Below are 56,724 nucleotides of genomic sequence, written 5' to 3' on the forward strand. Positions count from 1 at the left end.
CGCGGTCGTGTTGTTCGCCGCCGCGTGCAGCATGGCCCGGGCGCCGCGTTCGCGGCGCAACCGCATGTTCGACGGGCGGGTGGTGGTCAGACCGCCGGGTTGAGCCGGCCGCGGGCCGGGGTGGCCGCGGCGGCGGGCACGGTCGCGGTGGCGACGGCGGGCGCCACGGCGAGGCGGCGCACCGACCAGCCGAGCAGGCCGAAGAGGACGCCGAGACCCATCACCAGGGCGCTGACGCCGTAGGCGACGACCGACGTGAACAGCGAGGCCCGCAGGAACGAGGCGTTCATCGCGGTGGCGCGCAGCGGGTCGTCCTGCTCGAGCTGGGCGTAGGTCTGGCCGCCCGTGGCCTCGAGCGCGTGCTTGTCGATGACCTGCGCCTGGGCGTACGCCGTGAGCGGGCCGTCCACGGTCGCGCCGCCGAGGAACGCGGCGTCCTCGGAGACGGTGATGTCCTGGGCGGCGAGCTGCGTGCTCACTGTCGCCCACGTGGCGGCGCCGGCACCGATCATCAGGATGCCGGCGATCAGCGCGACGAGGCCGACGATGCGAACCGGTCGCTGGGTGGTGCGGGTGGTGGTCATGGTCCCCTCCGGGTGCCGGGTCGCGTGGTCCGCGGCCGGTCTGGACTGCGCCTGGTCTGGCGCTGTCTCTATGGTATGACCACACGAGCTGACCTGCACCGACGGCGCTTGTGAAGTCCTTCACAAAGGTTCCCGGGGCGACGGTCGGCGATCGGTGGCTCGGCCCGGTCGCGCGTGCGCGACGGGCGTGGTGGTCTGGACGGCGCCGGACGGCACGGGGCCGGCCGGCGCCGAAGGGGGAGCAGCATGAGCGAGAGCTCGGGTCTGGGCGGCCTGTTCGACAAGGCCAAGGAGAAGATCAAGGACCTCGCCACCGACGAGAACATCGACAAGGCGGCGGGCGAGGTGAAGAAGCGGACGCCGGACAACGTCGACGGCTACGTCGACAAGGCGGCCGCCGAGGCCAAGAAGCGCAACGACGACGGTCCCGCCGCGCGGCCCGGCGGCGAGCCCGGCGCCTGATCCTGCGCCTGGCCTGGTGCCCGGCCGAGCGCTCGCCGAGTGCGCGCCCAGGTCGGACGGCGCGTGGCGCGGGCCGGGGCCGCGCGGTTGAGTACGATCGTGGGGCGTCACCGATGGTGGCGCCCCACGACCGTTCCCGGGTGCCCCCGGCCCCGGGCGGTCTCGCCCAGGCGCTGCCCGTGCCCGACCGCAGCGCCCACGACCCGCAAGGAGCAGCACGTGTCCGACGTCGCCTCGCCGATGCCACCGAACCCCGACGACACCACCCAGGACGCGGTGACGGTGCAGACGCCGACGACGGGCACGGAGCTCTTCGCGGACCGCAAGGACGTCGTCGTGATGCGCGTCGCAGGCGAGCTGCTGGACCTCTCGCGCGAGCTGGCGGCCGGCACCGTCGTCGAGCCCGTGACGATCGGCTCGCCCGACGGCCTGGCCGTGCTGCGCCACAGCGCCGCGCACGTGCTGGCCCAGGCGGTGCAGCAGGTGAACCCGGACGCGAAGCTCGGCATCGGCCCGCCTGTGACCGACGGCTTCTACTACGACTTCGACGTCGCGACCCCCTTCACCCCCGAGGACCTCAAGGCCCTCGACAAGGCGATGGCGCGCATCGTCAAGGAGGGGCAGACCTTCCGCCGCCGGGTCGTCACGGAGGACGAGGCCCGCGCCGAGCTGGCCGACGAGCCCTACAAGCTGGAGCTCATCGGGCTCAAGGGCGGCTCGTCGGACGACGACGGCTCGTCGGTCGAGGTCGGCGGCGGCGAGCTGACGATCTACGACAACGTGCGCGGCGCCGGCCGCGAGAGCGAGACCGTGGTCTGGAAGGACCTGTGCCGCGGCCCGCACCTGCCGAGCACGAAGCTGATCGGCAACGGCGTGCAGCTCATGCGCAACGCCGCCGCGTACTGGCGCGGCAGCGAGAAGAACCCCATGCTGCAGCGGGTCTACGGCACCGCCTGGCCCAGCAAGGACGAGCTCAAGGCGTACCTCGAGCGCCTGGCGGAGGCCGAGCGTCGAGACCACCGGCGCATCGGGTCCGAGATGGACCTGTTCTCGTTCCACGACGAGGTCGGCTCCGGCCTGCCGCTGTTCCACCCCAAGGGCGGCGTCATCAAGCGGGTCATGGAGGACTACGTCCGCCAGCGCCACATCGAGGAGGGCTTCTCCTACGTCGGCACGCCGCACATCACCAAGGAAGAGCTCTTCTACACGTCGGGCCACCTGCCGTACTACGGCGACACGATGTTCCCGCCGCTCGACCTCGAGGACGTCGGCGACCACGGGCGCTACCGCCTCAAGGCGATGAACTGCCCGATGCACAACCTCATCTTCTCGAGCCGCGGACGCTCCTACCGCGAGCTGCCGATCCGGCTGTTCGAGTTCGGCTCGGTGTACCGGTACGAGAAGTCCGGCGTCGTGCAGGGCCTCACGCGCGTGCGCGGCCTGACCCAGGACGACTCGCACTCCTACGTCACCCCGGAGCAGGCGCCCGCCGAGGTCAAGCACCTGCTGGACTTCATGCTGTCGGTGCTGCGCGACTTCGGCCTGGACGACTTCTACCTGGAGCTGTCGACGCGCGACGACAAGAAGAAGGACAAGTTCGTCGGCTCCGACGACGACTGGGCGAAGGCCACGGCGGTGCTCGAGGAGGTCGCGGTCGCCTCCGGCCTCGAGCTGGTCGCGGACCCGGGCGGCGCCGCCTTCTACGGGCCGAAGATCTCCGTCCAGGCCAAGGACGCGATCGGCCGCACGTGGCAGATGGGCACCGTGCAGTACGACTTCAACCAGCCCAAGGGCTTCGGCCTCGAGTACACGGCCGCGGACGGCACCAAGCAGCAGCCGGTGATGATCCACTCCGCCAAGTTCGGCTCGATCGAGCGGTTCATGGGAGTGCTCATCGAGCACTACGCGGGGCTGTTCCCGGCCTGGCTCGCGCCCGTCCAGGTGCTCGCAGTGCCGGTCGCGGAGGCGTTCGACGACTACCTCAAGGACGTCGTCGCCCAGCTGACGGCCCGCGGCATCCGCGCCGAGGTCGACCTGTCGGACGACCGGTTCGGCAAGAAGATCCGCAACGCGTCCAAGGAGAAGGTGCCGTTCGTGCTCATCGCCGGGGGCGAGGACGTCGAGGCCGGGGCCGTGTCGTTCCGGTTCCGTGACGGCACCCAGGAGAACGGGGTGCCCGTCGCCGACGCGATCGAGCGCATCGTCGCGGCCGTGCGCGACCGCGCGCAGGTCTGAGCGGCGCGCCGATGTCCGGACACGAGGCCGAGCACCGCGAAGGACAGCGCCCGACGACGGCCTCGGCGGGCGACTTCGGCCCGCCCGAGGACGGGCTGCAGCGGCTGTGGACCCCGCACCGCATGGTCTACATCGGCGGGCAGGACAAGCCCGCCGACGGGTCGGTGGCGCAGTGCCCGTTCTGCCGGATCCCTGCGGGCGACGACGAGTCGGGGCTCGTCGTCGCCCGCGGGGCCGAGTGCTACGCGGTGCTCAACCTGTACCCGTACAACTCCGGGCACCTCATGGTGCTGCCGTACCGGCACGTGTCCGGCTACGTCGAGCTCACGGCGTCGGAGACCGCCGAGCTGGCCGCGATGACCCAGACGGCGATCCGCACCCTCACCGCGGTCTACGGCCCGGCCGGCTACAACATCGGAATGAACCAGGGCGAGGTCGCCGGCGCCGGCATCGCGGCGCACCTGCACCAGCACGTCGTGCCGCGCTGGCTCGGCGACGCCAACTTCCTGCCCGTCGTCGGGCAGACCAAGGCACTGCCGGAGCTGCTGTCCGACACGCGGGCGCGGCTCGCCGCGGCCTGGCCCGACGCCGACCCCGCCACCGGCGCCGAGCCGGACGGAGGGCGCTGATGCTCGGCGGCCTCCGGGCGACGATGCAGCGGCTGTTCACCCCGCCCGCGCGGCTGCTCCTGCGGCTCGGGGTGTCGCCGGACGCGGTGACGATCGCCGGCACGGTCGTCGTCGTCGTCCTCGCCCTGACGCTGCTGCCCACCGGGCACGTGCTCCTCGGCGGCGTGCTCATCGGCCTGTTCGCGCTCGCGGACTCGATGGACGGCGTCATGGCACGCCTGTCGGGCCGCACCGGGCCGTGGGGTGCGTTCCTCGACTCGACCCTCGACCGGATCTCCGACGGCGCCGTGTTCGCGGGCATCACGCTGTGGTTCGTGCTGCACCCGGACCTGCCGTACGACACGTGGGGGATCGTCGCGTCCCTCGCCTGCCTGGTGCTCGGCTCCGTGGTGCCCTACGCCCGCGCCCGGGCCGAGAGCGTCGGCGCGACGGCCGCCGTCGGCATCGCGGAGCGCACCGACCGCCTCGTCGTGGCCCTCGTGGCCGTGGCCTTCACGCAGGTGGGGCTGCCGCTGCTCGTCACCGTGATCGCGCTGACCCTGCTCGCCGTCGCCAGCCTCGTCACCGTCGTCCAGCGCGTCTCGACGGTCCGCCGGCAGCTGGTCGCCGCGCCCGCGCCGCACGCACCCACCGACCGTCCCGACCCGGAGGCCTGATGCGGATCGACACGCGCATCGATGTAGCCCGCCTGTACACGTTCGCCTGGCGCCACGCGCCGAAGATCCCTGAGCCGGTGCTGCGCGCGGCGTTCACCGCCGTCGCAGACCTCACGTGGCTGCGGCGCACGGAGGGGGTGCGGCGGCTCGAGGCGAACTACGCGCGGGTGCGGCCCGACCTCGACGGCCCCGGGCTGCGCCGCCTCACCCGCGCGGGCATGCGCTCGTACATGCGGTACTTCCGCGAGGCGTTCACCCTGCAGGGGGCCACCGCCGAGCAGGTCACCGCCCGCGTCCGCGTGGACGGCTACGAGAACGTCGCCGGCCCCGTCGCCGACGGGCAGGGCGTCTCGCTCGCCCTGGCCCACCTGGGCAACTGGGACCTCGCCGGCGCGTACGCCACCCCGCACATCGCCCCCGTGCTCACCGTGGCGGAGCGGCTCAAGCCGGAGGAGCTCTTCGTCGAGTTCGTCGAGTTCCGGCGCTCGATCGGCATCGACGTGCTGGCCCTCGGCGACCACGACGTCTTCCGCAACCTCGTGCGCGGCGCCGTGAAGGGCGGGTGCATCGTCCCGCTGCTCGCCGACCGCGACCTCACGGCGTCCGGCGTCGAGGTGGACCTCTTCGGGCACCGGGCGCGCGTCGCCGCCGGGCCCGCGGCACTGGCGCTCGCGGCCAAGGTGCCGCTCGTGCCCGTGGGCATCACCTACGAGCGGCTCACCGGCGAGCGCCGGCGCGCCGCCGGCACCGCCTGGGGCATCGTCATCCGGTTCTACCCGGCAGTCCCGGTGCCCGACGACTCCGGCCTGCACCGCAAGGACCGCGTGGCGCGCATGACGCAGGGCTGGGTGGACGCGGTCGCCGTCACGCTGCAGGAGTCCACGCAGGACTGGCACATGCTGCAGCGCGTCTTCGTCGACGACCTCGACGCCGAGCGGTACGCCCGCACCAGGGCCGAGGCGGGCGAGGCATGATCGCCGTGCCCGACGGCGTCCCCGAGGCCACGACGCCGGCGCGCCCGCTGCGCGTCGGCATCGTCTGCCCGTACTCGTTCGACGCGCCGGGCGGGGTGCAGTTCCACGTGCGCGACCTCGCCGGCGCGCTGCAGGACGCCGGGCACCACGTCTCCGTGCTCGCGCCGGCCGACGAGGACACCCCGGTGCCGGACGTCGTCACGCCCGCGGGCCGCGCCATCCCGGTGCGCTACAACGGGTCGGTCGCGCGCCTGACGTTCGGCCCGCGTACCGCGGCCCGGGTGCGGCGCTGGCTGGAGGCGGGGCGCTTCGACGTCGTGCACGTGCACGAGCCGATGGTGCCCAGCCTGTCCATGCTCGCCCTGTGGTCGTCCGAGGGGCCGGTCGTGGCCACGTTCCACACGTCCCAGACGAGGTCGCGGGCGCTGCAGGTCGCGTACCCGCTGCTGCGCCAGTCGCTGGAGAAGATCGCGGCGCGGATCGCCGTGTCGGAGGACGCGCGCCGCACCCTCGTCGACCACGTGGGCGGCGACGCCGTGGTCATCCCGAACGGCGTCTACGTGGACACGTTCGCGGCGGCCGAGCCGTCCGACCGGTGGCGTGGCACCCCCGAGGCGCCGACCATCGCGTTCCTCGGCCGGCTCGACGAGCCGCGCAAGGGCCTCCAGGTGCTCGCCGCCGCGGCGCCACGCGTGCTCGAGCGCGTCCCCGGGGCGCGCTTCCTCGTGGCGGGCAAGGGCGACGACGGCCGGGACGCGGCGCTCGAGGCGCTCGGCCCGCGCGCCGGGTCGTTCGAGTTCCTCGGCGGCGTGAGCGACGAGGACAAGGCGTCGCTGCTCGCGTCGGCGGACCTGTACATCGCCCCCCAGACGGGCGGCGAGAGCTTCGGGATCGTGCTGGTCGAGGCCATGAGCGCCGGTGCCGGCGTGGTGGCGAGCGACCTGGGGGCGTTCCGCCGGGTGCTGGACGAGGGCGCCGCCGGGCGCCTGTTCCGCACGGGCGAGCCGGACGACCTGGCCCGCACGATCCTCGAGGCCCTCTCGGACGCCGCGGGCACGCAGGAGCGGCGGGAGCGGGCCACGGCGTTCGTGCGCCGCTTCGACTGGTCCGCGGTGACCTCGCAGGTGCTCGCCGTGTACGAGATGGCGGTGGCCGCGGGGGAGGCGTTGGGCTCGCCGGTCGCGCCGTCGCGGACGGAGAGCGCCGTCGGCTGGCTGCGCACCCGCCGTGCCGCCGGAGGTGAGGGCGCATGACCTGGTCCGAGCTCGCGCTCGTCGTCCTCGTCGTGGCGGCCGTCGCGGTCTGGCTCGCCTGGATCTCGGCGTCGCGCCTCGACCGGCTGCACCGCAAGGTGGTCGCGTCGCGCATCGCCCTGCAGGCGCAGCTCGCACGGCGCGCCGGCGCCGCGATCGACCTGGCCTCCTCGGGCCTGCTCGACCCGGCGGGGGCCGTGCTCGTCGCCGACGCGGCGTTCGCCGTCGTGGAGGACGCCGCCCCGCCGCCCGCGCCCGGCGCGGAGCTCGCGCTCGAGGGCCTCGGCCCCGACCGCGAGCGCGCCGAGAGCGAGCTGTCCGCGACGCTGCGCTCCGCGCTCGGCGACGACGAGGCGCTGGCGGAGCTGCGCGGGGCGCCGGACGGCGACGAGCTGGTGGGTCAGCTCTCGGCAGCCTGGTACCGCGCCCAGCTGGCCCGGCGGTTCCACAACGAGGCCGTCGCGCAGGCCCGGCGCGCCCGGCGCACCTGGTACGTGCGGCTGCTGCGCCTGTCCGGGCACGCGGCGCTGCCGCGCACGGTCGAGCTCGACGACCAGATGCCGGAGGGCCTCACCGGCGCCTGAGGCCCGGAACTAGGATGGAAGGCGCGTGACAGCGGTCACGCGTCCCACTGCGACACGAGCGAGGTTGCGTTGAGCGAGACCAGCGGCAGCGACGGCCGGATCACCGCGGGCGAGGTGGGCACGGCCCGCGTCAAGCGCGGCATGGCCGAGATGCTCAAGGGCGGCGTCATCATGGACGTCGTCACGCCCGACCAGGCGAAGATCGCCGAGGACGCGGGCGCCGTGGCCGTCATGGCCCTCGAGCGGGTGCCGGCCGACATCCGCGCGCAGGGGGGCGTCGCCCGCATGAGCGACCCCGACATGATCGACGGCATCATCGACGCCGTCTCGATCCCCGTGATGGCGAAGGCGCGCATCGGGCACTTCGTCGAGGCGCAGGTGCTGCAGTCCCTGGGCGTCGACTACATCGACGAGTCGGAGGTGCTGACCCCCGCCGACTACGCCAACCACATCGACAAGTGGCAGTTCACCGTGCCGTTCGTGTGCGGGGCCACCAACCTCGGCGAGGCGCTGCGCCGCATCACCGAGGGCGCGGCGATGATCCGCTCCAAGGGCGAGGCAGGCACGGGCGACGTCTCCAACGCGACCACGCACATGCGGCAGATCCGCGGCGAGATCCGCCGGCTGACGTCGCTGCCCGAGGACGAGCTGTTCGTCGCCGCCAAGGAGCTGCAGGCCCCGTACGAGCTCGTGGCCGAGGTCGCCCGGGCCGGGAGGCTCCCGGTCGTCCTGTTCACCGCGGGTGGCATCGCCACCCCGGCCGACGCCGCGATGATGATGCAGCTCGGCGCCGAGGGCGTGTTCGTCGGCTCGGGCATCTTCAAGTCGGGCGACCCCGTCGCGCGCGCGAAGGCGATCGTCCAGGCCACCACGTTCCACGACGACCCCGACGTCGTCGCCAAGGTCTCCCGCGGGCTGGGCGAGGCCATGGTGGGCATCAACGTCGAGGCCGAGCCGGCGCCCGTGCGCCTGGCCGAGCGCGGCTGGTAGCGCCGGGTCCGACCGCCACCAGGGGCCTCGCCGACGTCGCGTCCGCGGGGCCCTTGGTCGTGCTCGACTAGTGTCGGGGCGTGCTGCTCCCTGAACCTTCGGTGCCGGGTGCGGACCTGCCCGTCCGGGCGGTCCTGCCCGCCACGGTCGACGCGGTGCGGTCGAGCGGTACCGCGGTGCTGGTTGCGCCGCCCGGGTCGGGGAAGACCTCGCTGCTGCCCCTGGCCCTGGCCGATGCGCTCGGCGGCACGGTCCTCGTCGCCGAGCCGCGCCGGATGGCCACCCGCGCGGCGGCGACCCGGCTGGCGGCGCTGGTCGGCGAGCCGCTCGGACGGCGGGTCGGCTACGCGATGCGCGGGGAGCGCAGCGGCGGAAAGGACCTCCGCGTCGAGGTGGTGACGACGGGGCTCCTCGTGCGCCGGCTGCAGCAGGACCCGGAGCTGCCGGGCGTCACGGCGATCGTGATCGACGAGTGCCACGAGCGGCACCTGGACGCCGATCTGCTGCTCGCGCTCCTCGTCGACGTCCGGGCGAACCTCCGGGACGACCTGGCCGTCGTCGCGACCTCCGCCACGGCGGACACGGTCAGTCTGAGCCGCGCGCTCGGCGCGGGCGTCCCCGCACCCGTGGTCACGGCGTCCGCCGCCCTGTTCGACGTGGCGACCGAGTGGGTTCCACCGCCGTTGCCGACGCCGCTGCTTCCCGGCGGTCGCGTCGACCCGCGCCTGCTGGACCACGTCGCGACCGTCGTCCGGCGCGCCCTCACCGAGAACGAGGGCGACGTCCTCGTGTTCGTCCCGGGCGAGGCCGAGATCGACGGTGTGACTCGCCGGTTGGCCGACCTCAACGTCCTGCCGCTGTTCGGCCGCCAGTCCAGGGCCGAGCAGGAGCGCGCGCTGACGCCGTCCGCCGTGCGTCGGGTCGTGGTGACGACCGCGGTGGCGGAGAGCTCGCTGACGGTGCCCGGGGTCAGGGTCGTGGTCGACGCGGGCCTCGCCCGGGAGCCGCGGACCGACCAGTCCCGCGGCCTCGGGACGCTGGTCACCTGCCGGGTCTCCAGGTCGTCGGCCGACCAGCGGGCGGGGCGCGCCGGGCGGGAGGCGCCGGGCCGGGTCTACCGCTGCTGGTCCGCCACCGACCACGGCCGTCTCGACGATCATGCGGCGCCGGAGATCGCGGTCGCCGACCTGGCGGCGTTCGCCCTCGACCTCGCGGCCTGGGGCGCGCCAGAGGGTGCCGGCCTGACGTTGCTCGAGGCGCCGCCCGCGCCCGCGATGACGGCGGCGACCGCGTTGCTGCGCCGCATCGACGCCGTCGACGACGACGGCAGGATCACCGAACGGGGCCGGCGGATGCGGGCGATCGGGGCGCATCCTCGAATCGCGCGTGCGTTGCTGGACGGGGCCCCGCGGGTCGGCGCCGACCGGGCGCGCGAGATCGTCGCGATGCTCTCGGACGACTCGGGACGCACCTTCGGGGACGATCTCCCGGCACGCCTGCGAGCCCTCCGCCGGGGTGACGACCGTGGAGCGACGGCCCGCTGGCGCGAGGAGACGGAGCGCCTCGGCCGTGGCGCGACGACGGGCGACCCGTCGGGTGGGCGGGCCGGTCGGGGGACGCCCGGGGTGCCGGACGATCTCGCGGTGGGCATCGTGGCGGGGCTGGCGTACCCGGACCGGGTCGCGCGGGCCCGAGGGACCGGCTCGGCGACCTACCAGATGTCCGGCGGCACGGGCGCCGCGCTGGATCCGCGGTCGCCGTTGCGGGGCACCGCCTGGCTGGCGATCGCGGTCGCCGACCGGGCACCCGGCCGCGCCGACGCCAGGATCCGGTCCGCGGCGCCGATCGACGAGCAGACCGCGCGGGACGTCGCGGGCGATCTCGTCTCGACCACCGACCAGATCCGCTGGGACGACGGCCGGATCGTGACGCGGCGGGTCGAGGCGCTCGGCGCGATCGTGCTGGGCGACGTCCCGCTGACCGACCCGGACCGGCTGCTCGTCCAGGCGGCGGTGCGCGACGGCATCCGACGCAGCGGCGTGTCCGTCCTGCGCTGGTCGGAGGCCGCGCTCGCCCTGCGGGAGCGGCTCGCGTTCTGCCACGCCCACCTCGGAGGCCCGTGGCCCGCGGTCGACGACGACGCGCTGCTCGCCGATCTCGACGCGTGGCTGGGCACGGAGCTCGCCTCGGTGCGAGGCTCGCGCGACCTCGCCCGCATCGACGTGGCCTCGGCGCTCCGGCGGCTCCTGCCGTGGCCCGAGGCCGCCCGGTTCGACGAGCTGGCGCCGGAACGGCTCCGGGTCCCGTCGGGCTCCGCGGTCCGGCTCGCCTATGACGGCGTCGAGCCGCCGGTCCTCGCGGTGAAGCTGCAGGAGGTCTTCGGCTGGACCGCGGCCCCGGCCGTCGCGGACGGCCGTGTCCCGGTCGTCCTGCACCTGCTGTCGCCCGCCGGACGACCGGTCGCGATCACGAGCGACCTCGCGTCCTTCTGGAGGCAGGGCTACCCCGGGGTCCGAGCCGACCTGCGAGGGCGCTACCCGCGCCATCCGTGGCCGGAGGACCCTCTGTCGGCCCTCCCGACCAGGCGTGTGAAGCCTCGGCGGTGAACGGGGGACGCCTGGTTTCGTGGCGACGTTCCGTGGCTACCATGGGCGCCATGGATGCACGTTCCCCGTCAGCCGCGAGCCACGGCATCGTCCCCGAGTCCGAGCCGAACTCGACGCGCCTGGCGGAGCGGGGCTGGTGACGCCCGCCCTCGGCGACGACTGGGCCGTCGGGCCGGACGGGCTGCGGCAGCGGCGCGCCGCGCGCGTCATCGTTCTCGACCACGACGACCGGGTGCTCCTCGTCCGCGGGCACGACGCCGACCAGCCGGAACGCTCCTGGTGGTTCACCGTCGGCGGTGGCATCGACGCCGGCGAGAGCGAGGTCGACGCCGCCCTGCGCGAGCTGCGCGAGGAGGCCGGGCTCGCGCTCGCGCCGCACGACCTCGTCGGCCCGGTGCTGACCCGCGACGCCTACTTCCACTTCTTCGCGGAGACGTGCCGGCAGCAGGAGGTCTTCTTCCTGGCGCGCGTCGACGGCGGTCACCGACCCACGGACGACGGGTGGACGGCGGAGGAGCGCGACGTGCTCGACGAGATGCGCTGGCTGACCACGGCCGAGCTGCGCGCCGAGACGCGCGAGGTCTTCCCGACCACGCTGCCGGACGTCGTCGACGACCTGGCCCGCGGGTGGGACGGAGCCGTGCGGCACCTCGGCGTCCAGCACGACGACGAGCCGTCCGACCCCGAGGATCTCCCGCGGTGACGACCGACGCCACGACGCCGGGCGGTGCCCGGCCCACCATCGGCGTGCTCGCACTGCAGGGCGACGTCCGCGAGCACGCCGCCGCGCTCGAGCAGGCAGGCGCCCGCGCGGTGGGCGTGCGTCGCCCGGCGGAGCTCGACGCCGTCGACGGTCTCGTCCTGCCCGGCGGGGAGTCCACCACGATCGACAAGCTGCTCCGGCTCTTCGAGCTCGCGGACCCGCTGCGCCGGCTGATCGGCGAAGGGCTGCCCGTGTTCGGCTCGTGCGCGGGCATGATCCTGCTCGCCGACCGCATCGAGGGCGGCACGGCCGACCAGCGCACGCTGGGCGGGATGGACGTCGTCGTGCGGCGCAACGCGTTCGGCCGCCAGGTGGACTCGTTCGAGGCCGACCTGCAGGTCGTGGGCGTCTCGGACGTGCCCGGGGGGCGCCCGGTGCGCACCGCGTTCATCCGCGCGCCGTGGGTCGAGGAGGCGGGGCCGGAGGTCGAGGTGCTCGCCCGCATCCCGGACCGCTGGGCGGACGGCTCCGCGGTGGGGCCCGCCGCCGGTAAGATCGTCGCAGCACGTCAGGGACGGCTGCTCGCCACCGCGTTCCACCCGGAGATCACGGGGGACGCGCGGGTGCACGGGTTGTTCGTCCGGCTCGTCCAAGCATCGCGAAGGAGTTAGGGAGCGCATGTCAGGTCACTCCAAGTGGGCCACGACCAAGCACAAGAAGGCGGCGATCGACGCCAAGCGCGGCAAGCTTTTCGCGAAGCTGATCAAGAACATCGAGGTCGCCGCGCGCACGGGCGGCGGCGACCCCGCCGGCAACCCCACGCTGTTCGACGCCATCCAGAAGGCGAAGAAGTCGTCGGTCCCCAACGACAACATCGACCGCGCCCTCAAGCGCGGTTCCGGCGAGGGCGCCGACGCCGTCGACTACCAGACGATCATGTACGAGGGCTACGGCGCGAACGGCATCGCCGTCCTCGTCGAGTGCCTCACGGACAACAAGAACCGTGCCGCCTCGGAGGTGCGCCTCGCGTTCTCCCGCAACGGCGGCAACCTGGCCGACCCGGGCTCCGTGTCGTACCTCTTCTCCCGCAAGGGCCTCGTCGTCGTGCCGAAGGCCGACGGCGTCACCGAGGACGACGTCATGCTCGCCGCGCTCGACGCGGGCGCCGAGGAGGTCAGCGACGAGGGCGACGTCATCGAGGTCCTCTCGGAGGCCACCGATCTCGTCGCCGTGCGCACGGCGATCCAGGAGGCGGGCATCGAGTACGACTCGGCCGACTCCATCTGGCACCCCTCCATGGAGGTCGAGGTCGACGTCGACGGCGCGCGCAAGATCATGCGCCTCATCGACGCGCTCGAGGACAGCGACGACGTGCAGAACGTCTACGCGAACTTCGACGCCTCCGACGAGGTCATGGCGGCCCTCGACGAGGAGTGACGGCTCCCGGCGCGGGTCGGCCGTCCGCGGCCGCCCGCGTGAGAGGGTGACGACGTGCGCGTGCTGGGGGTGGACCCGGGGCTGACCCGGTGCGGTGTCGGGGTCGTCGACTCGTTGCCCGGGCGCAGGGCGCGGATGGTCGACGTGGGCGTCGTGCGCAGCGAGCCGGAGCTGAGCGTGGACCTGCGGTTGCTGCGTGTCGCCGAGGGGCTCGAGGAGTGGCTCGAGCGCACCGTCCCGGACGTCGTCGCCGTGGAGCGCGTGTTCGCGCAGAACAACCGCGGCACGGTGATGGGCACCGCCCAGGTCGCGGGCCTCGCGATGGTCGCCGCCGCCCGGCGCGGGGTGCCCGTCGCCATGCACACGCCCAGCGAGGTGAAGGCCGCCGTCACCGGGTCCGGCCGCGCCGACAAGGAGCAGGTGCAGCGCATGATCGCGCGCATCCTCGGGCTCGACGAGCTGCCGCGGCCGGCCGACGCCGCGGACGCGCTCGCCCTCGCCGTCACCCACCTGTGGCGGCCGTCGGGCGCGCTCCAGGGCGGCGAGCGGAACGAGCTCACGCCGGCCCAGCGCGCCTGGGCCGCGGCCGAGCGCACCGCGCGGACGGGGTCCCACCGGGGCGCTCCGTCGCGCGCGCGGCGCTGACGGACGCCCGGCGGCGTGTGTCGCCGCCGCCGCGTCGGTCCGGGTTGTTACAGTGACGCCTCGTACGGGTGTTCGAGGGTTCGACGGAAGGACCACGGGTGATCGCCTCCCTGACCGGCACGGTCACGCACGTGACGCTCGAGCGGGCCGTGCTCGACGTCGGCGGGGTCGGATACCTCGTGCACGCGACCCCCGGCACGCTCGCCGGCCTGCGGGTGGGGGAGCGTGCCCAGCTGCACACCACGCTCGTCGTCCGCGAGGACTCGATGACGGTCTTCGGGTTCGCCGAGTCGGACGAGCGCGAGGTCTTCGAGACCGCCCAGTCCGTGTCCGGAGTCGGCCCCCGCATCGCCCTGGCCATGCTCGCCGTGCTGACCCCTGACGCGCTGCGCCGCGCCGTCGCCTCCGAGGACCTCGCGGCGCTGCGCCGCATCCCCGGCGTGGGGCCCAAGAGCGCCCAGCGCCTCGTGCTCGAGCTGTCCGGCAAGCTGGGCGCCCCGGCCTCCGACGCCGTGGGCGCCGCCGGCGCCGCGGTGTCCGACGGCGCCCCCGTTGTGGCGGGGGACCCGGCGCGCGACCAGGTGGTCGAGGCGCTGGTAGGCCTCGGCTGGGCGGCCAAGGTCGCGCAGGACGCGGTCGACCGCGTGCTCGCGGACGCGGGCGACGACGGCTCGGCGGGCGGCCGGGTCGGCAGCCCGATCGACGTGGCGGCCACCCTGCGCGCGGCGCTGCGGTCCCTCGGCGGCCGCCGTGGCTGAGGTGGACCCCGAGTACGGCGGGGAGCGGCTGGTCACGGCCTCGGCGGACGACGTCGAGCGCGCGGCCGAGGCGGCGCTGCGCCCCAAGAAGCTGGAGGAGTTCGTCGGCCAGCGGGTGGTGCGCGACCAGCTCTCGCTCGTGCTGCAGGCGGCGCTGGCCCGCGAGGCGTCGCCCGACCACGTGCTGCTGTCCGGCCCGCCCGGCCTCGGCAAGACGACGCTGGCGATGATCATCGCCGCGGAGCTCGGCACCTCGCTGCGCGTCACGAGCGGCCCGGCGATCCAGCACGCGGGCGACCTGGCGGCGGTGCTCTCCTCGCTCGAGGAGGGCGAGGTCCTGTTCATCGACGAGATCCACCGGCTGGCCCGCCCGGCGGAGGAGCTGCTGTACGTCGCGATGGAGGACTTCCGCGTCGACGTCGTCGTCGGCAAGGGCGCGGGTGCGAGCGCCATCCCGCTCGCGCTGCCGCCGTTCACCGTGGTCGGCGCGACGACGCGGTCCGGGCTGCTGCCCGCCCCGCTGCGCGACCGGTTCGGGTTCACGGGCCACCTCGACTTCTACGACGCCCACGAGCTGGAGCGGGTCATCACGCGGTCCGCGGGGCTGCTGGGCGTGGACATCCAGCACGCCGCCGCGCACGAGATCGCCGGCCGCTCGCGGGGCACCCCGCGCATCGCGAACCGCCTGCTGCGCCGCGTGCGCGACTGGGCACAGGTGCGCGGTGACGGCAGTCTCGACCTGCGTGCCGCCCGGGCGGCCCTGGAGGTCTACGAGGTCGACCCGATCGGCCTGGACCGCCTCGACCGCGCCGTGCTCGACGCCGTCTGCCGACGGTTCGCCGGCGGCCCCGTGGGCCTGGGCACCCTGGCGATGACCGTGGGGGAGGAGCCGGACACCGTGGAGACGGTGGCCGAGCCCTACCTCGTGCGCGAGGGCCTGCTGGGGCGCACGCCGCGCGGCCGGGTCGCGACGCAGGCCGCCTGGGAGCACCTCGGCCTCGAGCCGCCGCCCGGTGCATGGGGCGCGCCGCTCGGCGGGACGCTGTTCGACGCCGCCGGTGGTTCCGCCGGGGCCGACGGGGACGGCGCGGCCCCCCAGTAGACTGGGTTGGCCCCCGGCCACAGACGGCCCGGGGCCGGAACTCGACGGGTGCCGTGCTCGTTGGGGCCCGTGTGCGCAGGATCCTGCGCCCCCGACGCCCGGCCGTCGTACGACCGTCGGGCAGCGACAGACAAGGACGCTCCGTGGAACTCATCATCCTCTTCGTGGTCCTCGCCGGGCTCATGTTCTTCATGAGCTCGCGGACGCGCAAGCAGCAGAAGCAGCAGGCCGAGTTCCGGTCGCAGCTCGCGCCGGGCCAGGAGGTCATGACCGGCTCGGGCCTGTTCGGCACGGTCGTGGAGATCGACGAGACGACCGACACCGTCACCATCGAGTCGGTGCCCGGCGGCGCGCAGACCCGCTGGCTCCGGGCGGCCATCGCCAAGCGCGTGGACGCCCCGGTCGAGGAGCCCGCCGAGGAGGCCGACGAGACCGACGTCACAACCGACTCCTCCGCGACCGGTACGATCACCTCCGGCGACGGTCACATCGACGTCCCCGACGACCTGTCGAGCCTGGACACCGCGCAGCGGGAGTACCGGGAGCAGCAGCGTCGTGACGAGGGCGAGGCCGGCACCACCAAGTGACGGCACCGAAGTGACGGCACCGAAGTGACAGCAACAGCGACATGGGTCGGCGGGCGATCGCGCCCGTCGGCCTGACGACGCGCCGGTCGGGGTGATCCCGGCCGGCGCCATCACGCGTCGACCCCGGGGCGGCGCGCAGACGGGAAGAGACAGAAGTTGGCGAACTCACGCACGAAGCGGTCGCGTCCGGTACGCACCCTCGTGGTCTTCACGATCCTGACGATCGTCCTGCCGTTCCTCGCCCTCGGCGCCGGCGTCTTCTGGGACGCCAAGTCGGACACCAACCCCGACGGCGCGAGCTGGGCCCCGGGGCTGGCGCTCGACCTGCAGGGCGGCACGCAGCTGATCCTCACGGCGGACACCACCGACGGGTCCCAGGTCACGTCGGAGACGATCGACGAGTCGATCAACGTCATCCGTCAGCGCATCGACTCCTCGGGCGTCTCCGAGGCGGAGATCACCGCCCAGGGGCAGAACAACATCGTCGTGGGAATCCCGGGCGAGGTGTCGCAGGAGACCATCGACCTCATCTCGCAGCCCGCGCAGATGCGCTTCCGCCCCGTGCTGACGTACGCCGCGGGCACGCCGACCCCCGAGCCCTCGGCCTCGCCGAGCGCGGACGCCGGTGACGGCGCGTCCGACGACGCCGCGGACGACACGGCGAAGGACGACGCCGCGGCCGAGAGCGAGGCCCCGAGCGGCAAGAGCGCCGGCGCGCCGCTGACCGTCCCGGCGGACACGGACCCGTCGGCCACGCCGTCGGCGACCGCCACCGCGACGTCGGGCGAGGACGCCGAACCGTCGCCGTCGGCGACGCCCGAGGGCGCCGAGGGCGACGAGGCCGCAGCGACCGACCCGAGCGACCTGGCGCAGATCACCCCCGAGATCCAGCAGCAGTTCGAGGAGCTCGACTGCACCGATCCCGCCAACCTCAAGGGCGGCGGCGGGGACGACCCGGACAAGCCCCTGGTGACCTGCGGCGAGCAGGACGGGATGAAGTACATCCTCGGCCCGATGGAGGTCGACGGCGTCCACATCTCCTCCGCCAGCTCCGGCCTGGTCCCGGGCGCGAACGGCACCACCACCAACGAGTGGGGCGTCTTCCTCAACTTCGACTCCGTCGGGACGAAGGAGTTCCGCGAGACCACGACGCGCCTGCAGGGCCTCGAAGCGCCGCGCAACCAGTTCGCGATCGTGCTGGACGGGCTCGTCGTCTCGGCGCCGTCCCTGTCCCCGGGCACGATCATCTCCAACGGCCAGGCGACGATCTCCGGCTCGTTCACCCGCGACAGCGCGGCCACGCTGGCCAACCAGCTGAGCTTCGGCGCGCTGCCGGTGCAGTACACGGTGGAGAGCCAGGAGGTCATCTCGGCGACGCTCGGCTCCGAGCAGCTGCGCAACGGCCTCATCGCGGGCCTCATCGGCCTCGCGCTCGTCGTCGTGTACTCGTTGCTGCAGTACCGCACGCTCGGCCTGCTGACGGTCGCGTCGCTGGTGGTCGCCGGGGTGATGACGTACGTCGCGATCGCCCTGCTGTCCTGGGGGATGGGCTACCGCCTGTCGCTCGCGGGCGTCGCCGGCCTCATCGTCGCCATCGGCTTCACGGCGGACTCGTTCATCGTGTACTTCGAACGCATCCGCGACGAGCTGCGCGACGGCAGGACGCTCGCCTATGCCGTCGAGCGCGGCTGGGGCCGTGCGAGGCGCACGATCCTCGCGGCCAAGGCGGTCAACCTGATCTCCGCGGTCATCCTGTACTTCCTCGCCGTCGGCGGCGTGCAGGGCTTCGCGTTCACCCTGGGTCTGACGACGATCATCGACGTCGCCGTCGTCTTCTGGTTCACGCACCCGATGATGGAGGTCATCACCAAGATCCCGTTCTTCCGCGACGGCCACCTGTGGTCGGGCCTGTCGCCCGAGCGGCTGCGCGCGGGCTCCGGCCCGCGGTACGTGGGCGCGGGGCGCGTGCGGACCGCCCAGCCCGCCGTGGCCGGTGCCGCGACGGAGTCCTCCGAGGACGTCGAGGAGCCGGGGGAGCGCGTGCCGGCCGAGGCCGTGCACAGCGGGGCGCGGCAGGCGCCCGCGGCCCCGGTGACCGACGGTTCCGGCCGGCGTCTCACGATCGCCGAGCGTCGCGCGGCGGAGCGCCGGGCGGCCGCCGGGGAGGCGGACCCGCAACCGGGCACAGGACCGGACGACGGATCGCCCTCGGCGACCGGTGAGAACCACTCCGGCACGGACGAGGAGAGCCGCTGATGGCCCGCATGCGATTCGCCCAGTGGGGCAACGACCTGTACACGGGCCGCCGGTCCTACCCGATCGTGCAGCGCCGCAAGCGCTGGTTCACGATCGTGGGCATCCTCGCCGTCGCGTCGATCGCCGTGATCCTGATCAAGGGCCTCACCCTCGGCATCGACTTCCGCGGTGGCACGGAGTTCACGGTCAACGACGTGGCCTCGACCGAGCAGCAGGTGGCGATCGACGCCGTGCACGAGGTGCTCCCGGACGAGGAGCCCCGCGTCGCGATCGTCGGCGGCTCGGCGGTGCGCGTGCAGACCGAGACCGTCACGCCGGAGCAGGAGGCCGCCCTGGTCACGGGCCTCGCCACGGCGTACGACGTCGACGAGTCCGCGGTGACGACGTCGTTCGTCGGCCCGACCTGGGGCGCGGGCGTCTCCATGCGCGCGCTGTGGGGCACGGTGGTGTTCGTAGTCGCGGCCGCGCTCTTCATGGCCGTCTACTTCCGCGCGTGGCGGATGTCGGTGGCGGCCATCGTCGCGATGCTCGCGGACCTGCTCATCTCCGCCGGCGTCTACGCGGCGATCGGCTGGGAGGTCACGCCGTCGACGATCATCGGCTTCCTCACCATCCTCGGCTTCTCGCTCTACGACAAGATGGTCGTGTTCGACAAGGTGCGCGAGAACACGGCGGACGTGCTCACGCAGACGCGCTCCACGTACGCCGAGCGGGCCAACCTGGCCGTGAACCAGACCCTGGTGCGCTCGATCAACACCTCGGTCGTGGCGCTCCTGCCGGTGGCGAGCATCCTCTTCGTCGGCGCCTTCCTGCTGGGCGCGGGTACGCTCCGCGACCTGTCGCTGTCGCTCTTCGTCGGTATCGCCGTCGGTGCGGCGTCGTCGCTCTTCCTCGCGACGCCGCTCGACGTCGCCCTGCGGGAGCGCGAGCCGAAGATCGCCGCGCACACGAAGGCGGTCCTGGCGGAGCGCGCGGGCTTGGTCGCCGAGGGCGGCCACGAGGCGGAGGTCGCGGCGTACACGACCGGTTCCGCACAGCTGATCCCGGGCCAGCACCAGGGCAACCAGGCCCAGCCGCGTCGCAAGCGCGGCCGCTGAACCGGGGGCGGGAATGACGGACGAGACGGCGGGCGCCGGCCCGACGGGCGAGCCCCTGGGCGACGTGGTGCGCGGAGCCGTCGACGACATCGTCGTCGACGGGCTGGGCGGCCTCGGCGAACGACGGGCCGCGGAGGTGCGCGCGCTGATCCGCGACGTGCCGGACTACCCGCACCCGCCGGTCGTGTTCCGCGACATCACGCCGCTCCTCGCGGACGGCGCGGCGCTGGCGGACGTCGTCGAGGCGTTCGTCGGCCTGGTGGACGCGGACGGCGGCGTGGACGTGGTCGCGGGGATGGAGGCGCGCGGCTTCCTCCTGGGCGCGCCGCTCGCGACGCGACTGGGCGTGGGGTTCCTGCCGCTGCGCAAGGCGGGCAAGCTCCCGCCGCCGGTGGAGCGGGTCGACTACGACCTCGAGTACGGATCCGCGGCGATCGAGCTGCGCACGGGAACACTCGAGGCGGGGGCGCGTGTTCTCCTGGTCGACGACGTGCTCGCGACCGGTGGCACGGCGTGCGCGGCGGCCGAGCTCGTGGAGCGGTCCGGAGGCCAGGTGGTCGCGCTCGCGTTCCTGCTCGAGCTCTCCGGCCTGGGCGGACGCGACAGGCTGACCGGGCGGACGGTCGAGGCTCTGCTGCGCGTGGAGTCGTAGACTTGCCGTCCCGACCGTCGGCGACCCCACGGTGGTTGCGGAAGGAGGCGCAGATGAGCGACGAGACGAAGGTCGCGCGCGCCGCCGCCGCGCCCCAGGGATCGACCGGTCAGGGGTCGACGCCGGGCCGCGGCTCGGGGTCCGGGCGGAGCGTGCGCAACCGGCTCGTGCGCCTCGGGGTTCGGGGCGCCCCGCCCACGACGCCCGCGCTGGAGCCGGTGCTCCAGGCCGTGCGCACCAACCACCCGAAGTCCGACCTGTCGGTCCTCGAGCGTGCCTACGCGACGGCCGAGCGGTGCCACCGGGGCCAGGAGCGCAAGTCCGGTGACCCGTACATCACGCACCCCGTCGCCGTGGCGACCATCCTGGCCGAGCTCGGGTTCGACGGCGCGACCCTGGCGGCCGCGCTGCTGCACGACACGGTCGAGGACACCGACTACGGGCTCGACGAGCTGACGCGCGAGTACGGCGAGGAGATCGCCATGCTCGTCGACGGCGTCACCAAGCTGGACAAGGTGAAGTACGGCGACGCCGCCCAGGCGGAGACCGTGCGCAAGATGGTCGTGGCGATGGCCAAGGACATCCGCGTGCTGGTCATCAAGCTCGCGGACCGCCTGCACAACGCCCGCACCTGGAAGTACGTCTCGGGCACGTCGGCGCAGCGCAAGGCGCGCGAGACGCTCGAGATCTACGCCCCGCTGGCACACCGGCTGGGCATGAACACGATCAAGTGGGAGCTGGAGGACCTGTCCTTCCAGACCCTGTACCCCAAGGTGTACGACGAGATCGTGCACCTGGTGGCGGAGCGCGCGCCCGCCCGCGAGGAATACCTGTCCGTGGTGCGCGAGCAGATCTCCGCCGACCTGCGCAGCGCCAAGATCAAGGCGACGGTCACGGGCCGGCCCAAGCACTACTACTCGATCTACCAGAAGATGATCGTGCGCGGGCACGACTTCGCGGAGATCTACGACCTGGTCGGCACGCGCGTCCTCGTGGACACGGTGCGGGACTGCTACGCGGTGCTCGGCGCGCTCCACGCGCGCTGGAACCCGGTCCCGGGCCGGTTCAAGGACTACATCGCGATGCCGAAGTTCAACATGTACCAGTCGCTGCACACGACGGTCGTGGGCCCGGGCGGCAAGCCGGTCGAGATCCAGATCCGCACGCACGACATGCACCGCCGTGCGGAGTACGGCGTCGCGGCGCACTGGAAGTACAAGCAGATGGCGCCCGCCGGCAAGGCGACGTCGGACGACCCGCGCGCCAACGACATGGCGTGGCTGCGCCAGCTCGTGGACTGGCAGCGCGAGACCGCCGACCCGAGCGAGTTCCTCGATTCCCTGCGCTACGAGATCGGCGGCGCGGAGGTGTACGTCTTCACGCCGAAGGGCGAGGTGATGGCGCTGCCCGCCGACGCGACGCCCGTCGACTTCGCGTACTCGGTGCACACCGAGGTGGGTCACCGCACCATGGGCGCGCGGGTCAACGGGCGCCTCGTGCCGCTCGACTCGACGCTGCAGAACGGCGACACGGTCGACATCCTCACGTCGAAGGCGGAGTCCGCCGGGCCCTCCCGCGACTGGCTCGCCTTCGTGAAGTCGGCGCGCGCCCGCAACAAGATCCGCCAGTGGTTCACCAAGGAGCGGCGCGAGGAGGCGATCGAGCAGGGCAAGGACGCCATCACCAAGGCGATGCGCAAGCAGAACCTGCCCATCCAGCGCCTGCTCAGCCACGAGGCGCTGGTGGGCCTGGCCAGCGACATGCGGTACGCGGACGTGTCCGCCCTGTACGCGGCCGTGGGCGAGGGGCACGCCTCCGCGCCGCACGTCGTGGACATGCTGGTCAAGTCGCTGGGCGGCGAGGAGGGCACCGAGGAGGACGCCGCGGAGGCCGCGGCCCCCGGCCGCCCGTCGCGCCGCGGCCGCACCGGCGACCCCGGCGTCGTCGTCAAGGGCGTGGACGACATCTGGGTGAAGCTCGCCAAGTGCTGCACCCCGGTGCCCGGCGACTCGATCGTCGGCTTCGTGACCCGCGGCGCGGGCGTCAGCGTGCACCGCGCGGACTGCGCTAACGCCGAGCAGCTGGCCAAGGCGCAGCCCGAGCGCATGGTGGACGTGTCCTGGACCACGGGCGCCAACACGATGTTCCTGGTGCAGATCCAGGTCGAGGCGCTCGACCGGTCCCGGCTGCTGTCCGACGTCACGAAGGTGCTGTCGGACTACCACGTCAACATCCTGTCGGCGTCGGTCTCGACGTCGTCCGACCGGATCGCCCTGTCGAAGTTCGTCTTCGAGATGGCGGAGCCCGGCCACCTGCAGCAAGTGCTCACCGCGGTGCGCAAGGTGGACGGCGTCTTCGACGTCTACCGCATCACCGGGACGAGGGCCGCCGACGTGCACCAGGAGTCGGCGGGAGTCTGAGCGACTCCAGCAGCCCCCGGCGCGGCGCGCCTCGGCCGCCTGCGTGACGTCCAGCCCGTGGGCGGCGAACAGCTCGCGCGCCGCGGCGACGATCCGGTCGCGGTCGTGGCGGGCGTCGGCTCGCCCCGCGCCCGCCGCTTCGTCACCCGGTTCAACGCCGGCGTGCTCGCCTGGCGCAGCTCGCCCCGCTGGGGCGGAGCGACGGCGCCGAGCGCCAAGGGCACGCGGTGGCGCACCGGGACGACGCCGGCAGGGTGACCGTCCGGGTGCGGCTCGAGGCCGCCAGGCTCCGGCGAGCGGAGGTGCCGGGCCACCTCTCGGAGTAGGTTCGCCAGCATGACGCTGCCGCTCGAACCACCGGTGCTGCCCATGCTGGCGAAGTCCGTGCCGGAGGTCCCGGACCAGCCGGCGGGCGACGAGGTCTGGGTCTACGAGCCGAAGTGGGACGGTTTCCGCGCCCTGGTGTTCCGCGACGGCGACGACGTGCGGATCGACTCCCGCAACGGGCGGCCGATGCAGCGCTACTTCCCCGACGTGGTGGAGGCGGCGCGCGACGCGCTGCCCGAGCGCTGCGTCGTCGACGGCGAGATCGTGGTCGCGCGCCCCGGGGCGGGTGCGGACGGGTCGGCGCACCTGGACTTCGACGCACTGGGCCAGCGGATCCACCCGGCGGACTCCCGCGTGCGGCTCCTGGCCTCGGAGACGCCCGCGAGCCTCGTCGTCTTCGACGTCCTCGCCCACGGCGACGACGACCTGTCCGGCCGCCCGCTGCGCGAGCGGCTCGCCGTGCTCGACGGGCTCGGCCTCGACGGCCCGCGGGTGCACGCCACGCCCCGCACGCAGGACGCCGCCGTCGCGCGCGACTGGTTCGAGGCCTTCGAGGGTGCGGGGCTCGACGGGGTCGTCGCCAAGCGGCTCGACGACCCGTACCAGCCGAACAAGCGCGCGCTGCTGAAGGTCAAGCACGCCCGGACGGCCGACGTCGTCCTCGCGGGCTACCGGTTGCACAAGACGTCGACGCCCCAGAAGCCGCTCATCGGCTCGCTCCTGCTCGGGCTGTACGCGGACGGCGACGACCCCGCCAGCCTCCAGTTCGTCGGGGTCTCGGCCTCGTTCCCGGCCGCCAGGCGTGCGGCCCTGCACGCCGAGCTCGCACCGCTCGTCGTGGAGCCGGGCACCGAGGACGCCGCCGCGCACCCGTGGGCGGACTGGCAGGACCCGGCGGTCGCGGACGGCAGCGCGGGGGAGCGGCGCCCGGGCGCGCAGTCGCGCTGGAGCGCCGGCAAGGACCTGTCCTTCACGCCGCTGCGCGTCGAGCGGGTGCTGGAGGTCGGGTACGACCACATGGAGGGGTCCCGGTTCCGGCACACCGCGCAGTTCAAGCGCTGGCGGCCCGACCGTGAGCCGTCGTCGTGCACGTACGCCCAGCTCGAGGAGCCGGTCGGGTACGACCTGGCCACCCTGCTGCCGGGGGCGCCGGGCACCGCCTGAGCACCCGCCCGGCCGGTCGCCGATGAGTCGCGACCCCGCGGGAGGTCTGGGGACCATGGGAACACTGAGATACGGACTGATGAGCTGCTCGCTCGACGGCTACGTGGCCGACGCGGCGGGGGACTTCGACTGGGGCGCCCCGGACGACGCCGTCCACGCGTTCATCAACGACCAGGTCCGCGACGTCTCGACCTTCGTCGTGGGCCGCCGCATGTTCGAGACGATGCGCGTCTGGGACACGTGGGAGCTGGGGCAGAGCGCCGCCACGGACGCGTTCGCCGAGATCTGGACGGGGATCGACAAGATCGTCTGCTCCGACGGCCTCGTCGCCCAGCAGGGGACGGTCGACGCGCCCCGCACCACGCTCGAGGCGCGGCTCACCCCCGAGCGCCTGGCCGAGATCGCGGCGGGGACCGACGGCGTCGTGGAGGTCTCCGGGCCGACGACCGCCGCGGGTGCGCTCCTGGCCGGGGTGGTCGACGAGCTCACGGTGCGCGTGGTGCCGCACGTCGCCGGTGGCGGCCTGCGGCTGCTCCCCGACGGCTGGCAGGCCGAGCTCACGCGGGCCGAGTGCGTGCCGCTCGGCGACGGGTCGGTCTTCCTGCGCTACACCCGTCCCTGAGCGCCCACGACGGTCGGACGGCGGTCAGCGCTTGCGGTCGGTGTCCCTGCTGGGCTGCACGCGCTTGGGCTCGCCGGGCATCTTGGGATACTCCGGCGGGTACGGCAGGTCGCCGAGGCCGTGCTCCTCCTCGTCGCGGCGCGCGAGCTCGAGCGCCGCGTCGAGGGAGCAGTCCAGCCCCGGGTCGCGGTCGGCGCGCAGGGCGGCGAACAGGTCGCCGCGCTCGGCGAACCGGGCGGGCGCGGTCGTGACGTCGAAGTCGTCGGGGTGCACCTCGCCGACCTCGTCCCACTCCAGCGGGGTGGAGACCGTGGCGCGCCTGTTGGCCCGGACGGAGTACGCGGAGGCGATGGTGCGGTCCCGGGCCATCTGGTTGTAGTCGACGAAGATCTTCTCGCCCCGCTCCTCCTTCCACCACTTCGTCGTGACCTGGTCGGGGAGGCGACGCTCCAGCTCGCGGCCGACGGCGATCGTGGCGCGGCGGGCCTGCTGGAACGACCAGCGGGGCGCGAGGGGCACGAAGACGTGCAGGCCCCGCCCGCCCGACGTCTTCGGGTAGCCGGTGAGCCCGAGCTCCGTGAGCAGCTCGCGCAGGTGCGGTGCGACGGCCGCCGCGTCGTCGAACGACGTGCCGGGCTGCGGGTCGAGGTCGATGCGCAGCTGGTCGACCGCCTCGACGTCGTCACGGCGCACCGGCCAGGGATGGAACGTCAGCGTGCCGAGGTTCGCGGCCCACGCCACGACCGCGAGCTCGGTCGGCGCCACCTCGTCGGCGGTGCGCCCGCTCGGGAACGCGATGGTCGCGGTCTCGACCCAGTCGGGGGCTCCCTTGGGCAGGCGCTTCTGGTAGAACGCGTCGCCGCGGTTGTCGGCGCGCGTCGCCATGACCGCGTCGGGCCACCATCCCTTCGGCCAGCGCTCGAGCGTCGTGGGCCGGTGGAGCAGCGCCCCCAGGATCCCGTCGCCCACCGACAGGAAGTACTCGACGATCTCGCGCTTCGTGAGGCCCGGGCGGTCGGGCAGCTCGGGGAAGACGACGCGGTCGGGGCTGGAGACGCGCACGGCGCGGCCAGCGGCGTCGAGCTCGACGGCGGGTGCGGCGGAGGCCATGCGGCTCAACCTAGGGCAGGGCGGCGGGCGCCGCACGGAGGGCGGCGGCCCGGGCCAGCACGTCGCGGGCCCGTGGCCGCCCGACGACCCGGGCCCGGCGCTCCAGCAGCACGGCCGCGTCGTCGAGGGCCAGGCCGCAGGCGTCCGCGAGGTCGCGGGCGATGACGGCCGCGTCCTCGTCGCCCGGGACGTGCAGCGCGACGTCGACGACCGTCCGCAGCGGCGCGGTGACGCGCACCCCCGCCAGGTCGACGGTGTCGCCGCGCAGCAGCCGCGCCTGCCACACGAGTCCCGTGCCCCAGAGCGCGGGCCGGTGGCCGCCGGCCGCGTAGGCGACGTCGAGGTGCGCGGCGGACCGGCGGCCCGCCAGCGGGCCGGCGTGCACCCACGCCGCGGTGCGCCCTGCGGCCACGGCGCCCGCGGGCAGGGACCCGCTGAGGAGCGCGGCCCGCAGCACCGGGGTCACGGGGTCGCCGGCGACCACGGCCGCGTCGCCCCGCACCACCTCGAGGGCGCCGTCGCGCACGAGGACGTCCCACGCCGCGCGCCCGCCGACGTCCGCCGGGCGGACCAGGGGGCCGGGCCTCCGGCCGGGCGGCGCGAGCAGGTCGCCGAGCCGGCACGGCGAGGCAGGGCCGTGCCGAGGGGCGCCCACGGACGGGGCGGGCGGCGAGGGCAGGACGGCGAAGGGGCTCACGAGCCGGAAACTATCCGGTCGCGAGCCCCTTCGGGGTACCGCCTGTGGATCGTCGCGCGGGCGACGGCCCGGAGGGTCAGCCCCGGGTGTCCTCCGCGGCACGGACGACCTGCTCGAGCCACGCCCGCCGCGCGGCGAGCGCCGTCTCGGCCTCCTCGACACGACGCGCGTCGCCCGACTCGCGCGCCTTCGCGAGGTCGTTCTCGAGCCCTTCGATGGCCGCCTCGAGCTGGGCCGCCGCTCCCTCGGCCCGCGCGCGGGTCTCCGGGTTGGTGCGGTCCCAGCGGGCCTGCTCGGCGCCCCGGACCGCCGTCTCGACGGCGCGCATCCGTGCCTCGACGCGCTGGATGTCGGCGCGTGGCACCTTGCCGGCCTCCTCCCAGCGATCCTGGAGGTCGCGCAACTTCTCCTTCGCCGCCGCGAGGTCCTTGACCGGCAGGAGGGCCTCCGCCTCGACGAGCAGCGCCTCCTTGACCTCGAGGTTCTTCCCGTACTCGGCGTCGATCGCCGCGTTCTCCGCGTCACGCGCCCCGAAGAACGCGTCCTGCGCCGCCCGGAACCGGGCCCAGAGCGCGTCGTCGTCCTTGCGGCTGGCCCGCCCCGCGGCCTTCCACTGCGTCATGAGGTCGCGGTAGGCGGCGGCGGTCGCCCCCCAGTCGGTGCTGGTCTGCAGGGACTCCGCCTCGGCGACCAGCTGCTCCTTGGCCGCCTTGGCGGTCGAGTTGCGCTGCTCGAGGTCGGCGAAGAAGTGCCGACGCTCGCGGTCGAACGCGGTGCGCGCGTGGCTGAACCGCTTCCAGAGCGCCTCCTCGGAGGGGCGGTCGATGCGCGGCCCGTTGCGCTGCGCCTCCTTCCACCGGTCCAGGAGCCCCCGCAGCTCCTCGCCCGCCGGGCGCCACTGCATCTTGCCGGGGTCGGTGGCGGCGATCTTCTCTGCCGCCTCGACGATGGCGGTGCGGGCGGCCACGGCCTCGGCCTTGGCGGCCGCACGCTCCTGCTCGAGCGCGGCGCGGCGCTCCGCCGCGCGTGCCTTGAGCCCCTCCACGCGGGCCCGCAGGGCGTCCAGGTCGCCGACGGCGGCGGGCTCGCCCGTCTCCTCCGCGAGCTTCGCGAGGGTCTGGTCGATCTCCCGTACCGACAGGTCGGCGCTGTCGAGCCGCGTCTCGAACAGCGCCACCTTGGCATCGAGGTCGAGGTAGCGGCGCACGTACAGGCTCATGGCCTCCGACGCGGAGACACCGGGGAACTGGCCGACCTGCCGCTCACCGGCGGCCTCCCGCACGTACACCGTGCCGTCGTCGTCCACGCGGCCGAACGCCTCCGCCGCGGCCGTCGCGGCGGCGTCCAGGGCCGGGGGGACGACCGGCGCCGCGGGCGTGGTGGGCTCGGCCGGAGGCACGTCCGCGGGCGTGGGCGCGCCGGGGCGGCGCAGCGCCGTCGGCTTGGGCGCGCCCGGGCGGGGCGGCTTCGGCAGGGCCGAGGGCTTCGGCGGCGCCGGCGCGGCGGGCGCGGCGGGCGCGGCGGACCCAGGCTCCGTCGCCGGCTGCGAAGCGTCGACCGCGGGAGCCTCGGCGGTCTCGGCCGAGGTCTCGGCCGTGGGCGCCGCGTCCGCGGTGGGCTCGTCGGTCTCGGGTGCCGCCGCGGACTCCGGCTCCGGCTCCGACTCCGGCGCGGCCTGGGCGGCCTCGGTGGCCTCGGTTGCCTCGGCCGCGGGAGCCGCGTCCGCGGCGTCGCCGGCGGCGGGCTGCGGGGCTGCCTCGGGAGTCGGCGGGGTCGCCTCGTCCGGGGTCGTCTGCGATGGAGTCTCGGCCGTCTCCTCGGTGCCGGCCGGGGTCTCCTCGGGGCCGGTCGAGCCGGGGGTGCTCTCGCTCACTGGGTCTCCACTCCTTCGATGATGACGGGGCTCGCGGGGGAGCCGTCGCCGGCCCCTCCGTCGACACCCGCGTCAGCGACTGCCTGGACGGCGTCCAGGCCGGACGTGACGGTGCCGAACACCGTGTACCCGCCCGCGGTGTCGGACGGGATGGTCGAATCCTGGTACACGACGAAGAACTGCGAGCCCATCGACTCGCCGTTGTCGCCCTGCCGGGCCATCGCCAGGGTCCCGGCGGGGTACACGTCGTCCTCCGGGGCGTTCTCGATCGGGCCGTACGAGTAGCCGGGGTCACCGGTCCCGGTGCCCGTCGGGTCGCCGCACTGCAGCACGTAGATGCCCTGGGTGGTGAGGCGGTGGCAGGCGGTGCCGTCGAAGTAGCCCTGGTCCGCGAGCGACACGAAGCTCGCGACGGCCTGCGGGGCGGCGGCGCCGTCGAGCTCCATGACGAGCTGCGACTCCGTGCCGCCCGCGCACAGGTCGACGGTCGCCGTCCACGTGCGGTCCTCGGCCGCCGAGGGATCGGGCAGCTCTCCGCCGGAGCGGGCCCCGTACTCCGCCGCGGGGCAGTCGCCCGCGGCCTGCGGCGTCGTCGGGTCTGCGGGGTTCGCGGCGCCGCCGAGGTTCGCGACGACGAACCCGCCGCCCACCAGCGCGAGGATGGCCACGATCGCCACGATCGCGAACGTCCGCTGCCGCCGGGCGCGCGCCTGCGCCTGCCGCTGCTCCCACTTCTCCTGCCGCTTGCGGGCGTACTCCCGCTCGCGCTTGGTGGCGGCCACCGCGCGGTCCTCCTCGCCTGGTCCCGGTCGCGCGCGGGAACTCCCGCGCGCGGGGGACAGTCTAGAGGCCGGGACGCAGGTCACATCCGCAGAGGCCGCCGCCCCGACGGCGCGAGGCGCCCGCTAGCGTGGCGCCGTGCAGATCCTCCTCGTCGTCGCGCCCGTCTTCGCCACCAACTGCTGCGTCGTCGTCGCCGGTCCCACCGGCCGGGACGCCGACTGCGTGATCGTGGACGCGGGGGCGGGCGTCGCCCCCGACGTCGAGCGGCTGGTCGCCGAGCGGGGCCTGGTCCCGCGCGCCGTCGTCGCCACCCACGGGCACGTGGACCACACCTGGGACGCCGCGGCGCTCTGCGACCGGTACGACGTGCCCCTGCGGATCCATCCCGCGGACGCGTACCGGCTCGCGGACCCCTTCGGCACCCTCGGGCTCACCACGCCAGCGGGCGGCGCCGGCCACGCCGTGAGCGGCGCCCTGGCGGAGGCGCTCGCAGGCACGGGGCGGCGGCCCGAGGACTACCGCGCACCCGCCGTCGTCGAGACCCTCGACCTCGGTCCGGACGGCGCGGGCGAGCTCCTCGCGGGCGCGGTCCGGCTGCGCACGCTGCACGCACCGGGCCACACGGAGGGCTCCACGCTCCTCCTGGCCCGGGACGACGACGGCGCCGGCGAGGCGGGCGTGGTCCTCGCGGGCGACGTGCTGTTCGCGGGCGGGGTCGGTCGCACCGACCTGCCGGGTGGCGACGCCGCGACCATGGCGCGCCCGCTGCGCGACGTGGTGGGCGGGCTCGACCCCGACCTCGGCGTCGTGCCCGGGCACGGCGCGACCACGACGGTGGGCCGTGAGCTCGCCACCAACCCCTTCCTGCACCCGCACCTGCGCTGATCCCGCCCGGGGGGCCGTCCCACCAGCGGTGGGACGAGGTCCGCGACGCCCACGACGTCTGGGAAGATGGGGCCCATGGCACGCCCCACCCCGCTCTCCGGCTTCCCCGAATGGCTCCCCGACGGTCGCGTCGTCGAGCAGCACGTCCTCGACACGCTGCGGCGCACGTTCGAGCTGCACGGGTTCGCCGGCATCGAGACGCGGGCCGTGGAGCCGCTCGACCAGCTGCTGCGCAAGGGTGAGACCTCCAAGGAGGTCTACGTGCTGCGCAGGCTCCAGGAGGAGCCGGGCGCGGAGGACGCCGGGGACCGGTCGGAGAAGCAGCTCGGCCTGCACTTCGACCTCACAGTGCCGTTCGCGCGCTACGTGCTGGAGAACGCCGGCCGGCTCGCGTTCCCCTTCAAGCGCTACCAGATCCAGAAGGTATGGCGCGGCGAGCGCCCCCAGGACGGCCGCTTCCGCGAGTTCGTCCAGGCGGACATCGACGTCGTCGGCGCGGGCGAGCTGCCCTACCACTACGAGGTCGAGCTCCCGCTGGTCATGGCCGAGGCGCTCGGCGCCCTGCGCGACGTCGGGGTGCCCGAGGTCCGCATCCTCGTGAACAACCGCAAGGTCGCCGAGGGCTTCTACCGCGGCCTGGGCCTGGACGACGTCGAGGGCGTGCTGCGCCAGGTCGACAAGCTGGACAAGATCGGTCCGGACGCCGTCGCGGACCTGCTGCAGGCGGAGCAGGGTGCCACGCCCGAGCAGGCCAAGGCCTGCCTCGAGCTCGCCGCGATCTCCGGGACCGACACGACGGTGGTGGACCGGGTCCGCGCGCTCGCGGCGTCCTACGACGCGGTCACGGAGCTGCTCGAGACGGGCCTGGGCGAGCTCGCCGCGCTGATCGAGGCGGCCGCGCGCCGCGCCCCCGGCGTCGTCGTGGCCGACCTGAAGATCGCGCGCGGCCTCGACTACTACACCGGCTCGGTCTACGAGACGGTGCTGGTGGGCCACGAGCAGCTCGGCTCGATCTGCTCGGGCGGGCGCTACGACACCCTCGCCTCGGACGGGAAGAACACGTACCCGGGCGTCGGCCTCTCGATCGGGGTCTCCCGCCTCGTCTCGCGGCTGCTCTCCGCGGGGCTCGTGACCGCGACGCGCGGCGTGCCCACGGCCGTGCTCGTCGCCGTCACGGACGAGGCGCACCGGGACCGGTCCGACGCCGTCGCGGCGGCGCTGCGCGCCCGGGGCGTCCCGGCCGACGTCGCGCCGACGGCGGCGAAGTTCGGCAAGCAGATCAAGGTCGCCGACCGACGGGGCATCCCCTTCGTGTGGTTCCCGGCGCAGCCGGGCGAGGACGGCGCGGCCCCCGACGTCCTGGCGGGTCAGGTGAAGGACATCCGCTCGGGCGAGCAGGTGGACGCCGACGCCGCGACGTGGGCGCCGCCGGCCCAGGACCTGTTCCCGCGCGTCGTGCCGGCCGCCGCGGAGTGATCCTCAGGCCTCGATGAGCGCGACGACGTTGCGCGCGGGGTCACGGAACCACCCGATGGTCGGGCCTTGGCGCGGGTCGTCGCTGCGCACCACGCCGTCGGCGTCCTGCGCGAACCCGGGGTAGCGCACGAGGTCGACGCCGGCGGCGTGCAGGTCCGCCGCCGCGACGGCGACGTCCGGCACGACGAGGTTGAGCACGGTGTGGCTCGCCGGCTCGTGGGCCTCGCCCTTCGGGTAGACGAAGACGGCGGTCCCGCCGGGGACGTCCAGCTCGAGCCCCATGGGCGTGCGCCGCACGCGCAGCCCCACGACGTCCCGGTAGAACGACTCCGCGGGGTCGAGGTCGTCGACGGAGAAGCTGCTGAAGGCACGCTGGACGGTGATCACGGGGACTCCTCGGGTCGGGACGGGGCCGGCGGCGAACCGGCCCTGAAGGGTGGACCCCGCCGGCGGGCGGAACTGATCGGGGACACCCCGCGGGGGTTGTCCCCCGGGCACCCTGAGGCGTCCCTGAGATTCACCCTGATCTCCCCGCTGACCTGGCCGGACGGGGTCCGGGGGACGGTACGGTGACCGCCGTGAGCATCTACGTGGTCCTGTCCCGCAGCAGCACCGTCCTGTCGCGGACGATCCGCCTCGCGACGCGGGACGAGTACACGCACGCGGCCCTGGCACTCGACGCCGACCTCGAGCTCATGTTCAGCTTCGGTCGCCGCCGCCCGTCCAACCCGTTCGTCGGCTGCTTCAAGCGCGAGCGCCTCGACGACGAGCTCTACCGGGGGATGGAGCGCCTGCCGGGCGTCGTCATCGAGGTCCCCGTCACGCCTCGGCAGCGCGACGCCGTGGGCGCGCGGGTCGCCGAGTTCCTCCTCGACAGCCACACCTACGCCTACAACGCGCCCGGTCTCGTGACCGGCCTGCTCGGCCGTGGGTCGGAGGACGACCGGCGGTTCTTCTGCTCCGAGTTCGTCTACCACGTGCTGCGCGACGCGGGGGTGTGCGACCTGGGCGTCCCGCGCTGGAAGGTGCGACCGCAGACGCTGCTCGACGTGCCGGGTACGGTCGTCTACCGCGGCGACCTCAAGCGCTACCGTGCGGCGGACCTCGACACCGCGCCGATCCCGGCGCTCACGCTCCAGGGCGCGGGCGGGCTGTTCGCGACGTCGCGGGCCGGGGTGTCGTTGGCGCTCTGACGGGCGCCCCTTCCAGTGCGTGCCCAGCCACGCGTGCGACGGTGGGGCATGCCGAGACGAGTCTTCCTGCACGTGGGCGCGCCGAAGTCCGGTACGACCTACCTGCAGTCGCGCCTGCACGCGAACCGCCGGGAGCTGCGGCGGCACGGTCTGCTCTACCCCAGCGGCCCGCTGGGCGAGCCGCGGCTGCACTACTGGGCCGCGCTCGACGTCACGGGGGCGCGCCACGGCGTCGACCCGCGGCGCCTGGACGGGGCGTGGGAGCGCCTGGTGCGCCAGGTGCGCCGAGCGCGGGGCGACGTCGTCGTCAGCCACGAGCTGCTGGCGAGGGCACAGCCGGACCAGGCGGCCCGGGTGCTCGCGGACCTGGCCGCGACCGGCGCCGAGGTCCACGTGGTGCTCACCCTGCGCGACCTCGGGCGCGGGCTCGCGAGCGGCTGGCAGGAGACGCTGAAGTTCGGCGCGAGGACGACGCTGCGCACGTATCTCGACCGCGCCCGGGCAGGCCGGTCGGTGTTCCTGGGCTCCTTGGACCCGACCCGTGTGCTGAGCGTGTGGGCCGCGGACCTCCCGGCGTCGCGCATCCATGTCGTGACGGCGCCGCCCGCGGGCGGCGCCAGGGACGCGCTCTGGCTCCGGTTCCTGGACGCGATCGACGTCGACCCCGCGTGGGCGCCGCGGGACGCCGAGCGGGTGAACGCCTCGGTCGGCATCCCGGAGGCCCAGGTGCTGCGCGGTCTCAACCGTCGGCTCGGGGACGGCGTCCAGCGGGGAGGTGCTCTCTCGCCGATCGTCGACGGCATCGTCGCCGGCGACGCGCTCGCGCCCCGGCGGTCACCGTCGATCGCCGTAGGGCCGGAGGACCACCCGTGGGTGGCCGACCTCAGCGCGACGTGGGTCGCCTGGCTCCGCGACCACGACGTGACCGTGCACGGCGACCTGCACGACCTGCTGCCCGTCCCGCCGGGCGACGACTGGGTCGACCCCGACAAGCCCCGGCAGCGCGACGTGACCGCGGCCGCGCTGGACACGGTCGAGGTGCTGGTCGCCGAGGTCGCCGCGCGCCGGCTGCCGCTACGGGAACGGGCCCGCCGGGCGTTCGCGCGGCTCCGCCGCTGACAGCGGTGCGCGGAGGGGCTGGACAGAGGGTCGAACGCATGTTCGAATGTCCGGGTGAGATGGGAAGGCCAGACGGTCGGCGCGGACGACGGCGCCCTGCCCGGGCTCGAACGGTCCGCCCTGGGACGGCTCGGCCTCGTGCGCACGGTGCGGACGCCGGAGTTCGCCGACGTCACGTTCCACGAGGTGCTCGCGAAGAGCGCGCTGTCCAAGGTGCCCGCGGCGTCGAAGATGCCGTTCGGGTGGACGGTCAACCCGTACCGGGGATGCAGTCATGCGTGCCGCTACTGCACCAGCCCGGAGACCCTGGTGCTCATGGCCGACGGGCGGCAGAAGCCGATTCGCGACATCCGGGTGGGGGAGCAGATCGTCGGCACGGTCGTGGACGGCAGATATCGGAAGTACGAGGCGACGACCGTCCTGGCCTGGTGGCGGACCATCCGTCGGGCGTACCGCGTGACCCTGGCCGACGGGACGGAGATCGTGGCCAGCGGTGACCACCGGTTCCTGGTCAGCGGGCGCGGTTGGAAGCACGTAGCGCGGCAGGGGCGTGGTGATCCGCAGCGACCGTTCCTGACGTCGAACAACACGCTGATGGGGTTCGGCAACGGGAGAGCAACGGTCGAGGCGACGCCGGGTGCGGAATCGAAGGAGTACCGGCGTGGGTACCTCACGGGCATGATCCGCGGTGACGGCATGCGCCTCGACAAGACGTACACGAGGGCTTCCGGGCAGCCGATGCGCGTCACCCATTTCCGTCTGGCGTTGGCCGACGCGGAAGCGCTGGAACGCTCGGCCGACTACCTCACCCAGGAAGGCGTCGAGCTCAAACGCCGCCCCTTCAGCGCCGCGTCCGCGTCGCGCCGGGCGATCGACTGCATCTACACCGGTCGACGGGTGGACTACGAGGCGATCAACCGGTTGGTGGCCTGGCCCGCCGATCCGACCGAAGAGTGGTCGACGGGGTTCCTGGCGGGCATCTTCGACGCGGAAGGCTCGTGCTCGCGCGGCGTCCTCCGCGTCTCGAACACGGACGACGAGATCCTCTCCAGGACGAGCGCGTCCATGGATCGGCTGGGTGTGCCGAACGTCCGAGAGCGCTCCAACCCTCGCGGCGTCGGGGCCGTGCGGGTCGTGGGTGGGCTTCACTCCCGGCAACGCTTCTTCCGTCTCGTGCGCCCGGCGATCACCCGGAAGCTCTCCGTGCTCGGTGGGGCCGTCAAGACAGCCGCCGACCTGCGCGTCGTGAGCGTCGAGGACCTGGGTTTCGAGCAGGAGATGATCGACATCACCACCGGCACCGGTGACTTCATCGCGAACGGGGTCGTCTCGCACAACTGCTTCGCCCGCCCCACGCACGAGTACCTCGACCTGGATGCGGGCCGCGACTTCGACTCCCAGGTCGTGGTGAAGTCGAACGTGGCCGAGGTGCTGCGCGCCGAGCTGGCCCGGCCGTCGTGGAGCCGGGAACCGGTGGCGATGGGCACCAACACCGACCCGTACCAGCGGGCCGAGGGGCGCTACCGGCTCATGCCCGGGATCATCGGGGCGCTCGCGGACTCCGGCACGCCCTTCTCGATCCTCACGAAGGGCACCCTGCTGCGCCGCGACCTGCCGCTGATCGCGGAGGCGGCCGAGCGCGTGAAGGTGGGGGTCGGCGTCTCGCTCGCCTTCGCCGACTCACCGGGCGACGAGGAGCTGCAGCAGTCGGTCGAGCCGGGCACACCGACACCCCGCGCCCGGCTCGACCTGATCCGCGCGGTACGGGCCGCAGGCCTGCCCTGCGGGGTCATGGTGGCGCCGGTGCTGCCGTGGCTCACCGACTCCCGCGACCACCTGCGCCGGCTGCTCGACGCGGTCGCCGACGCCGGGGCCACGGGGGTCACGGTCGTGCCGCTGCACCTCAAGCCGGGCACCCGCGAGTGGTACCTGCAGTGGCTCGAGCGCGAGCACCCGCGCGCCGTCGCCGGGTACGGGCGCGTGTACGCCCGCGGCACCTACGCGCTCGAGGCCTACCGGCAGTGGCTCTGGGACCGCGTCGAGCCGCTCCTCGCCGAGCGCGGCTTCCGGTCGTCGGGGCACCGCTCGCGCTCGGGGGCGACGGGGCGGTTCCCGGACGAGCTGCAGCCGCACGGCGAGGGTGACTACCCCGCGGGCGCCCTGGCAGGCATGCCGCGCGACGGCGGCGGGCTCGAGGTCGCCGGCGCGGGGATCGAGCAGGTGCTCTTCTGAGCCCGCGACCCCCGGGGGCGCCGCGGGCTCAGCGCAGGAACGAGAACCACAGCACGAAGACGCACAGCAGGAACATGCCCGTGGCGTTGACGAAGAAGTTGCGGCCGAAGTCCCGCGCCCGCACGTGGAACGTCAGGGCGAGCACGAAGTACACGACCAGGCAGGCCGACGTCACGAGCCCGAGACAGGGCACCCAGATCCCCGCGACCAGGCCGGCCGCCGCGGCCGCCTTGATCCACGGCATCACCCACCACCAGCGCTCCGGGAAGTTCACGTCGCGGAAGCACTGCGCGATGAAGGCCACCGGCCGCACGCACAGCAGCGCGTCGCCCGCGGAGACGAACGCGAGCAGGAGCACGGGCCACACGGGATCGGGCAACGTCGCCATGGGTCGACGCTAAGGCCATCCGGGTGCGCGGGGACCGCGATGTGGGCAGCCTCTCAGCGGAGGTTCACGCACCCTCGACCAACCGGGCGGGGAAGCCGCCGGTCGCGACCGGCCCCCAGCGCTCGACCGTGATCCGCACGACGCTCTTGCCCTGGCGCAGCATCGCCTCCCGGTACTCGTCCCAGTCCGGGTGCTCCTTGCCGGCGGCAGCCCGGTAGTACTCGACGAGCGGCTCCACCGAGTCGGGCACGTCGATCACCTCGGCCGTGCCGTCCACCTGCACCCAGGCGTCGTCGAAGTCGTCGCCGAGGGCCAGGAACGACACCCGCGGGTCCCGCCGCAGGTTCACGGCCTTCGCGCGGTCCGGGTACGTCGAGACCACCACCCGGCCGGCCGCGTCCACGCCGAACGTCACCGGGCTCAGCTGCGGGGAGCCGTCCCGGCGGGTGGTGACGAGCACGCCGTGCCGACGCTCCCGCAGCACCTCCAGCAGCCCGTCGCGGTCGACGGCGGTCGTGGTGGCGATCCGTGGTGCCATGGGAATCTCCTCGCAGAAGGGGGCCGGCCAACGACTAGACTCGCACGGGCGCGCCAGCGCGCCCGGACGTCGCCACCGGCGACGCGGTCCCCCCACCCCGTTCGAAAGGAACACTCCGTGCTCCGCACCCACACGGCCGGCTCACTGCGGGCCGAGCACATCGGTCAGACCGTCACCCTCACGGGGTGGGTCGATCGGCGCCGGGATCACGGGGGAGTGGCCTTCATCGACCTGCGCGACGCGTCCGGCATCGCCCAGGTCGTCATCCGCGACGAGGCGGTGGCGCACCCGCTCCGTGCCGAGTTCGTCCTCCAGGTCACCGGCGAGGTCGGGCGTCGCCCCGAGGGCAACGCCAACCCGAACCTCGCCACGGGCGAGATCGAGCTCGTGGCGAAGGACGTCGTCGTGCTCAACGAGTCGGCGCCCCTGCCGTTCCAGGTGTCGACGGCGCTCGCGGACACCGAGGTGATCGGCGAGGAGGCGCGCCTCAAGCACCGCTACCTCGACATCCGCCGCCCCGCGCCGGCGCACGCCCTGCGCCTGCGCGCCAAGGCGAACCAGGCAGCCCGTCGCGTGCTCGACGCCCACGACTTCGTCGAGGTCGAGACGCCCACGCTGACGCGCTCGACGCCGGAGGGCGCGCGCGACTTCCTGGTCCCGGCGCGTCTGGCGCCCGGCTCCTGGTACGCGCTGCCGCAGAGCCCCCAGCTGTTCAAGCAGCTGCTCATGGTCGGCGGCCTGGAGCGGTACTACCAGATCGCCCGCTGCTACCGCGACGAGGACTTCCGCGCCGACCGCCAGCCCGAGTTCACCCAGCTGGACGTCGAGCTGAGCTTCGTCGACCAGGACGACGTCATCGCGCTGGCCGAGCAGGTCCTCGTCGCGCTGTGGAAGCTCGTCGACGTCGAGATCCCGACGCCGATCGCCCGCATGACGTACGCCGAGGCCATGCGGCTGTACGGCACGGACAAGCCCGACCTGCGCTTCGGCAACCCGCTCGTGGAGCTCACGGACTACTTCGCCGAGACCCCGTTCCGCGTCTTCCAGGCCGAGTACGTGGGCGCCGTCGTCATGACCGGGGGCGCGTCGCAGCCGCGCCGCCAGTTCGACGCCTGGCAGGAGTGGGCCAAGCAGCGCGGCGCCAAGGGCCTCGCCTACGTCACCTACGGCGAGGACGGCACGCTGGGCGGCCCGGTCGCCAAGAACCTGTCCGACGCCGAGCGCGAGGGCCTCGCCGCGGCCACCGGCGCCCAGCCGGGCGACGCCGTGTTCTTCGCGGCCGGCAAGACCGCGGAGGCGCGCGCTCTCCTGGGCGCCGCCCGCCTCGAGATCGCGCACCGCACCGGCCAGGTCGACGAGGACGCCTGGGCGTTCGTGTGGGTCGTGGACGCGCCGCTGTTCAAGCCCACGGGCGAGGACGACGACGTGGACCTGGGCCACTCGGCCTGGACCGCTGTGCACCACGCGTTCACGTCGCCCAAGCCGGAGTGGATCGACAGCTTCGAGTCCGACCCGGGCAACGCGCTGGCGTACGCGTACGACATCGTCTGCAACGGCAACGAGATCGGCGGCGGCTCGATCCGTATCCACCGTCGGGACGTGCAGGAGCGGGTGTTCGACGTCATGGGCATCGGCCCGGCCGAGGCGCAGGAGAAGTTCGGCTTCCTCCTCGACGCGTTCAAGTTCGGCGCGCCGCCGCACGGCGGGATCGCGTTCGGCTGGGACCGCATCGTCGCCCTGCTGACGAAGTCGGCGTCGATCCGCGACGTCATCGCGTTCCCCAAGTCGGGCGGCGGCTACGACCCGCTCACCGAGGCTCCGGCGCCGATCACGCCGGAGCAGCGCAAGGAGGCCGGGGTGGACGCCGTCCCCCAGGCCGACGAGGAGTGACGCTCTCCCTCGACGCGTCGTCGCTCGCCCCGGTCACCCAGGTGGCCGGGGCGAGCGTGCCTCCCCGCTGGGCGCACCATCCCGTGGTGGTCGCCGAGGCCGCCCACGGCGGGTGGGACGCCAGCCACGTCTGGCACGACGACGACGCCTTCCTCGTGCGGCTGCGCTGGCGCGAGCGGATCGACGGTGGACGCCCGCTGGCCGTCGACCACGACGCGACCGGGGTCAGCCTGCTGGCGGTGGGCGGCCCCGAGGGCGCGGCACGCCTGCTCCTTGCCGCGGAGGCGGAGCTTCGCCCCGGCGGCCTGGGGCCGGTCGTGCGGGCGTCGATGCCGCGCGGCACCTACGCCGCGGTGTCGGCGGCGGGCGCGCGCGACGGTGTCCCCGCGCCGTTCGACCACGCGCCGTTCGACGCCTGGGACTGGTACGCCGTCACCGAGCCGCCCGCCGCCGTCCCGGGCGAGGAGCGGGTCGTCGAGCTGCTGGGCGACGCCGGACGTGCCGAGGCGGCCGCCTGCCTCGCGGTCGCGAACCCGGACGGCGAGCTGCCCGTGGGCGAGCCACGGTCCCGATGGTGGGGCTGGCGGGACGACGACGGCGTGGTGCGCGCCGTGGCGGGCGCGTCGCGCCGCGTGCCGGGGCGGCCGTGGACCCTGGGCTCGATCGGGACCGAGCCGGCGTGGCGGGGCCGGGGGATCGGGGCCGCCGTGACGGCTTCGGCGACCCGTGCGGGGGTCGCCGAGGCGTCGATGGTCACTCTCGGCGTATACGCCCACAACGTCGCCGCCCGCAGCGTGTACCGGCGGCTGGGCTACGTCCTGGGTCAGGAGTTCGAGAGCTCGCGGTGACACCGCGGCCGGGTGGGCGTCTTCGAGGACCTCTACGGCCGGCCCTGGGACCTCATCGAGCCCCCGCCGAGCCCGCGGACCGCGCGTCGGAGAGGTAGCCGTCGGGGCGCACGAGCAGCGTCGCGTCGCGGCCGTCCGCGCGTCGCACGACGACCCGCTCGACCGCGTCGACCTCGCCGGGTCCCGGCGGGACCTCCGCCGGGTCGCCCTCGGCGGGCCCGACGAGCACGAAGCGGCCCGTGCGCAGCGCCTCGGCCAGGCGCGACCCCGAGGGGCCGGGGACCAGCGGCAGGTCCGGCACGCGGCACCCGGCTGCCGGGTGTGCGCCGGGCGGGGCCGGGTAGCGCACGCCGAGGGCGGAGACGGTGGCGGCGGCACGCCGGCGCACGGGCGCGGCCCGGCCCAGCAGCGTGGCCCCGGCCGCGCGCACGACGGCGGCCCCGCGGCCCCGCCTCGTGGCGAGCCGCAGGATCGTGCCGCTCGTGCGGAGCACCTGGGCTCCGACGGGGTGGCGCTCGGCCGAGTACCCGTCGAGCACGGTGTCGTCGGCGCCGCGGACCACGGCGGCGAGGCGCCAGGACAGGTTCGCGGCGTCCTGCAGGCCTGTGTTCATGCCGAGCCCGCCGGCCGGGCTGTGCGCGTGCGCGGCGTCGCCCGCGAGCAGCAGGCGCCCCGCACGGTATCGGGGTGCCTGACGCTCGTCGGCGGCGAAGCGGGTCGCGAACCGCAGCTCGGTCATGCCGTGGTCGTCGCCGAGCGTCGCCCGCGCGAGGGTGCGGACCTCGTCCAGGGCGACGGGCCTGTCGTCGCCGGGGTCCAGCGCCTCGTCCCAGCCGATGAAGCGGTACCAGTCGCCGCCGAACGGGGCGAGGAAGCCCAGCGCCCCGCCCGCCGACGCGACGGTGAGCGCGTCCGCTGGCGGACGCTCCAGGCGCACGTCCGCCAGCACCATCGCACGGATCACCGTCTCGCCGGGGAAGGGGAGGCCCGCCGCCCGCCGCACCGTCGAGCGCACGCCGTCCGTGCCGACCACCCACGGCGCGCGCAGGCGTACGGAGGAATCACCCTCGTCGCCGTTCTCGTCGACCGCCACCACCGTGGCACCGACGTCGTCCTGGACGACGTCGGTGACGTGCACCCCGTGCCGGAACACGGCGCCCGCGTCCTCCGCCCGGCGGCGCAGCAGCCGCTCCACCTCGTACTGCGGGGTGACGAGCACGAACGGGTACCGGCCGGGCAGCGTGTCGAGGCGCACGTCGACGCGGCCGAACACCCGGATGCGCTGCACGCGCCGCCCGGTGGTGAGGAGCTCGTCTGCGAGCCCGCGCGCGTCGAGCGCCTCGAGGCTGCGGGCGTGCACGGCGAACGCGCGGGTGAGGTTGCTCAGGCCCTGCGGCCGCTTCTCGACCACGACGACCCGCGCGCCCGCGCGGGCCAGGTCCCCGGCCAGGAGCAGCCCGGTGGGTCCCGCCCCGACGACCACGACGTCGGCGTCCATGGGGCCCACCCTAGGGCGAGTCATGTCACAGCAGCAGGGTGGTCGCGCGCGTCCGGCGCGTGGGTGGCCCTCCGTAGGCTGAGGCCCATGGACCTGTTCGACGCCGCGCTCACCGGCAACCGCGGCACGCCGGCGACCGGCCGCACCGGGCCGAGCGCGCCCCTGGCCGTGCGCATGCGCCCGGCCGCCCTCGACGAGGTCGCGGGTCAGGCGCACCTCCTCGTGCCCGGCTCGCCGCTGCGCCGTCTGGTGGAGCCGGACGACGAGTCCGCCCGGCGGGCCGCGCCCGGGTCCGTGATCCTCTGGGGGCCGCCCGGCGTGGGCAAGACGACCCTCGCGTACCTGGTCGCGACGGTCTCCGGGCGCCGGTTCGTCGAGCTCTCCGCGGTCACGGCCGGCGTCAAGGAGGTGCGCCAGGTCGTCGAGGACGCCCGGCGGCGCCTCGCGACGGGCGGCGAGGAGACCGTCCTCTTCATCGACGAGGTGCACCGCTTCTCCAAGACGCAGCAGGACGCGCTGCTGCCGAGCGTCGAGAACCGCTGGGTGACGCTCGTCGCCGCCACCACCGAGAACCCGTCGTTCTCCGTGAACTCCCCGCTGCTGAGCCGCTCCCTGCTCCTCACGCTCAAGCCGCTCACGTCCGACGACGTCCGCGCACTCGTGCGTCGCGCCGTCGCGGACGAGCGCGGCCTGGACGGCGCCGTCGCGCTGGCGGAGGACGCCGAGGACCAGCTCGTGCGCATGGCGGGGGGCGACGCGCGCAAGGCACTGACGATCCTGGAGGCCGCCGCCGGCGCGGCGCTCGCGGACGCGGGCCCCGGCCGCGACCCCGGGGACCCGGTCGCCGTGGACCTCGACACGGTCGAGCGCGCCGTCGACGTCGCCGCCGTGCGGTACGACCGCGACGGCGACCAGCACTACGACGTGATCTCCGCGTTCATCAAGTCCATCCGGGGCTCCGACGTGGACGCCGCCCTGCACTACCTGGCGCGGATGGTCGCGGCGGGCGAGGACCCGAGGTTCATCGCGCGGCGCCTGGTGATCTCCGCGGCGGAGGACGTCGGCATGGCCGACCCGTCCGCCCTGCAGACCGCGGTGGCGGCCGCGCAGGCCGTCCAGCTCATCGGCATGCCCGAGGGACGGATCGTCCTCGCGGAGGCGGTCGTCCACCTGGCGACCGCGCCGAAGTCGAACCGGGCGTACCAGGGGATCGACGCGGCGCTGGCCGACGTGCGCGCGGGCAAGGCGGGCGTGGTGCCGCCGCACCTGCGGGACGCGCACTACGCGGGCGCCGACGGGCTCGGGCACGGCAAGGGCTACCGGTACGCGCACGACGCGCCGCACGCCATCGCGGCGCAGCAGTACCTGCCCGACGAGCTCGCCGGCCGCCGGTACTACGACCCGAGCGACCGCGGGTTCGAGAAGCAGGTCACCGACCGGGTGGCGCGGATCCGGCAGATCCTCGACGGCGCGTGACGCGCGTGCCTGACGCGTGTGCCTGACGCGTGTGCCTGACGCGTGTGCCCGGCCGGTGACCGGGCGTCAGGCCGCCTCGAGCTCGACCAGGGTGCTCGCCATCGTCCGGTAGACCTCGTCCCACGCGGCCGCCACCTCCGGCGTCACCGCGTCACCCAGCACCGCGACGATGGCCGCGAACAGGTGCTGGTGCACCACCTCGTACTGGGCCGGCTCGACGCCGACGGCGCGGTGCCGGCGGGCGACCGGGGCGAGCACGTCGCGGGGGTCGGCCTCCTCGTCGACGACGAGCATCGCCGCGCACGAGGTGATCGCGGCCGCGAGCGCGCGCTGCTGCGTGCCGTCGGCGATGCGCTCGGGGGAGAACATCGAGCCGAGCAGGCCGGGGTGCTCGTCCAGGAGCGTCCCGTAGAAGATCGTGGTGATGTCGTCGATCGAGTCCTCGACCACGGGCAGGGTGGAACGGACCACCTCGGCGGTGCGGGGCGAGAGCGTGACGGGGGAGGTCATCCTGGGGACTCCTTCGGGCGAGGTGCCGGCGCCGTGCCGGCGGTGCACAGTCAACCGGTGGGCGAGGACGGCGACAAGACCTTGCGCAGGACGGACGTCGCGCAGGACGGACCTTGCCGGAGGCGGCGGCCGGTCCGGGCTCGGGCCGGGCCGTCCCGGGGATGCGGTAAGATGCTGCGGTTGCCGTTTCCGGCGACCGCCTGGGACCTCGGCCCCGTGAGTACCCGCCCCGCGCAGGAGCTCCATCGGCTGGTCCCGCACCCGAGACCTCCCCTCACGGGGTGGACGTCGGGTGTGACCTCATCCATCACCACAGGACAGGAAGCAACCAGTGACCGCTGTCACCAAGTCGCGCCGCCAGGTCCGCCTGAGCCGCAAGCTCGGCCTCGCGCTGACCCCGAAGGCCGTCCGCCACTTCGAGAAGCGCCCCTACCCCCCGGGTGAGCACGGCCGCGCCCGCCGCCGCACCGAGTCGGACTACGCGGTCCGTCTCCGCGAGAAGCAGCGTCTGCGCGCGCAGTACGCGCTCCGCGAGAAGCAGCTCCTCAAGGTCTACGAGAACGCCCGCAAGCACCCGGGCCTGACCGGTGAGGTCATGGTCGAGGACCTCGAGACGCGTCTCGACGCGCTCGTGCTGCGCGCCGGCTTCGGCCGTACCATCCTGCAGGCCCGCCAGGCCGTGACGCACCGTCACATCCTGGTGGACGGCAAGATCGTCGACCGCCCGTCGTTCCGCGTGAAGCCGGGCCAGACCGTCCAGGTCAAGCCGAAGTCGCAGACGACGACGCCGTTCCAGGTCGCCGCCGCCGGCGCGCACCGCGACGTCCTGCCGGCCGTCCCGGGCTACCTCGACGTGAACCTCGAGAAGCTGTCGGCCACGCTGACCCGCAAGCCGAAGCGTGCCGAGGTCCCCGTGACCTGCGAGGTGCAGCTCGTGGTCGAGTTCTACGCGCGCTGATCGAGCGCACCGCCGCGGACCGGTCCGCAGCACCCGGACGCCCCGTCACCCGCCTCGCGGGGGGCGGGGCGTCCGCCGTTCGCGTCGGCGGTCTGCAGGGAGTCACCCGGGATAGGGTGACGACCGACCGTCTGACGCCTGTGCGAGGAGAGATCTGATGTCGATGGGTGACGTGGCCGGGCTCATCGCGGCCGTCGCGTTCGTGCTGCTCGTGGGCCTGCTCGCGATCCCGCTCGTGAAGCTGGGCCGCGTGCTGGACGAGGCGACGCGCTCCATCCGCGAGGTCACCGAGCACTCGGTGCCGATCCTCGACGAGGCGGCCACCACGGTGGCCTCCACCAACGACCAGCTGGTCAAGGTGGACACGATCACGACGTCGGCGGCCCAGGTGAGCGAGAACGTGTCGGCGCTGGCCGGCCTGTACGCCTCGACGCTCGGCCGCCCTCTCGTGAAGGTCGCCGCCTTCTCCTACGGCGTGCGCCAGGCGTTCGCGCGGGCGTCGCGCTCGGGCCGCGACGAGCCGAAGGCCGGCCGCTGATGCGCCGGCTGTTCTGGGTCGGCGTGGGCGTGGTGGTCACGGTCGTCGTCGTCCAGCGGGGCCGCAAGATCGTGGCGCAGTACGCGCCCGAGGCCGTGGTCGACCGCGCGGAGCGCGCGGCGCAGGACGCCGGACGGCGGGCGGAGACGTTCGTCGCCACGTTCCGGCGCGAGTTCTCGCAGGCCCGCAGCGCCCGCGAGGCCGAGCTCACCGCCGCCCTGCTGGCGGAGGGTCAGCCGGACCCGGACGACGTCCGCGCGAGCGGGTTGCGGCCCGCGGACCTGCGCGGCGGTCCCGGGCGGGCCCGGCACGCGGCCCCGGAGCCCGACCGTCGCCCCGACGGGCGCCCCGACACCGAGGCCGAGACCGCCGCCGACGAGGCCGATCTCGGGTACTCGTTCTGATACTCGCGCCGCCTGATACTCGCTCCGCGAAATCTCGTTCCGACCATCCCCCGGCGGGCGCGAGAATAGGGGACGGCCGTCGCCACGACGGCGCCCACCCGCTCGCCCGTCAGCCTCGACATCACTGAAGGACACCATGCGCACCGCCGAGATCCGTAAGCGTTGGCTCGACTACTTCGAGTCGAAGGACCACGCGATCGTGCCCAGCGCACCCCTGGTCTCGCCGGACCCGTCGATCCTGTTCACGATCGCGGGCATGGTGCCCTTCATCCCGTACATCCTCGGCACCGAGCCGGCGCCGTGGCCGCGGGTCGCCAGCGTGCAGAAGTGCATCCGCACCAACGACATCGAGAACGTGGGCCGCACCACGCGCCACGGCACGTTCTTCCAGATGAACGGCAACTTCTCCTTCGGGGACTACTTCAAGCGCGAGGCGATCGACTTCGCGTGGGAGCTGCTCACGTCCGGGCAGGACAAGGGCGGCTACGGGCTCGACGGCGACCGCCTCTGGGTGACCATCTGGGAGGAGGACGCCGAGGCCTTCGAGGCGCTGACGAAGGGCGTCGGGCTCGACCCGAAGCACGTGGTGCGCCTGCCCCGCGAGGAGAACTTCTGGGACACGGGCCAGCCGGGCCCGGCAGGCCCCTGCGCCGAGTGGCACTACGACCGTGGCCCGGCGTACGGCCCCGACGCCGTGGGTGGCACGGTCGACCCGGGCGGTGACCGCTACCTGGAGATCTGGAACCTGGTCTTCGACCAGTTCGTGCGCGGCGAGGGCCAGGGCAAGAACTACCCGCTGCTGGGCGAGCTCGAGCACAAGAGCATCGACACCGGCGCGGGCCTGGAGCGCATCGCGTACCTGCTGCAGGGCAAGGAGAACCTCTACGAGATCGACGAGGTGTACCCCGTCATCGCGCGCGTGGAGGAGCTGACGGGCAAGCGCTACGGCGCCGACCCCGAGGACGACGTGCGGATGCGCGTGATCGCCGACCACGTGCGCTCGTCCCTCATGGTCATCGGCGACGGCGTGCGCCCGTCGAACGAGGGCCGCGGCTACGTGCTGCGCCGGCTGGTCCGCCGCGCCGTGCGCGCGGTGCGCCTGCTGGGCGTCGACGAGGTCGCGATGCCGTCCCTGCTGCCGGTGTCGAAGGACGCGATGAAGGCGTCCTACCCTCAGCTGGAGGCCGACTTCGGCCGCATCAGCGACGTCGCGTACGCGGAGGAGGACGCGTTCCGCCGCACCCTCGCGCAGGGCACGACCATCCTCGACACGGCCGTGGGCCGCGCCAAGTCGCGCGCCACGGACGGGGTGGACGGCGGCACCCCGGTGCTCGGCGGGGCGGAGGCGTTCCAGCTGCACGACACCTACGGCTTCCCGATCGACCTCACGCTCGAGATGGCGGCCGAGCAGGGCGTCCAGGTGGACGAGAAGGCGTTCCGCGACCTCATGGCGGAGCAGAAGCAGCGCGCCCGCGCGGACGCGCTCGCCAAGAAGACGGGTCACGCCGACCTGCGCTCGTACGAGACCCTGAACAAGGAGCTTGCCGCGCCGGTCGAGTTCCTCGGGTACACGGACACGGAGTCCGCGGTGACGGTGGCCGGCCTGCTGGTGGACGGCGTGCCCGCCCCCGCGGCGACCGCGCCCGCCGACGTCGAGGTCGTGCTCGACCGCACGCCTTTCTACGCCGAGGCGGGCGGCCAGCTCGCCGACCAGGGCACGATCGTGCTCGACGGCGGCGCGACCATCGAGGTCGACGACGTGCAGCGCCCGGTCAAGGGCCTGTCGGTGCACCGCGGCCGCCTGGTCGAGGGCACGGTCGCGCTGGGCGACCCCGGCACGGCGACGATCGACGTCGCGCGCCGCGTCGCGATCAGCCGCGCGCACTCGGCCACGCACATGATCCACAAGGCGCTGCACGAGATGGTCGGGCCGGACCGCACCCAGGCCGGGTCGGAGAACGCCCCGAGCCGCGTGCGCTTCGACTTCCGCTCGCCCACGCCGGTGCCGGGGGACGCGCTCGGCGAGATCGAGGAGCGCGTCAACTCGCGCCTGACCGAGAACCTCGAGGTGACCGACGCGACCATGCCGATCGCCCGCGCCCGCGAGCTGGGCGCCATGGCGCTGTTCGGAGAGAAGTACGGCGACACCGTGCGCGTCGTGTCCATCGGCGGCGACTGGTCGCGCGAGCTGTGCGGCGGCACGCACGTCAAGGCCACGGGCGAGGTGGGTCGCGTCGCGCTGCTCGGCGAGGCGTCGATCGGCTCCGGCGTGCGTCGCGTGGACGCCCTGGTGGGCGACGGCGCGTACGGCTTCCAGGCGAAGGAGCACGCCCTGGTGGGCCAGCTCACCGGCCTGCTGGGCGCGCGCCCCGACGAGCTCGCCGACCGCGTCGGCTCGCTCCTCACCCGCCTCAAGGAGACGGAGAAGGAGCTCTCCGGGATGCGCCAGGAGCGGATCCTCGCCGCGGCGGGCGCGCTCGTCGCGCAGGCGGAGCGTGTCGGCGACGTCCGCGTCGTCGCGCACGACGCCGGCGAGGTCGCCTCGGCGGACGACCTGCGCGCGCTGGCGCTCGACGTCCGCGGGCGCCTGGGCGACGCCGAGGCGGCGCTCGTCGCCGTCGGCGGCGTGGCGGGCGGGCGGCCCCTGGTGGTCGTGGCCACCAACGCGGGCGCCCGGGACGCGGGCCTGCGGGCCGGCGACTTCGTCAAGGCCGCGGCGAAGACCCTCGGCGGCGGGGGCGGCGGCAAGCCGGACCTCGCCCAGGGCGGCGGCACCGACGCGGCCGCGCTCCCGGCCGCGCTGGCCGGCGTGGCCGAGGGCGTGCGCTCGGCTCAGGTGGGCGCGTGACGCCTGGGCCGTACGGGTCGGGCTCGCCGGAGCAGGACGTGCCCCGCGGGCTGCCGCGGGGCGCGCGGCTCGGGGTCGACGTCGGCAAGGCGCGCATCGGCCTCGCGGGCAGCGACCCGGACGGCCTGGTGGCCACGCCGGTCGAGACCGTTCCGCGCGTCCTGGACGTGCCCGCGGGCGCGGACGGCGCGCCCGCGGTGACGGCCGACGTCGCGCGCATCGCGGCGGAGGCCGAGGAGCGGTTCGCCGCGGTCGTGTACGTGGGGCTGCCACGGCACCTGTCGGGGGCGGAGGGCGCCGCCACGGCGGACGCGCGCGAGTTCGCGACCCGGCTGGCCGCCGCCGTCGCGCCCGTCGAGGTCCGCCTGGTCGACGAGCGGATGACGACCGTGACCGCGCACGCCCAGCTCCGCTCGGCGGGGCGACGCACCAAGGCCCACCGGTCTGTCGTCGACCAGGCCGCAGCCGTTATCATTCTGCAATCTGCACTCGACGTGGAGCGGTCGGCCGGGGGGCGTGCCGGCGAGCTCGTCGAACCGCGGACACCGGGCGTCTGAGCAGCCCGGACAGCAGCAGCCGACCCATCGAGCCCACCCCAGGCCCTGTCAGAAGGAAGAACCCGGCGTGACGGACCTCTTCGAGCACCCCGCCCTCCAGGAGGCGCCCGCGGCACCCACGCGGCGCCGTTCGGCCGCCGGCCGGAGGGCTGCCGCCAAGCGCAAGCGCCGCCGTCGGCAGCGCACCGCCGTGGTGCTGGTGGTGGTGCTCGCCTTCGTCGGCGCGGGCGCCTACCTGCTCTGGGACCGCATGGACTCGCTGGTCGGCGGGCTGCCCTTCATCGGATCGCAGAACGAGGACTACCCGGGCCCGGGCGGCGACCCGGTCGAGGTCGTCATCCCGGAGGGCGCCACGGGCGGCCAGATGGGCACCGTGCTCGCGGAGGCCGGGGTCGTGGCCAGCGCAGGCGCCTTCACGGACGCGTTCGGCCAGAACCCCGCCGCCGCCGGCATCCAGCCGGGCACCTACCAGCTGCAGGCCGAGATGAAGGCCTCCGACGCCGTCGCCGCGCTGGTGAAGAACGAGAAGCTCCAGACCGAGGTGACCATCCCCGAGGGCTACACCGTCGCGCAGATCGTGGACCGTGTGGGGTCGGTCACCGAGATCACCGAGAAGGAGCTTGAGAAGGCGTTGAAGGACCCGGAGTCCTTCGGCCTGCCGAAGCAGGCGGACGGCAACGCCGAGGGGTGGCTGTTCCCGAAGACGTACACCGTCCAGCCGGGCGACGACGCCACGACGCTCCTGACGGCGATGGTGAACCAGACGAAGAAGGAGTTGGAGTCCCTCGGCGTTGACGACTCCGACTGGAACGACGTGCTGAACAAGGCGTCGTTGGTGGAGAAGGAGGCGCCGGACGGGTATCGCGGCGAGGTCGCGCGGGTGATCGAGAACCGGCTGGACCGCGGCGAGGCGCTGTACCTGGACGCCATCAACTCCTACGGGCTCGGCAAGCCGGCGGACCAGATCACGAAGGCGGAGTTCGCCGACGCGAGCGACCCGTACAACTCCCGCAAGAACACCGGGCTCCCGCCCACACCGATCGCCAACCCTGGGCAGGCGTCCGTCGAAGCCGTCCTGGACCCGCCCGAGGGCGACTGGAACTGGTACGTAACCGTGAACCTCGAGACTGGCGAGACCAAGTTCACCAACTCGTACGACGAGTTCCAGGTCTTCAAGCGGGAGTACCAGGAGTGGGCTGAGGAGAACGCCGGCTGACATGACCGTCTTCCGACGAGCGGCGGTGCTGGGCCACCCCGTCGCGCACTCCCTCTCGCCCGTGCTGCACCGGGCCGCCTATGACGCACTCGGCCTGGAGGGCTGGGAGTACTCCGCGATCGACACGACCGTCGCGGACCTCCCGGCGCTGGTGCGGCGGCTGGACCTCGGTTGGGCCGGCCTGAGCGTCACCATGCCGCTGAAGCATGCGGTCATGGACCTGGTGGACCATATCGACCCGCTCGCCGTGGCCGTGGGCGCCGTGAACACGGTGCTCGTCGGGCCGGCGCAGTGCGGTGTGACCCTCACCGGCACCAACACCGACGTCTACGGGCTCGTCACCGCGCTGCGCGAGGGGTTCGCGGCCCAGGGTCGTGGCTCCGGTGCAGGAGCGGAGAGCGCCGTCGTGCTCGGCGGCGGCGCCACCGCCGCGTCAACGCTCGCCGCGCTGGGCGAGCTCGGCTGCACGACGCCGCGCGTCCTGGTCCGCTCCCTCGGCCGCACGGCGGGCCTGCAGGAGGCGGCGGCACGCATGGGCGTGACGCCTCGGTTCGAGGTCCTCGACCCGTCGGCGTCGCTCGGCGCGCTGCGGGACGCCGACGTCGTCGTCTCCACCATGCCGGCCTATGCCGCCGACCCCGTCGCTGCCGCCCTCGCCGCCCAGGGCGGAGCCCCGGCGGGCGTGCTGCTCGACGTCGTCTACGACCCACGTCCCACCGCGCTGTCCTCCGCCTGGGCGGACGCGGGCGGCACCGTCGTCGGGGGCGAACGGATGCTGCTGCACCAGGCGGTGGAGCAGGTGCGCCTGATGACGGGCCGGACGGCGCCGGTCGCGGCCATGGACGAGGAGCTCGGCCGGGCCCTGGCGGCCCCGGCGTCCGCCCGCTGACCACCGGACGGACCCGCCGCCCGGGCGTGGAAGAATCGCAGGCATGCTGCGCTGGATGACGTCGGGGGAGTCGCACGGTCCGTCACTCGTGGGGGTGCTGGAGGGACTGCCCGCCGGCGTCGAGGTGGTGACCGCGGACATCCAGGCCGCGCTCGCCCGCCGCCGGCTCGGCTACGGCCGCGGCGCCCGCATGAAGTTCGAGCAGGACGCCGTGCGCGTGCTCGGCGGCCTGCGCCACGGGATCACGCAGGGCGGCCCGCTGGCCTTCGAGATCGGCAACACCGAGTGGCCCAAGTGGACCGACGTCATGTCGCCGGACCCGGTCGACCGCGACGCGCTGCTGGTGGACGCCGGCACCGGCGACGAGCGCGAGATCGCGCGCAACCGGCCGCTCACCCGCCCCCGCCCCGGCCACGCCGACCTCGTCGGCATGCGCAAGTACGGCTTCGACGACGCCCGCCCGGTGCTCGAGCGCGCGTCCGCCCGCGAGACGGCGACGCGAGTCGCGCTCGGCCTGGTCGCGACGAAGTTCCTCGAGCAGGCCGTCGGCGTCCGGCTGGTGTCGCACGTCGTGGCGATCGGCCCGGTCGAGGTGCCCGAGGGCGCCGACCTGCCCGGCCCGGACGACGTCGCCGCCCTCGACGCCGACCCGGTGCGCTGCTTCGACGCCGCGACGAGCGCGGCGATGGTCGCGGAGATCGACGAGTGCCGCAAGGACGGCGACACCCTCGGCGGCGTCGTCGAGGTGCTCGCCTACGACGTGCCCACCGGCCTCGGCAGCTACGTGCAGGGCGACCGGCGCCTCGACGCCCGTCTCGCGGGCGCACTCATGGGGATCCAGGCGATCAAGGGCGTCGAGGTCGGCGACGGCTTCCGCACCGCCCGCCGCCGCGGCTCGGCCGCGCACGACGAGATCGAGCGCGGCGACGACGGCCACATCCACCGCCGCTCCAACCGCGCGGGCGGCATCGAGGGCGGCATGAGCAACGGCGAGGTGCTGCGCGTGCGCGCCGCGATGAAGCCGATCTCCACCGTGCCGCGCGCCCTGGCGACGGTCGACGTCGCGACGGGCGAGGCCGTCACCGCGCACCACCAGCGCTCCGACGTGTGCGCGGTGCCGCCCGCCGCCGTCGTCGCCGAGGCGATGGTGGCGCTCGAGCTCGCGCAGGCCGTCGTCGAGAAGTTCGGCGGGGACTCGGTGACCGAGGTGCGGCGCAACGCCGAGGCGTACCTGGCCTCGATCCCCGAGCTGCTGCGATGAGCGCGGGCGTGCCGCGCGCCGTCCTCATCGGCCCGCCCGGCAGCGGCAAGACCACGGTGGGCCGCCTGCTCGCGCAGCGGCTCGGCGTCGCGTTCCGGGACACTGACGCGGACGTCGAGGAGACCGCGGGCAAGCCGGTCGCCGAGATCTTCGTGGACGACGGCGAGCCGCGGTTCCGCGAGCTGGAGCGCGAGGCCGTCACGACGGCCCTGGCCTGCCACCCCGGCGTCCTCGCCCTCGGCGGCGGCGCGGTGATGGACGAGCACACCCAGCGGGCGCTCGAGGGCTACGCCGCCGGCGGCGGCACCGTCGTCTTCCTCGACGTGTCCCTCGCGCACGCCGCGCCCCGCGTCGGCTTCAACCAGTCCCGCCCGCTGCTCGTGGGCAACCCGCGGGCCCGGTGGGTCGAGCTGATGCAGGCGCGCCGCCCCACCTACGAGCGGCTCGCCACGGTGCACGTCGTCTCCGACGAGCGGCCCCCGCAGGAGGTCGCCGCGCAGGTGCACGCCGGCGTCACGGGCGCACCCGTACCCGCGGGCGCAGAAGCGACCGCACAGCAAGGCCCGTCCGCGGGCGGATCGGCACAGGAGGTCCAGTCATGACGGTCCGCGTGACCGTGCAGGGCAGCACGACGGAAGCACAGCCCTACGACGTCGTCGTCGGGCGACACCTGCTCGGCGAGCTGCCGAGCCTGCTCGGCGACGGCGTGCGGCGGGTGCTCGTCATGCACCCGGCGTCGCTGCAGACCACCGGCGAGGCGGTCCGCGAGGACCTCGTGGCGCAGGGCTACGAGGCGTTCGCGGTCGAGCTGCCGGACGCGGAGGAGCAGAAGACCGCCCAGGTGGCGGCGTTCTGCTGGCAGGTGCTGGGCCAGGCCGACTTCACGCGGTCCGACGCGATCGTGTCCGTCGGCGGCGGCGCGACGACGGACCTCGCCGGGTTCGTCGCGGCCACCTGGTTGCGGGGCATCAAGGTCGTGCACGTGCCGACCACGCTGCTCGCGATGGTCGACGCCGCCGTGGGCGGAAAGACGGGCATCAACACGGCCGAGGGCAAGAACCTCGTGGGCGCGTTCCACCCGCCCGCCGGGGTGCTGTGCGACCTGGCGGCCCTGGAGTCCCTCGACCGCTGGGACCTCGTCGCCGGCATGGCCGAGGTCGTGAAGACCGGCTTCATCGCCGACCCGCGCATCCTCGAGCTGGTCGAGGAGCACGCCGACGAGCTGCGCGGGTGGAAGGGCGCGGACACCACGCCCGAGACCTGGGAGGTGCTGACCGAGCTCATCGAGCGCTCGGTGCGGGTCAAGGCGCGCGTGGTGGGGGAGGACCTCACGGAGCAGGGGCTGCGGGAGATCCTCAACTACGGGCACACCCTGGGGCACGCGATCGAGCTCACCGAGCGCTACCAGCTGCGGCACGGCGCCGCGGTCGCGGTGGGGATGGTCTTCGCGGCCGAGCTCGCGCGCCTGGGCGGCAAGCTCGACGACGCCGTCGTGGACCGGCACCGGTCGATCCTCGACTCGCTCGGGCTGCCCACCACCTACCGCGGCGACCGCTGGGACAAGCTCCTCGCCGCCATGCAGCGTGACAAGAAGACCCGCGGCAACCTGCTGCGCTTCGTCGTGCTGGACGACGTCGCGAAGCCGACGCGCCTCGAGGGGCCGGACCCGACGCTGCTCGCCGCCGCGTACGCGGAGGTCTCGAAGGAGCCCCCGGCCGGCCGGCCGGGCGTGACGGTCCAGCTCGGGCTCTAGCCAGCGCTCCCACCCGGTCGGTGCGCGGCCTCGCGCTCCGCGTCCCACGCGCGCACGACGTCCCGGCACGTAGGCATGTCCTCGTCCGCGACGAGCAGCACGAGGTTGCCGTCGTGGTCGCTGTACAGGTGCTCCACGACGACGCCCGCGTCGGCGAGGCGGCGCGCGAACGCCCCCATCTGCCCCGGGACGTCCTGGGCGAGGCGGGTCGTGACGACGTCGCGGGCGGTGGCCGGCCCGAGCCCTGCCCCGGCGAGGGCGGCGACGGCGCGCGGCCCGTCGTCGACGAGGAAGTGCGCGACGCGCCCGCCGCCGAGGCTGGTCACGCCCCCGCCCTCCAGGCTGACGCCGGCGCGCCCGAGCGTCTCGCCCAGGTCGGCCAGCGCGCCGGGCGTGGCGGGCAGCGGGACCTCGAGGTCCGCGAAGCTCTCCGGTGTGCTCATGCCTGGACGATAGGCGTGGGACGCTTCGGCGTCCGCCGAAGTGTCGTCGCCGTATCGTCGGGCTCATGGGTGGCGACGGGCGGGACCGGGACTTCACCGACGTCGGGCGGGCGCTGTCCGCGCCGGCGCGGTCGGCGATGGTCGGGCTGCTCATGGACGGCACGGCACGCCCCGCCGGGGAGCTGGCACGGGCGGCGGGCGTGGGCGCACCCGCCGCGTCCGAGCACCTGGCGGTGCTCGTGGCCGCCGGGCTGGTGACCGGCCGGGCCCGCGGCAGGCACCGGTACTACGCCCTCGCGGGACCGGACGTGGCCGACGCGCTGGAGGCCCTCGGCGCGCTGGCGGGCCCGGTGCCGGTGGCGGGGCTGCGGCGCAGCCGGGAGGCCGACCGGCTGGCGGCGGCCCGGTTCTGCTACGACCACCTCGCGGGCCGGCTCGGCGTGGGGCTGGCCGAGGCGTGCGTCGCGCGGGGATGGCTGGACGGCGCCGACGTCCTCGCCCTCACGGACGAGGGCGCCCACGGGCTGCGCGGGCTCGGCGTGGACGTGGACGGCGCGACCGCCGCCCGCCGCCCGACGACGCGGGCCTGCCTGGACTGGACCGAGCGCCGGGTGCACCTGGCCGGGGCGCTCGGCGCCGCCGTCGGCGCCCGCTTCCTCGACGCCGGATGGGTGGCGCGGACGAGCGGGCGGGGGCTGCGGCTCACCCCGAGCGGGCAGGCGGTGGTGCGCGAGACGTGGGGCGTCGAGCCCGCGCCGGCCGGCGGCATCACCTGGCCGGGACGCGCCTGACGGGCGGGCCCGCGGGAGGCGCCCGGAACGGGAGACGCTCAGCCCCACAGGCCGCGGGCGACGAGCACGTCGCGCAGCAGGTCGGCGCGGTCGGTGACGATGCCGTCGACGCCGAGGTCGAGCAGGCGGCCCATCTCCCCGGGCTCGTTGATCGTCCACACGTGCACCTGGCGCCCGGCGCGGTGGGCGGCGGCGACCGTCCGCGCGTCGACCACGGGCACGCGGCCCTCGGAGACGGGGACCTGCAGGGCGTCCACGTCGCGCAGCGCGCGGCGGACGAGCGCGTCCACGCGCAGGCGGGCGCCGGCGAGGAAGCGCACCACCTCGCGCCGGCCGGCGGACGTCGCGACCGGCCGGGACAGGCGGGCGAGCGTCGCGCGGCGGCGGCGGGCGTCGAACGACGTGACGCAGACCCGGTCGTGCGCGCCCGTGCGCTCGATCGCGGCAGCCGTGGGCTCGATCCCGGAGTCCTCCTTGACGTCGACGTTGACCCGCAGGTCGGGCCACGTGCCGAGCACGTCGTCGAGCCGCGGCACGGGCTCGCTGCCGCCGATGCGCGCGTGCCGCACGACCGACCACGGCAGGTCGGCCACGCGACCGGTGGCGTCGGTGGTCCGGTCGAGGGACGCGTCGTGCAGGGCGACGGCGACGCCGTCGGCGGTGCCGTGCGCGTCGGTCTCGACGTACCGGAAGCCCAGCTCGACTGCGGCGGCGAACGCGGCGAGGGAGTTCTCCAGGTTCTCCCGGCCGTGCGAGAAGCCGCGGTGCGCCAGCGCGAGGACGGACAGCGGCGCGCCGTCGCCGCCGCGGGGGTCGAGGTACGGGTGCGCGGGTGCGGGTCTCATGGTGCCTCCTGGGGTCCGGGCAGGCGGGGTCTGAGCAGGCGAGCGTCAGGCAGGCGGGCGTCCGGCAGGTGGCCGTCCGGCAGGTGGGCTTCGAGCCAGGCCAGGACGCCGTCGAGGTAGGCGTGCCGCGGGGCGTCGGCGGACAGGGCGAGGTCGTGCACGCCGCCGGGCACGACGAGGGACGTCGCGTCGGGACCCACCCGGGGCGTCAGGGCCGCGATCCGCCGGACGTCGAGCACGGTGTCCTGCGCGTCGAGCCGCGGGTTGTCGGTCCGGTCGGGGCCGGAGGAGTCGCTGCGCGCGACCAGGACCGGCCCGGGCACGGCGAGACCGCGGGCCAGGCGGGCCTGCGCCCGCGTGACCGTGCGGAGCCAGCCCGCGCGCGCCGGGAGACCCTCGGGGCGCTTGAGCGTCGTGTCGAAGTCCCACCGGCCGCCGTGGGAGGCGTGCTGGTACGTGGCGTACACCGAGGGGTTCGCGCTCACGACGGCGAGCGGACGTCGTCGTCCCAGCATCTCGAGCACCGCGGAGCGGCCCGCGTCCGCGAGCCGCGAGCCGCTGAGGGAGAAGAAGGGCGAGTTCAGCACCAGGAGGTCGGGCCCGTGCGCCGGGTCGTGCCGGACGGCGTGCGCCCACAGCGCCGCGCTCAGGCCGCCCGTCGAGTGCGCGTGCACCACGACCGGCAGCCCCGGGTCGAGCTCCCGGACCGCGTGCGCCGCCGCGGACAGGTCGGCGCCCGCCTCGCGCAGGCTCGCGACGTAGTGCGGGGGGAGCGGGTCGTCCGTGCCGCCGCCGGGGCCGCCGTCGAGCAGGGAGCGCCCGGCGCGGCGCAGGTCGACGGCGTAGAGCACGAGACCGGCGGACACGAGGGCCCGCGCGAGGTGCGCCTGGAAGAAGTAGTCGTTGTACCCGTGCACGTGCAGGACGGCGGCGCGCGGCCGCTCCGGCCGGTCGACGGCCCG

Annotated in this window: 55 protein-coding genes (1 of these 55 only partly in view); 42 read left to right on the forward strand and 13 right to left on the reverse strand. The window is 74.5% G+C overall.

Annotated elements, in window-relative coordinates; all coding sequences use genetic code 11:
* Positions 1–86: 86 nt before the first annotated feature.
* Complete coding sequence (locus ABZ493_RS14755; RefSeq protein WP_430582894.1) at positions 87–584, reverse strand: aromatic ring-opening dioxygenase LigA; 498 nt, start codon at positions 582–584, stop codon at positions 87–89.
* 246 nt (positions 585–830) lie between these two features.
* Between ABZ493_RS14755 and ABZ493_RS14760 the strand changes: the two genes are divergently transcribed.
* The 23 genes from ABZ493_RS14760 (at position 831) to ABZ493_RS14870 (ending at position 24,743) form a co-directional block, all read left to right on the forward strand.
* Positions 831–1,046 carry a hypothetical protein gene (locus tag ABZ493_RS14760; RefSeq protein WP_430582895.1) on the forward strand — a complete coding sequence of 72 codons (216 nt, stop codon included), beginning with the start codon at positions 831–833 and terminating at the stop codon, positions 1,044–1,046.
* 240 nt (positions 1,047–1,286) lie between these two features.
* Positions 1,287–3,281, forward strand: a complete 1,995-nt coding sequence (gene thrS / locus ABZ493_RS14765; protein WP_430582959.1) for a threonine--tRNA ligase — start codon at positions 1,287–1,289, stop codon at positions 3,279–3,281.
* 11 nt (positions 3,282–3,292) lie between these two features.
* On the forward strand, positions 3,293–3,910 hold the full coding sequence (locus ABZ493_RS14770) for an HIT domain-containing protein (protein WP_430582896.1): 618 nt from the start codon (positions 3,293–3,295) through the stop codon (positions 3,908–3,910).
* Positions 3,910–4,566: a phosphatidylinositol phosphate synthase gene (gene pgsA, locus ABZ493_RS14775; protein ID WP_430582897.1), complete on the forward strand. Its 657-nt coding sequence runs from the start codon at positions 3,910–3,912 to the stop codon at positions 4,564–4,566. The genes ABZ493_RS14770 and pgsA overlap by 1 nt, the downstream gene beginning before the upstream one ends.
* Positions 4,566–5,540 carry a phosphatidylinositol mannoside acyltransferase gene (locus ABZ493_RS14780; RefSeq protein WP_430582898.1) on the forward strand — a complete coding sequence of 325 codons (975 nt, stop codon included), beginning with the start codon at positions 4,566–4,568 and terminating at the stop codon, positions 5,538–5,540. The genes pgsA and ABZ493_RS14780 overlap by 1 nt, the downstream gene beginning before the upstream one ends.
* Positions 5,537–6,793, forward strand: coding sequence for a glycosyltransferase family 4 protein (locus tag ABZ493_RS14785; RefSeq protein ID WP_430582899.1), 1,257 nt, complete (start codon positions 5,537–5,539; stop codon positions 6,791–6,793). Before ABZ493_RS14780 ends, ABZ493_RS14785 begins: the two co-directional genes overlap by 4 nt.
* Positions 6,790–7,377 (forward strand): hypothetical protein, encoded by a 588-nt coding sequence (locus ABZ493_RS14790; RefSeq protein WP_430582900.1) that lies wholly within the window; start codon positions 6,790–6,792, stop codon positions 7,375–7,377. The genes ABZ493_RS14785 and ABZ493_RS14790 overlap by 4 nt, the downstream gene beginning before the upstream one ends.
* 69 nt (positions 7,378–7,446) lie before the next feature.
* Complete coding sequence (pdxS, locus tag ABZ493_RS14795; protein ID WP_430582901.1) at positions 7,447–8,367, forward strand: pyridoxal 5'-phosphate synthase lyase subunit PdxS; 921 nt, start codon at positions 7,447–7,449, stop codon at positions 8,365–8,367.
* Between the two features lie 80 nt (positions 8,368–8,447).
* Positions 8,448–10,973: an ATP-dependent helicase HrpB gene (hrpB, locus tag ABZ493_RS14800; protein ID WP_430582902.1), complete on the forward strand. Its 2,526-nt coding sequence runs from the start codon at positions 8,448–8,450 to the stop codon at positions 10,971–10,973.
* 136 nt (positions 10,974–11,109) lie between these two features.
* Positions 11,110–11,676, forward strand: a complete 567-nt coding sequence (locus tag ABZ493_RS14805; RefSeq protein WP_430582903.1) for an NUDIX domain-containing protein — start codon at positions 11,110–11,112, stop codon at positions 11,674–11,676.
* On the forward strand, positions 11,673–12,347 hold the full coding sequence (pdxT, locus tag ABZ493_RS14810) for a pyridoxal 5'-phosphate synthase glutaminase subunit PdxT (protein WP_430582904.1): 675 nt from the start codon (positions 11,673–11,675) through the stop codon (positions 12,345–12,347). The genes ABZ493_RS14805 and pdxT overlap by 4 nt, the downstream gene beginning before the upstream one ends.
* A 7-nt stretch (positions 12,348–12,354) precedes the next feature.
* Complete coding sequence (locus ABZ493_RS14815; protein ID WP_430582905.1) at positions 12,355–13,113, forward strand: YebC/PmpR family DNA-binding transcriptional regulator; 759 nt, start codon at positions 12,355–12,357, stop codon at positions 13,111–13,113.
* Positions 13,114–13,167: 54 nt separating this feature from the next.
* Positions 13,168–13,758, forward strand: a complete 591-nt coding sequence (gene ruvC / locus ABZ493_RS14820) for a crossover junction endodeoxyribonuclease RuvC (RefSeq protein ID WP_429729494.1) — start codon at positions 13,168–13,170, stop codon at positions 13,756–13,758.
* Positions 13,759–13,856: 98 nt separating this feature from the next.
* Positions 13,857–14,516: a Holliday junction branch migration protein RuvA gene (ruvA, locus tag ABZ493_RS14825; protein ID WP_430582906.1), complete on the forward strand. Its 660-nt coding sequence runs from the start codon at positions 13,857–13,859 to the stop codon at positions 14,514–14,516.
* Positions 14,509–15,618 carry a Holliday junction branch migration DNA helicase RuvB gene (gene ruvB / locus ABZ493_RS14830; RefSeq protein ID WP_430582907.1) on the forward strand — a complete coding sequence of 370 codons (1,110 nt, stop codon included), beginning with the start codon at positions 14,509–14,511 and terminating at the stop codon, positions 15,616–15,618. Before ruvA ends, ruvB begins: the two co-directional genes overlap by 8 nt.
* Positions 15,619–15,761: 143 nt before the next feature.
* Positions 15,762–16,205, forward strand: a complete 444-nt coding sequence (gene yajC, locus ABZ493_RS14835) for a preprotein translocase subunit YajC (RefSeq protein ID WP_430582908.1) — start codon at positions 15,762–15,764, stop codon at positions 16,203–16,205.
* Positions 16,206–16,406: 201 nt separating this feature from the next.
* Complete coding sequence (secD, locus tag ABZ493_RS14840) at positions 16,407–18,461, forward strand: protein translocase subunit SecD (RefSeq protein ID WP_430582909.1); 2,055 nt, start codon at positions 16,407–16,409, stop codon at positions 18,459–18,461.
* The gene (gene secF, locus ABZ493_RS14845) at positions 18,461–19,558 is read left to right on the forward strand and encodes a protein translocase subunit SecF (protein WP_430582910.1); all 1,098 of its coding nucleotides are present in this window, start codon (positions 18,461–18,463) and stop codon (positions 19,556–19,558) included. Before secD ends, secF begins: the two co-directional genes overlap by 1 nt.
* A 13-nt stretch (positions 19,559–19,571) precedes the next feature.
* Positions 19,572–20,210, forward strand: coding sequence for an adenine phosphoribosyltransferase (locus tag ABZ493_RS14850; protein ID WP_430582911.1), 639 nt, complete (start codon positions 19,572–19,574; stop codon positions 20,208–20,210).
* Between the two features lie 53 nt (positions 20,211–20,263).
* Positions 20,264–22,630: a bifunctional (p)ppGpp synthetase/guanosine-3',5'-bis(diphosphate) 3'-pyrophosphohydrolase gene (locus tag ABZ493_RS14855; RefSeq protein WP_430582912.1), complete on the forward strand. Its 2,367-nt coding sequence runs from the start codon at positions 20,264–20,266 to the stop codon at positions 22,628–22,630.
* A 57-nt stretch (positions 22,631–22,687) separates the two neighbouring features.
* Entirely contained in the window at positions 22,688–22,888 is a 201-nt protein-coding gene (locus ABZ493_RS14860; RefSeq protein ID WP_430582913.1) for a hypothetical protein, read from the forward strand.
* 78 nt (positions 22,889–22,966) lie between these two features.
* Entirely contained in the window at positions 22,967–24,121 is a 1,155-nt protein-coding gene (locus ABZ493_RS14865; protein WP_430582914.1) for an ATP-dependent DNA ligase, read from the forward strand.
* 55 nt (positions 24,122–24,176) lie between these two features.
* Entirely contained in the window at positions 24,177–24,743 is a 567-nt protein-coding gene (locus ABZ493_RS14870; protein ID WP_430582915.1) for a dihydrofolate reductase family protein, read from the forward strand.
* A 24-nt stretch (positions 24,744–24,767) separates the two neighbouring features.
* Here the strand turns inward: ABZ493_RS14870 and ligD are convergent, their stop codons facing one another.
* From ligD to ABZ493_RS14890, 4 genes are all read right to left on the reverse strand, one after another.
* Positions 24,768–25,853, reverse strand: a complete 1,086-nt coding sequence (gene ligD / locus ABZ493_RS14875) for a non-homologous end-joining DNA ligase (RefSeq protein ID WP_430582916.1) — start codon at positions 25,851–25,853, stop codon at positions 24,768–24,770.
* 10 nt (positions 25,854–25,863) lie between these two features.
* A complete protein-coding gene (locus ABZ493_RS14880) occupies positions 25,864–26,550 on the reverse strand; it encodes a hypothetical protein (protein WP_430582917.1) in 687 nt (228 codons plus the stop codon).
* A 76-nt stretch (positions 26,551–26,626) separates the two neighbouring features.
* Positions 26,627–28,423, reverse strand: coding sequence for a DUF349 domain-containing protein (locus tag ABZ493_RS14885; protein WP_430582918.1), 1,797 nt, complete (start codon positions 28,421–28,423; stop codon positions 26,627–26,629).
* On the reverse strand, positions 28,420–29,205 hold the full coding sequence (locus ABZ493_RS14890) for a peptidylprolyl isomerase (protein ID WP_430582919.1): 786 nt from the start codon (positions 29,203–29,205) through the stop codon (positions 28,420–28,422). The genes ABZ493_RS14885 and ABZ493_RS14890 overlap by 4 nt, the downstream gene beginning before the upstream one ends.
* Positions 29,206–29,341: 136 nt before the next feature.
* Between ABZ493_RS14890 and ABZ493_RS14895 the strand changes: the two genes are divergently transcribed.
* Positions 29,342–30,091 (forward strand): MBL fold metallo-hydrolase, encoded by a 750-nt coding sequence (locus tag ABZ493_RS14895; protein WP_430582920.1) that lies wholly within the window; start codon positions 29,342–29,344, stop codon positions 30,089–30,091.
* A gap of 75 nt (positions 30,092–30,166) precedes the next feature.
* Positions 30,167–31,567: a histidine--tRNA ligase gene (gene hisS / locus ABZ493_RS14900; RefSeq protein ID WP_430582921.1), complete on the forward strand. Its 1,401-nt coding sequence runs from the start codon at positions 30,167–30,169 to the stop codon at positions 31,565–31,567.
* Between the two features lie 3 nt (positions 31,568–31,570).
* Here hisS and ABZ493_RS14905 read toward each other — a convergent pair whose 3' ends face one another.
* Positions 31,571–31,954, reverse strand: a complete 384-nt coding sequence (locus ABZ493_RS14905) for a VOC family protein (RefSeq protein WP_430582922.1) — start codon at positions 31,952–31,954, stop codon at positions 31,571–31,573.
* A gap of 191 nt (positions 31,955–32,145) precedes the next feature.
* Here ABZ493_RS14905 and ABZ493_RS14910 point away from each other — a divergent pair, with 191 nt between their 5' ends.
* Genes ABZ493_RS14910 through ABZ493_RS14920 form a run of 3 tightly spaced genes read left to right on the forward strand, consistent with a single transcriptional unit; the run spans position 32,146 to position 36,111 of the window.
* Positions 32,146–32,760 (forward strand): hypothetical protein, encoded by a 615-nt coding sequence (locus tag ABZ493_RS14910; protein WP_430582923.1) that lies wholly within the window; start codon positions 32,146–32,148, stop codon positions 32,758–32,760.
* A 48-nt stretch (positions 32,761–32,808) separates the two neighbouring features.
* Positions 32,809–33,879 (forward strand): hypothetical protein, encoded by a 1,071-nt coding sequence (locus ABZ493_RS14915; RefSeq protein ID WP_430582924.1) that lies wholly within the window; start codon positions 32,809–32,811, stop codon positions 33,877–33,879.
* A 54-nt stretch (positions 33,880–33,933) separates the two neighbouring features.
* Positions 33,934–36,111, forward strand: a complete 2,178-nt coding sequence (locus tag ABZ493_RS14920; RefSeq protein ID WP_430582925.1) for an intein-containing Rv2578c family radical SAM protein — start codon at positions 33,934–33,936, stop codon at positions 36,109–36,111.
* A gap of 28 nt (positions 36,112–36,139) precedes the next feature.
* On the opposite strand, the gene ABZ493_RS14925 is transcribed toward ABZ493_RS14920, so the two are convergent.
* Both ABZ493_RS14925 and ABZ493_RS14930 read right to left on the reverse strand, forming a co-directional pair.
* Positions 36,140–36,499 carry a DoxX family protein gene (locus tag ABZ493_RS14925; RefSeq protein ID WP_430582926.1) on the reverse strand — a complete coding sequence of 120 codons (360 nt, stop codon included), beginning with the start codon at positions 36,497–36,499 and terminating at the stop codon, positions 36,140–36,142.
* 64 nt (positions 36,500–36,563) lie between these two features.
* Entirely contained in the window at positions 36,564–37,037 is a 474-nt protein-coding gene (locus ABZ493_RS14930) for a PPOX class F420-dependent oxidoreductase (protein WP_430582927.1), read from the reverse strand.
* A gap of 117 nt (positions 37,038–37,154) precedes the next feature.
* On the opposite strand from ABZ493_RS14930, the gene aspS reads away from it, so the two are divergent.
* Together aspS and ABZ493_RS14940 are read left to right on the forward strand one after the other, a co-directional pair.
* On the forward strand, positions 37,155–38,927 hold the full coding sequence (aspS, locus tag ABZ493_RS14935; protein WP_430582928.1) for an aspartate--tRNA ligase: 1,773 nt from the start codon (positions 37,155–37,157) through the stop codon (positions 38,925–38,927).
* Positions 38,924–39,775, forward strand: a complete 852-nt coding sequence (locus ABZ493_RS14940; RefSeq protein ID WP_430582929.1) for a GNAT family N-acetyltransferase — start codon at positions 38,924–38,926, stop codon at positions 39,773–39,775. The genes aspS and ABZ493_RS14940 overlap by 4 nt, the downstream gene beginning before the upstream one ends.
* Positions 39,776–39,827: 52 nt before the next feature.
* On the opposite strand, the gene ABZ493_RS14945 is transcribed toward ABZ493_RS14940, so the two are convergent.
* Positions 39,828–41,297 (reverse strand): FAD-dependent monooxygenase, encoded by a 1,470-nt coding sequence (locus ABZ493_RS14945; RefSeq protein ID WP_430582930.1) that lies wholly within the window; start codon positions 41,295–41,297, stop codon positions 39,828–39,830.
* Positions 41,298–41,360: 63 nt separating this feature from the next.
* Here ABZ493_RS14945 and ABZ493_RS14950 point away from each other — a divergent pair, with 63 nt between their 5' ends.
* The gene (locus ABZ493_RS14950) at positions 41,361–42,749 is read left to right on the forward strand and encodes a replication-associated recombination protein A (RefSeq protein WP_430582931.1); all 1,389 of its coding nucleotides are present in this window, start codon (positions 41,361–41,363) and stop codon (positions 42,747–42,749) included.
* 66 nt (positions 42,750–42,815) lie between these two features.
* Here the strand turns inward: ABZ493_RS14950 and ABZ493_RS14955 are convergent, their stop codons facing one another.
* The gene (locus ABZ493_RS14955; protein WP_430582932.1) at positions 42,816–43,259 is read right to left on the reverse strand and encodes a globin domain-containing protein; all 444 of its coding nucleotides are present in this window, start codon (positions 43,257–43,259) and stop codon (positions 42,816–42,818) included.
* 331 nt (positions 43,260–43,590) lie between these two features.
* Between ABZ493_RS14955 and rpsD the strand changes: the two genes are divergently transcribed.
* The 10 genes from rpsD (at position 43,591) to aroB (ending at position 53,683) form a co-directional block, all read left to right on the forward strand.
* Positions 43,591–44,217 (forward strand): 30S ribosomal protein S4, encoded by a 627-nt coding sequence (gene rpsD, locus ABZ493_RS14960; protein ID WP_430582933.1) that lies wholly within the window; start codon positions 43,591–43,593, stop codon positions 44,215–44,217.
* Between the two features lie 157 nt (positions 44,218–44,374).
* Positions 44,375–44,755, forward strand: coding sequence for a DUF948 domain-containing protein (locus tag ABZ493_RS14965; RefSeq protein ID WP_430582934.1), 381 nt, complete (start codon positions 44,375–44,377; stop codon positions 44,753–44,755).
* Positions 44,755–45,159 (forward strand): hypothetical protein, encoded by a 405-nt coding sequence (locus ABZ493_RS14970; protein WP_430582935.1) that lies wholly within the window; start codon positions 44,755–44,757, stop codon positions 45,157–45,159. Before ABZ493_RS14965 ends, ABZ493_RS14970 begins: the two co-directional genes overlap by 1 nt.
* Before the next feature lie 136 nt (positions 45,160–45,295).
* Positions 45,296–48,007, forward strand: a complete 2,712-nt coding sequence (gene alaS, locus ABZ493_RS14975; RefSeq protein ID WP_430582936.1) for an alanine--tRNA ligase — start codon at positions 45,296–45,298, stop codon at positions 48,005–48,007.
* A complete protein-coding gene (ruvX, locus tag ABZ493_RS14980) occupies positions 48,004–48,564 on the forward strand; it encodes a Holliday junction resolvase RuvX (protein ID WP_430582937.1) in 561 nt (186 codons plus the stop codon). The genes alaS and ruvX overlap by 4 nt, the downstream gene beginning before the upstream one ends.
* Before the next feature lie 67 nt (positions 48,565–48,631).
* Entirely contained in the window at positions 48,632–49,780 is a 1,149-nt protein-coding gene (gene mltG / locus ABZ493_RS14985) for an endolytic transglycosylase MltG (RefSeq protein WP_430582938.1), read from the forward strand.
* Position 49,781: 1 nt separating this feature from the next.
* On the forward strand, positions 49,782–50,669 hold the full coding sequence (locus ABZ493_RS14990; protein ID WP_430582939.1) for a shikimate dehydrogenase: 888 nt from the start codon (positions 49,782–49,784) through the stop codon (positions 50,667–50,669).
* A 43-nt stretch (positions 50,670–50,712) separates the two neighbouring features.
* Positions 50,713–51,930 (forward strand): chorismate synthase, encoded by a 1,218-nt coding sequence (aroC, locus tag ABZ493_RS14995; RefSeq protein WP_430582940.1) that lies wholly within the window; start codon positions 50,713–50,715, stop codon positions 51,928–51,930.
* On the forward strand, positions 51,927–52,532 hold the full coding sequence (locus ABZ493_RS15000; RefSeq protein ID WP_430582941.1) for a shikimate kinase: 606 nt from the start codon (positions 51,927–51,929) through the stop codon (positions 52,530–52,532). The genes aroC and ABZ493_RS15000 overlap by 4 nt, the downstream gene beginning before the upstream one ends.
* A complete protein-coding gene (gene aroB / locus ABZ493_RS15005) occupies positions 52,529–53,683 on the forward strand; it encodes a 3-dehydroquinate synthase (protein WP_430582942.1) in 1,155 nt (384 codons plus the stop codon). The genes ABZ493_RS15000 and aroB overlap by 4 nt, the downstream gene beginning before the upstream one ends.
* Here aroB and ABZ493_RS15010 read toward each other — a convergent pair.
* The gene (locus ABZ493_RS15010; RefSeq protein WP_430582943.1) at positions 53,680–54,126 is read right to left on the reverse strand and encodes a hypothetical protein; all 447 of its coding nucleotides are present in this window, start codon (positions 54,124–54,126) and stop codon (positions 53,680–53,682) included. The genes aroB and ABZ493_RS15010 overlap by 4 nt on opposite strands.
* Before the next feature lie 65 nt (positions 54,127–54,191).
* Here ABZ493_RS15010 and ABZ493_RS15015 point away from each other — a divergent pair, with 65 nt between their 5' ends.
* Positions 54,192–54,917 carry a winged helix-turn-helix domain-containing protein gene (locus ABZ493_RS15015; protein ID WP_430582944.1) on the forward strand — a complete coding sequence of 242 codons (726 nt, stop codon included), beginning with the start codon at positions 54,192–54,194 and terminating at the stop codon, positions 54,915–54,917.
* A gap of 38 nt (positions 54,918–54,955) precedes the next feature.
* On the opposite strand, the gene ABZ493_RS15020 is transcribed toward ABZ493_RS15015, so the two are convergent.
* Entirely contained in the window at positions 54,956–55,762 is an 807-nt protein-coding gene (locus ABZ493_RS15020) for a glycerophosphodiester phosphodiesterase (RefSeq protein WP_430582945.1), read from the reverse strand.
* Positions 55,759–56,724: the 3' portion of an alpha/beta hydrolase gene (locus ABZ493_RS15025; protein WP_430582946.1), read on the reverse strand. The gene runs 117 nt beyond the window's last position; 966 of the gene's 1,083 nt are visible here — the last part of the coding sequence; its start codon lies off the right edge, out of view; the stop codon is at positions 55,759–55,761. The genes ABZ493_RS15020 and ABZ493_RS15025 overlap by 4 nt, the downstream gene beginning before the upstream one ends.

The organism is Isoptericola sp. NPDC019482, assembly GCF_040632295.1.
Taxonomy (GTDB): Bacteria; Actinomycetota; Actinomycetes; order Actinomycetales; family Cellulomonadaceae; genus Isoptericola.

Bases quoted from the DNA above. Each gene is read 5' to 3' on its own strand.
- ABZ493_RS14755 (WP_430582894.1), bottom strand. From the start codon at position 584: ATGACCACCACCCGCACCACCCAGCGACCGGTTCGCATCGTCGGCCTC.
- ABZ493_RS14760 (WP_430582895.1), top strand. From the start codon at position 831: ATGAGCGAGAGCTCGGGTCTGGGCGGCCTGTTCGACAAGGCCAAGGAG.
- thrS (WP_430582959.1), top strand. From the start codon at position 1,287: ATGCCACCGAACCCCGACGACACCACCCAGGACGCGGTGACGGTGCAG.
- ABZ493_RS14770 (WP_430582896.1), top strand. From the start codon at position 3,293: ATGTCCGGACACGAGGCCGAGCACCGCGAAGGACAGCGCCCGACGACG.
- pgsA (WP_430582897.1), top strand. From the start codon at position 3,910: ATGCTCGGCGGCCTCCGGGCGACGATGCAGCGGCTGTTCACCCCGCCC.
- ABZ493_RS14780 (WP_430582898.1), top strand. From the start codon at position 4,566: ATGCGGATCGACACGCGCATCGATGTAGCCCGCCTGTACACGTTCGCC.
- ABZ493_RS14785 (WP_430582899.1), top strand. From the start codon at position 5,537: ATGATCGCCGTGCCCGACGGCGTCCCCGAGGCCACGACGCCGGCGCGC.
- ABZ493_RS14790 (WP_430582900.1), top strand. From the start codon at position 6,790: ATGACCTGGTCCGAGCTCGCGCTCGTCGTCCTCGTCGTGGCGGCCGTC.
- ABZ493_RS14815 (WP_430582905.1), top strand. From the start codon at position 12,355: ATGTCAGGTCACTCCAAGTGGGCCACGACCAAGCACAAGAAGGCGGCG.
- secF (WP_430582910.1), top strand. From the start codon at position 18,461: ATGGCCCGCATGCGATTCGCCCAGTGGGGCAACGACCTGTACACGGGC.
- ABZ493_RS14850 (WP_430582911.1), top strand. From the start codon at position 19,572: ATGACGGACGAGACGGCGGGCGCCGGCCCGACGGGCGAGCCCCTGGGC.
- ABZ493_RS14855 (WP_430582912.1), top strand. From the start codon at position 20,264: ATGAGCGACGAGACGAAGGTCGCGCGCGCCGCCGCCGCGCCCCAGGGA.
- ABZ493_RS14865 (WP_430582914.1), top strand. From the start codon at position 22,967: ATGACGCTGCCGCTCGAACCACCGGTGCTGCCCATGCTGGCGAAGTCC.
- ABZ493_RS14870 (WP_430582915.1), top strand. From the start codon at position 24,177: ATGGGAACACTGAGATACGGACTGATGAGCTGCTCGCTCGACGGCTAC.
- ligD (WP_430582916.1), bottom strand. From the start codon at position 25,853: ATGGCCTCCGCCGCACCCGCCGTCGAGCTCGACGCCGCTGGCCGCGCC.
- hisS (WP_430582921.1), top strand. From the start codon at position 30,167: ATGGCACGCCCCACCCCGCTCTCCGGCTTCCCCGAATGGCTCCCCGAC.
- ABZ493_RS14915 (WP_430582924.1), top strand. From the start codon at position 32,809: ATGCCGAGACGAGTCTTCCTGCACGTGGGCGCGCCGAAGTCCGGTACG.
- ABZ493_RS14925 (WP_430582926.1), bottom strand. From the start codon at position 36,499: ATGGCGACGTTGCCCGATCCCGTGTGGCCCGTGCTCCTGCTCGCGTTC.
- ABZ493_RS14930 (WP_430582927.1), bottom strand. From the start codon at position 37,037: ATGGCACCACGGATCGCCACCACGACCGCCGTCGACCGCGACGGGCTG.
- ABZ493_RS14945 (WP_430582930.1), bottom strand. From the start codon at position 41,297: ATGACTCGCCCTAGGGTGGGCCCCATGGACGCCGACGTCGTGGTCGTC.
- ABZ493_RS14950 (WP_430582931.1), top strand. From the start codon at position 41,361: ATGGACCTGTTCGACGCCGCGCTCACCGGCAACCGCGGCACGCCGGCG.
- ABZ493_RS14955 (WP_430582932.1), bottom strand. From the start codon at position 43,259: ATGACCTCCCCCGTCACGCTCTCGCCCCGCACCGCCGAGGTGGTCCGT.
- ABZ493_RS14965 (WP_430582934.1), top strand. From the start codon at position 44,375: ATGTCGATGGGTGACGTGGCCGGGCTCATCGCGGCCGTCGCGTTCGTG.
- ABZ493_RS14970 (WP_430582935.1), top strand. From the start codon at position 44,755: ATGCGCCGGCTGTTCTGGGTCGGCGTGGGCGTGGTGGTCACGGTCGTC.
- alaS (WP_430582936.1), top strand. From the start codon at position 45,296: ATGCGCACCGCCGAGATCCGTAAGCGTTGGCTCGACTACTTCGAGTCG.
- ABZ493_RS14990 (WP_430582939.1), top strand. From the start codon at position 49,782: ATGACCGTCTTCCGACGAGCGGCGGTGCTGGGCCACCCCGTCGCGCAC.
- aroC (WP_430582940.1), top strand. From the start codon at position 50,713: ATGCTGCGCTGGATGACGTCGGGGGAGTCGCACGGTCCGTCACTCGTG.
- ABZ493_RS15000 (WP_430582941.1), top strand. From the start codon at position 51,927: ATGAGCGCGGGCGTGCCGCGCGCCGTCCTCATCGGCCCGCCCGGCAGC.
- aroB (WP_430582942.1), top strand. From the start codon at position 52,529: ATGACGGTCCGCGTGACCGTGCAGGGCAGCACGACGGAAGCACAGCCC.
- ABZ493_RS15010 (WP_430582943.1), bottom strand. From the start codon at position 54,126: ATGAGCACACCGGAGAGCTTCGCGGACCTCGAGGTCCCGCTGCCCGCC.
- ABZ493_RS15015 (WP_430582944.1), top strand. From the start codon at position 54,192: ATGGGTGGCGACGGGCGGGACCGGGACTTCACCGACGTCGGGCGGGCG.
- ABZ493_RS15020 (WP_430582945.1), bottom strand. From the start codon at position 55,762: ATGAGACCCGCACCCGCGCACCCGTACCTCGACCCCCGCGGCGGCGAC.